General features: G+C 52.0%; 57 protein-coding genes, 1 pseudogene and 1 riboswitch (2 of these 59 running past the window's edge). Of the genes and pseudogenes, 29 read left to right on the top strand and 29 right to left on the bottom strand.

Translation table 11 applies throughout. From position 1 onward, the window contains the following. The 4 genes from JUF22_RS01995 to JUF22_RS01980 form a co-directional block, all read left to right on the top strand. Positions 1-78, top strand: the 3' end of a protein-coding gene (locus JUF22_RS01995; RefSeq protein WP_203642771.1) for an NAD(P)H-binding protein. It extends 576 nt beyond the left edge of the window; only the last 78 of its 654 coding nucleotides appear in the window; the start codon falls outside the window, past its left edge; its stop codon occupies positions 76-78. A gap of 20 nt (positions 79-98) precedes the next feature. After that, complete coding sequence (locus JUF22_RS01990; RefSeq protein WP_203642770.1) at positions 99-548, top strand: MerR family transcriptional regulator; 450 nt, start codon at positions 99-101, stop codon at positions 546-548. Positions 549-620: 72 nt separating this feature from the next. Beyond that, a complete protein-coding gene (locus tag JUF22_RS01985) occupies positions 621-1097 on the top strand; it encodes a flavodoxin family protein (RefSeq protein ID WP_203642768.1) in 477 nt (158 codons plus the stop codon). Positions 1098-1148: 51 nt separating this feature from the next. Then, positions 1149-2192, top strand: a complete 1044-nt coding sequence (locus JUF22_RS01980) for a zinc-dependent alcohol dehydrogenase family protein (RefSeq protein WP_203642767.1) — start codon at positions 1149-1151, stop codon at positions 2190-2192. 82 nt (positions 2193-2274) lie between these two features. On the opposite strand, the gene JUF22_RS01975 is transcribed toward JUF22_RS01980, so the two are convergent. Further along, the gene (locus JUF22_RS01975; RefSeq protein ID WP_203642766.1) at positions 2275-4083 is read right to left on the bottom strand and encodes a UvrD-helicase domain-containing protein; all 1809 of its coding nucleotides are present in this window, start codon (positions 4081-4083) and stop codon (positions 2275-2277) included. 200 nt (positions 4084-4283) lie between these two features. Continuing rightward, positions 4284-4874: an NAD(P)H-dependent oxidoreductase gene (locus JUF22_RS01970; protein ID WP_203642765.1), complete on the bottom strand. Its 591-nt coding sequence runs from the start codon at positions 4872-4874 to the stop codon at positions 4284-4286. 99 nt (positions 4875-4973) lie between these two features. Between JUF22_RS01970 and JUF22_RS01965 the strand changes: the two genes are divergently transcribed. Further along, complete coding sequence (locus tag JUF22_RS01965) at positions 4974-5546, top strand: Crp/Fnr family transcriptional regulator (RefSeq protein ID WP_203642757.1); 573 nt, start codon at positions 4974-4976, stop codon at positions 5544-5546. Positions 5547-5616: 70 nt separating this feature from the next. On the opposite strand, the gene JUF22_RS13885 is transcribed toward JUF22_RS01965, so the two are convergent. After that, positions 5617-5751, bottom strand: a complete 135-nt coding sequence (locus JUF22_RS13885; RefSeq protein WP_373306100.1) for a hypothetical protein — start codon at positions 5749-5751, stop codon at positions 5617-5619. A 315-nt stretch (positions 5752-6066) separates the two neighbouring features. On the opposite strand from JUF22_RS13885, the gene JUF22_RS01955 reads away from it, so the two are divergent. The 3 genes and pseudogenes from JUF22_RS01955 (at position 6067) to JUF22_RS01945 (ending at position 8534) form a co-directional block, all read left to right on the top strand. Beyond that, the gene (locus JUF22_RS01955; protein ID WP_203642755.1) at positions 6067-7407 is read left to right on the top strand and encodes an MFS transporter; all 1341 of its coding nucleotides are present in this window, start codon (positions 6067-6069) and stop codon (positions 7405-7407) included. A gap of 28 nt (positions 7408-7435) precedes the next feature. Further along, positions 7436-8092: pseudogene (locus tag JUF22_RS01950) on the top strand (NAD(P)H-binding protein). Positions 8093-8171: 79 nt separating this feature from the next. Further along, complete coding sequence (locus JUF22_RS01945; protein WP_203642754.1) at positions 8172-8534, top strand: nuclear transport factor 2 family protein; 363 nt, start codon at positions 8172-8174, stop codon at positions 8532-8534. A 774-nt stretch (positions 8535-9308) separates the two neighbouring features. Here JUF22_RS01945 and JUF22_RS01940 read toward each other — a convergent pair. Further along, positions 9309-9512 (bottom strand): hypothetical protein, encoded by a 204-nt coding sequence (locus tag JUF22_RS01940; RefSeq protein WP_203642753.1) that lies wholly within the window; start codon positions 9510-9512, stop codon positions 9309-9311. Positions 9513-9586: 74 nt separating this feature from the next. After that, positions 9587-11224: a malolactic enzyme gene (locus tag JUF22_RS01935; protein WP_203642752.1), complete on the bottom strand. Its 1638-nt coding sequence runs from the start codon at positions 11222-11224 to the stop codon at positions 9587-9589. A 540-nt stretch (positions 11225-11764) separates the two neighbouring features. On the opposite strand from JUF22_RS01935, the gene JUF22_RS01930 reads away from it, so the two are divergent. Together JUF22_RS01930 and JUF22_RS01925 are read left to right on the top strand one after the other, a co-directional pair. After that, a complete protein-coding gene (locus JUF22_RS01930; protein ID WP_203642751.1) occupies positions 11765-12649 on the top strand; it encodes a LysR family transcriptional regulator in 885 nt (294 codons plus the stop codon). 96 nt (positions 12650-12745) lie between these two features. Continuing rightward, positions 12746-14002: an ATP-binding protein gene (locus JUF22_RS01925; protein ID WP_236000681.1), complete on the top strand. Its 1257-nt coding sequence runs from the start codon at positions 12746-12748 to the stop codon at positions 14000-14002. Positions 14003-14093: 91 nt separating this feature from the next. Here the strand turns inward: JUF22_RS01925 and abc-f are convergent, their stop codons facing one another. After that, a complete protein-coding gene (gene abc-f / locus JUF22_RS01920; protein ID WP_203642750.1) occupies positions 14094-15593 on the bottom strand; it encodes a ribosomal protection-like ABC-F family protein in 1500 nt (499 codons plus the stop codon). A gap of 425 nt (positions 15594-16018) precedes the next feature. Between abc-f and JUF22_RS01915 the strand changes: the two genes are divergently transcribed. Both JUF22_RS01915 and JUF22_RS01910 read left to right on the top strand, forming a co-directional pair. Further along, entirely contained in the window at positions 16019-16636 is a 618-nt protein-coding gene (locus JUF22_RS01915) for a LysE/ArgO family amino acid transporter (protein ID WP_203642748.1), read from the top strand. A 97-nt stretch (positions 16637-16733) separates the two neighbouring features. After that, complete coding sequence (locus JUF22_RS01910) at positions 16734-17681, top strand: ADP-ribosylglycohydrolase family protein (RefSeq protein ID WP_203642746.1); 948 nt, start codon at positions 16734-16736, stop codon at positions 17679-17681. A 60-nt stretch (positions 17682-17741) separates the two neighbouring features. On the opposite strand, the gene JUF22_RS01905 is transcribed toward JUF22_RS01910, so the two are convergent. The 7 genes from JUF22_RS01905 to JUF22_RS01875 all read right to left on the bottom strand — a co-directional run bounded on the left by JUF22_RS01905 (position 17742) and on the right by JUF22_RS01875 (position 24040). Further along, complete coding sequence (locus JUF22_RS01905; protein WP_203642742.1) at positions 17742-18446, bottom strand: hypothetical protein; 705 nt, start codon at positions 18444-18446, stop codon at positions 17742-17744. Positions 18447-18541: 95 nt separating this feature from the next. Then, the gene (locus JUF22_RS01900) at positions 18542-19111 is read right to left on the bottom strand and encodes a cadmium resistance transporter (protein ID WP_203642741.1); all 570 of its coding nucleotides are present in this window, start codon (positions 19109-19111) and stop codon (positions 18542-18544) included. 176 nt (positions 19112-19287) lie between these two features. Further along, positions 19288-19797, bottom strand: a complete 510-nt coding sequence (locus tag JUF22_RS01895; protein ID WP_203638453.1) for a GtrA family protein — start codon at positions 19795-19797, stop codon at positions 19288-19290. Between the two features lie 163 nt (positions 19798-19960). After that, positions 19961-21601: a peptide ABC transporter substrate-binding protein gene (locus tag JUF22_RS01890; RefSeq protein WP_203642740.1), complete on the bottom strand. Its 1641-nt coding sequence runs from the start codon at positions 21599-21601 to the stop codon at positions 19961-19963. Between the two features lie 746 nt (positions 21602-22347). After that, positions 22348-22707 (bottom strand): MmcQ/YjbR family DNA-binding protein, encoded by a 360-nt coding sequence (locus JUF22_RS01885; RefSeq protein ID WP_203642738.1) that lies wholly within the window; start codon positions 22705-22707, stop codon positions 22348-22350. A gap of 148 nt (positions 22708-22855) precedes the next feature. Beyond that, on the bottom strand, positions 22856-23698 hold the full coding sequence (locus tag JUF22_RS01880) for an SPFH domain-containing protein (protein WP_203642736.1): 843 nt from the start codon (positions 23696-23698) through the stop codon (positions 22856-22858). A 12-nt stretch (positions 23699-23710) separates the two neighbouring features. Next, on the bottom strand, positions 23711-24040 hold the full coding sequence (locus JUF22_RS01875; protein WP_203642734.1) for a toxin-antitoxin system HicB family antitoxin: 330 nt from the start codon (positions 24038-24040) through the stop codon (positions 23711-23713). Positions 24041-24157: 117 nt separating this feature from the next. On the opposite strand from JUF22_RS01875, the gene JUF22_RS01870 reads away from it, so the two are divergent. Further along, complete coding sequence (locus JUF22_RS01870; protein ID WP_203642732.1) at positions 24158-24565, top strand: AAA family ATPase; 408 nt, start codon at positions 24158-24160, stop codon at positions 24563-24565. 207 nt (positions 24566-24772) lie between these two features. On the opposite strand, the gene JUF22_RS01865 is transcribed toward JUF22_RS01870, so the two are convergent. From JUF22_RS01865 to JUF22_RS01845, 5 genes are all read right to left on the bottom strand, one after another. Further along, positions 24773-25492 (bottom strand): MucBP domain-containing protein, encoded by a 720-nt coding sequence (locus tag JUF22_RS01865; RefSeq protein ID WP_203642730.1) that lies wholly within the window; start codon positions 25490-25492, stop codon positions 24773-24775. A gap of 148 nt (positions 25493-25640) precedes the next feature. After that, entirely contained in the window at positions 25641-26765 is a 1125-nt protein-coding gene (locus tag JUF22_RS01860; RefSeq protein ID WP_203638443.1) for an NAD(P)-dependent alcohol dehydrogenase, read from the bottom strand. A 235-nt stretch (positions 26766-27000) separates the two neighbouring features. Continuing rightward, positions 27001-28476: an aldehyde dehydrogenase gene (gene aldA / locus JUF22_RS01855; RefSeq protein WP_203642727.1), complete on the bottom strand. Its 1476-nt coding sequence runs from the start codon at positions 28474-28476 to the stop codon at positions 27001-27003. 344 nt (positions 28477-28820) lie between these two features. Continuing rightward, positions 28821-29603: an SDR family NAD(P)-dependent oxidoreductase gene (locus tag JUF22_RS01850; protein ID WP_203642726.1), complete on the bottom strand. Its 783-nt coding sequence runs from the start codon at positions 29601-29603 to the stop codon at positions 28821-28823. A gap of 208 nt (positions 29604-29811) precedes the next feature. Then, positions 29812-30135, bottom strand: coding sequence for a DMT family transporter (locus tag JUF22_RS01845; RefSeq protein WP_203642724.1), 324 nt, complete (start codon positions 30133-30135; stop codon positions 29812-29814). Positions 30136-30394: 259 nt separating this feature from the next. On the opposite strand from JUF22_RS01845, the gene JUF22_RS01840 reads away from it, so the two are divergent. From JUF22_RS01840 to budA, 3 genes are all read left to right on the top strand, one after another. Further along, a complete protein-coding gene (locus JUF22_RS01840) occupies positions 30395-30667 on the top strand; it encodes a Mor transcription activator family protein (protein WP_203638431.1) in 273 nt (90 codons plus the stop codon). 80 nt (positions 30668-30747) lie between these two features. Further along, the gene (locus tag JUF22_RS01835) at positions 30748-31308 is read left to right on the top strand and encodes a nucleotidyltransferase family protein (protein WP_203642722.1); all 561 of its coding nucleotides are present in this window, start codon (positions 30748-30750) and stop codon (positions 31306-31308) included. Between the two features lie 145 nt (positions 31309-31453). Further along, positions 31454-32167: an acetolactate decarboxylase gene (gene budA / locus JUF22_RS01830; RefSeq protein ID WP_203642720.1), complete on the top strand. Its 714-nt coding sequence runs from the start codon at positions 31454-31456 to the stop codon at positions 32165-32167. A gap of 143 nt (positions 32168-32310) precedes the next feature. On the opposite strand, the gene JUF22_RS01825 is transcribed toward budA, so the two are convergent. Then, complete coding sequence (locus tag JUF22_RS01825; protein WP_203642719.1) at positions 32311-32814, bottom strand: DUF2798 domain-containing protein; 504 nt, start codon at positions 32812-32814, stop codon at positions 32311-32313. Between the two features lie 68 nt (positions 32815-32882). Next, positions 32883-33305, bottom strand: a complete 423-nt coding sequence (locus JUF22_RS01820) for a hypothetical protein (protein WP_203642718.1) — start codon at positions 33303-33305, stop codon at positions 32883-32885. Positions 33306-33582: 277 nt separating this feature from the next. Between JUF22_RS01820 and JUF22_RS01815 the strand changes: the two genes are divergently transcribed. Further along, a complete protein-coding gene (locus JUF22_RS01815; protein ID WP_203642717.1) occupies positions 33583-34596 on the top strand; it encodes a C40 family peptidase in 1014 nt (337 codons plus the stop codon). 270 nt (positions 34597-34866) lie between these two features. Here the strand turns inward: JUF22_RS01815 and JUF22_RS01810 are convergent, their stop codons facing one another. The 3 genes from JUF22_RS01810 to JUF22_RS01800 form a co-directional block, all read right to left on the bottom strand. Further along, complete coding sequence (locus JUF22_RS01810; protein WP_203642716.1) at positions 34867-35439, bottom strand: DUF1097 domain-containing protein; 573 nt, start codon at positions 35437-35439, stop codon at positions 34867-34869. A 222-nt stretch (positions 35440-35661) separates the two neighbouring features. Continuing rightward, a complete protein-coding gene (preA, locus tag JUF22_RS01805; RefSeq protein WP_125764043.1) occupies positions 35662-36933 on the bottom strand; it encodes an NAD-dependent dihydropyrimidine dehydrogenase subunit PreA in 1272 nt (423 codons plus the stop codon). Next, entirely contained in the window at positions 36933-38195 is a 1263-nt protein-coding gene (locus tag JUF22_RS01800; RefSeq protein ID WP_203642715.1) for an FAD-dependent oxidoreductase, read from the bottom strand. Before JUF22_RS01800 ends, preA begins: the two co-directional genes overlap by 1 nt. Before the next feature lie 812 nt (positions 38196-39007). On the opposite strand from JUF22_RS01800, the gene JUF22_RS01795 reads away from it, so the two are divergent. Further along, complete coding sequence (locus JUF22_RS01795; protein ID WP_203642714.1) at positions 39008-39862, top strand: glycosyltransferase family 8 protein; 855 nt, start codon at positions 39008-39010, stop codon at positions 39860-39862. Between the two features lie 835 nt (positions 39863-40697). Here JUF22_RS01795 and JUF22_RS01790 read toward each other — a convergent pair. From JUF22_RS01790 to JUF22_RS01780, 3 genes are read right to left on the bottom strand one after another with little or no spacing between them, the layout of a single operon-like run. After that, positions 40698-40847, bottom strand: coding sequence for a FeoB-associated Cys-rich membrane protein (locus JUF22_RS01790; protein WP_203642712.1), 150 nt, complete (start codon positions 40845-40847; stop codon positions 40698-40700). 16 nt (positions 40848-40863) lie between these two features. After that, on the bottom strand, positions 40864-42852 hold the full coding sequence (feoB, locus tag JUF22_RS01785) for a ferrous iron transport protein B (protein ID WP_203642711.1): 1989 nt from the start codon (positions 42850-42852) through the stop codon (positions 40864-40866). Position 42853: 1 nt separating this feature from the next. Further along, the gene (locus tag JUF22_RS01780) at positions 42854-43081 is read right to left on the bottom strand and encodes a FeoA family protein (protein WP_203638411.1); all 228 of its coding nucleotides are present in this window, start codon (positions 43079-43081) and stop codon (positions 42854-42856) included. Positions 43082-44380: 1299 nt separating this feature from the next. On the opposite strand from JUF22_RS01780, the gene sufC reads away from it, so the two are divergent. The 9 genes from sufC (at position 44381) to JUF22_RS01735 (ending at position 52739) form a co-directional block, all read left to right on the top strand. Next, complete coding sequence (gene sufC / locus JUF22_RS01775) at positions 44381-45175, top strand: Fe-S cluster assembly ATPase SufC (protein WP_125764057.1); 795 nt, start codon at positions 44381-44383, stop codon at positions 45173-45175. Positions 45176-45196: 21 nt separating this feature from the next. After that, positions 45197-46468 carry a Fe-S cluster assembly protein SufD gene (gene sufD / locus JUF22_RS01770; protein ID WP_203642831.1) on the top strand — a complete coding sequence of 424 codons (1272 nt, stop codon included), beginning with the start codon at positions 45197-45199 and terminating at the stop codon, positions 46466-46468. Next, the gene (locus tag JUF22_RS01765) at positions 46458-47702 is read left to right on the top strand and encodes a cysteine desulfurase (protein WP_203642710.1); all 1245 of its coding nucleotides are present in this window, start codon (positions 46458-46460) and stop codon (positions 47700-47702) included. The genes sufD and JUF22_RS01765 overlap by 11 nt, the downstream gene beginning before the upstream one ends. Further along, positions 47683-48150, top strand: a complete 468-nt coding sequence (gene sufU / locus JUF22_RS01760; protein ID WP_203642709.1) for a Fe-S cluster assembly sulfur transfer protein SufU — start codon at positions 47683-47685, stop codon at positions 48148-48150. Before JUF22_RS01765 ends, sufU begins: the two co-directional genes overlap by 20 nt. Next, complete coding sequence (gene sufB, locus JUF22_RS01755) at positions 48150-49556, top strand: Fe-S cluster assembly protein SufB (protein WP_203638409.1); 1407 nt, start codon at positions 48150-48152, stop codon at positions 49554-49556. The genes sufU and sufB overlap by 1 nt, the downstream gene beginning before the upstream one ends. Positions 49557-49588: 32 nt before the next feature. Further along, positions 49589-49912, top strand: coding sequence for a metal-sulfur cluster assembly factor (locus JUF22_RS01750; RefSeq protein ID WP_125764065.1), 324 nt, complete (start codon positions 49589-49591; stop codon positions 49910-49912). 11 nt (positions 49913-49923) lie between these two features. After that, positions 49924-50817: a helix-turn-helix domain-containing protein gene (locus tag JUF22_RS01745; protein WP_203642708.1), complete on the top strand. Its 894-nt coding sequence runs from the start codon at positions 49924-49926 to the stop codon at positions 50815-50817. 226 nt (positions 50818-51043) lie between these two features. Next, positions 51044-52093 carry a sensor histidine kinase gene (locus JUF22_RS01740; RefSeq protein WP_203642706.1) on the top strand — a complete coding sequence of 350 codons (1050 nt, stop codon included), beginning with the start codon at positions 51044-51046 and terminating at the stop codon, positions 52091-52093. Continuing rightward, positions 52086-52739 carry a response regulator gene (locus JUF22_RS01735; RefSeq protein WP_125764071.1) on the top strand — a complete coding sequence of 218 codons (654 nt, stop codon included), beginning with the start codon at positions 52086-52088 and terminating at the stop codon, positions 52737-52739. Before JUF22_RS01740 ends, JUF22_RS01735 begins: the two co-directional genes overlap by 8 nt. A gap of 681 nt (positions 52740-53420) precedes the next feature. Here JUF22_RS01735 and JUF22_RS01730 read toward each other — a convergent pair. Beyond that, positions 53421-54224 (bottom strand): hypothetical protein, encoded by an 804-nt coding sequence (locus JUF22_RS01730; protein WP_203642704.1) that lies wholly within the window; start codon positions 54222-54224, stop codon positions 53421-53423. Positions 54225-54355: 131 nt separating this feature from the next. Then, a riboswitch (TPP riboswitch) is annotated at positions 54356-54454 on the top strand. A gap of 71 nt (positions 54455-54525) precedes the next feature. Between JUF22_RS01730 and thiW the strand changes: the two genes are divergently transcribed. Further along, positions 54526-55035: an energy coupling factor transporter S component ThiW gene (thiW, locus tag JUF22_RS01725; RefSeq protein ID WP_203642702.1), complete on the top strand. Its 510-nt coding sequence runs from the start codon at positions 54526-54528 to the stop codon at positions 55033-55035. A 71-nt stretch (positions 55036-55106) separates the two neighbouring features. Here thiW and JUF22_RS01720 read toward each other — a convergent pair whose 3' ends face one another. Continuing rightward, positions 55107-55769 (bottom strand): Fic family protein, encoded by a 663-nt coding sequence (locus JUF22_RS01720; RefSeq protein WP_203642694.1) that lies wholly within the window; start codon positions 55767-55769, stop codon positions 55107-55109. Positions 55770-56057: 288 nt separating this feature from the next. Then, complete coding sequence (locus tag JUF22_RS01715; protein ID WP_203642692.1) at positions 56058-56537, bottom strand: hypothetical protein; 480 nt, start codon at positions 56535-56537, stop codon at positions 56058-56060. Between the two features lie 159 nt (positions 56538-56696). On the opposite strand from JUF22_RS01715, the gene JUF22_RS01710 reads away from it, so the two are divergent. Beyond that, positions 56697-57127 carry the beginning of an MFS transporter gene (locus JUF22_RS01710; RefSeq protein WP_203642829.1) on the top strand. The gene runs 712 nt beyond the window's last position, so 431 of the gene's 1143 nt are visible here — the first part of the coding sequence; it begins with the start codon at positions 56697-56699; its stop codon lies off the right edge, out of view.

Below are 57127 nucleotides of genomic sequence, written 5' to 3'. Positions count from 1 at the left end.
GACCCGACCCGCTACAGTCGTGATAGTATTGGGATGGCGGACCCCACAACCGAGGGGCAAGACCGGCCCGTCTACTAAGCTGAAGGAGCTGAATTGAGATGAATATTAAAGAAGCCAGTGAAAAAACGGGGGTCTCCTCCGCAGCCATTCGTTACTACGAAAAGGAATCCCTGATTCCCGCCATCGACCGGACGCCGGTGGGCAACCGGGATATTGACGACCGAATCATTCGACGGATTCGCTTCGTGACGCAGATGCGGGCCGCGGGGATGAGCATTGAAAATCTCCGTCGTTACATTCAATTATTTGATGCACAAGAAGATAACGCCAAGGAACAAAAGGCCCTCTTACAGGAACAGCTGGGGGTCATGGAAGAAAAGCGTGACGACCTCCAAGCGGCCATTGACCATCTGAACTACAAACTCAATCATTTCTACGACCACATGGAATCTACCGAGGAAGAATTGCGGGCACTGGAGCGTGAGCACACCGATAAGGTTGCCAAGCAAGATGATGCACCGGATGATGACATTGCCCATAACTTCTAATTTTTCCTTGCCTTCAAGTAACTGTAAGGTCGTATGCTAGAGGTAACAAATTAGAAAAAAGGGGATTTTAGTATGGCCACAAAAGTGTTGATCGTTGATTATTCATGGTCCGGAAATACCGCTAAGCTAGCAACGGCACTTCAACGAGTGACGGGCGCGACGCAGGTTGAGCTGACCGTTCCAGCGGGGACCTTTCCCCAGGATATGTACGCGACTTCGGACGTGGCGAATCAACAACTGGCCAGCGGTGACTTGCCGGAGTTAACCAGCCAACTGCCTGACCTCACGCAGTTTGACACGATTCTGGTTGGCGGTCCCGTTTGGTCGGGCAAGGTCGCCACACCGGTCCGTAGCCTGTTAGGGCAACTCGCCACCTATACTGGCACGCTGGCGCCGTTTTACACGGACGCTGGGACACCGGGTGATTACGAAGCGGACTTCGCCGGACTAGCCCCACAAGCAAACGTGGTCCCAGGCCTCGGCCTGACCGCGGGTGACTTGGCCACGGCGGACCAGCCGCTGACGACCTGGTGGGAAAGTTTTAAGTAACCCCTTGTCAGATAGATTAATGACAGTTAGAAAAATATTGGAGGATGACCTATGAAAACAGCAGTCTTCGTTGAACCGGGCAAAGTGGAAGCCCAAGAATTACCCAAGCCAACCGTGAAGAACTCCACCGACGCCGTTTTAAAAATCGTGCGCGCCTGTGTCTGTGGCTCCGACCTCTGGTGGTACCGCGGCATTAACGACCGCCAAAAGAAGACGCCAGTCGGCCATGAAGCCATTGGTATCGTGGAAACGGTTGGGAGCGACGTCACCAACGTCCAGCCTGGTGACTTTGTCATTGCGCCCTTCACCCACGGCTGTGGTCATTGTGCGGCCTGTTTAGCCGGTTTCGATGGTGACTGTGAAAATGCCCGGACCGACGATGAAATCGTGGGTTACCAGGGTGAATACTTACGGTTCAAGAACGCCGACTGGGCCCTGGTTAAGGTTCCGGGTCAGCCAAGCGACTACTCCGACGCCCAACTGAACGACCTGTTAACGTTGGCCGATGTCATGGCGACCGGCTACCATGCCGCTGCGACTGCCGAAGTCAAAGACGGCGACACGGTTGTCGTGATGGGCGACGGTGCCGTGGGTTTGTGTGGTGTGATTGCGGCTAAATTGCGGGGTGCCAAGCGCATCATCGCCATGAGCCGTCACGCCGACCGTCAAGCCTTAGCCACGGAATTTGGTGCGACCGATATCGTGGCCGAACGGGGCGATGACGCGGTTAAACGCGTGATGGACCTGACCGATGGCGCCGGGGCTGACGCCGTGCTTGAATGTGTCGGGACGGCACAATCCGTTGAAACGGCTGTGAAGGTGGCCCGTGCCGGGGCCGTAGTGGGTCGTGTCGGGGTTCCTCAGAAAGCTGAAATGAACACCAACGACTTATTCTGGAAGAACATCGGCCTGCGCGGCGGGATTGCTTCCGTCACCACTTACGACCGTGCCGTCTTGCTGGATGCTGTTTTGAAGGGTGAAATTCACCCGGGGAAGGTCTTCACAAAGCGCTTTGACCTCGATCATGTGGCTGACGCTTATGACGCTATGGATAAGCGGGAAGCCATTAAATCGTTGTTAGTGATTAGCGAGTAATTCTAACTAATTTAATTATTAATAATACAATTATTAAAAAAGACACGCATCAATTAAGATGTGTGTCTTTTTTGCAAGCTCGTTATTTAATCAAAATCAAACCCTTAGTTCCCCGCGAAGCCGCCACATACCGGCGATTGTCGCCGAGGGGGTCGTCCGTATAGAAGCCAGCCGTCCAGTCGGTAACCACGGTGAAGTCAAACTCCAAGCCCTTGGCTACGGTCAGCGGCATGATATTGATGCCCGGGCGAACGGTTCGCGTACCTTCACCGGTAAGCAGTTGGGCGGCTGGCAATTGCGCGGCGAGCTCGGTTGCCCGTTGCGGCGAGGGTGTCAGGACGCCAATGCTTTGGCCGGTGGTCACTGGTAGGTCCGCAAGCACGTCTTTTAAATCAGCATTTTCCAAGACTTGGGGCGCCGTGCCCGCGGTCTGAACCGCCTGAATCGTGGTTCGCCAATCACCCGCAAACTGGGCGAAGAACCGTGTGATCTCGCCGGTTGCGCGGTAGCTGGTGGTGAGGTGGCGCACCGCCGTTTGGGCCGGGTCAAAGTAGTCGGCAATCGTGATGGCCTGGCCCGTCAGCCGTTGGCGATGGTCGCCCACGATGGTGAGGTCGGCGTTGTGGTAGAGGGCCGTCAGAAATAGCCAGGTGTCGGCGGCGTAGTCCTGGGCCTCATCCACAAAGAGTGCCGCGGTGGTGGTTTGCTGGAAGTTCGTGAAGCGAAGCAGAAGGTAGAGTTGGTCATAGGGGGTCAGTTCAGCCAGTCCCAGTTCCTGCGCAAACGCTGGCCAGTCGAGCCATTGGTTGATGTCTTCCGGCACGCGGTCAACAGCCTGTAGCCAGCGCCAGGCCCGTTGCATGCGGGACAGGAGCGCCGTGCGGTCGTTGGATTGCGCGTACGCTGCTGGGGCCAGACCGGCCGGTGTTTGGACCAAGGGGTCTTGGATGATTTTGGCCAGTTCGGCGAGGTGGTTGCCGTCCGTCGTTGGGATGGTCACCCCAAATCGCCGGCCCCAGGATTGGACCAAATGTAGGTAGGTGGTGCTCAGCGGTTCGGCCTCACCTAATGCCGGCAGCACGCCGCGAATGTAGCGGCTGAAGGCGACGTTAGGCGTCAGAATCAGAATGTCCTCCGGCGTCCAGCTATCGCGGTGGCGGTACAGCTGGTAGGCCACGCGCTGCAGGAGCACGGAGGTCTTGCCACTGCCGGCCACCCCGTCGACCAGGACGATGGGCTGACGACTTTCACGGATAATGGCGTTCTGTTCCTGTTGAATGGTGGCCGTGATTTCCTGGAGCCCACCGCTGCGATTACTGGCGAGCACATCTAGTAACAGCGGGTCGCCGATGGCCGCGTTGGTGTCGATGACCTGTTGAAGCTGGTCGTGGTCAATGATAAATTGTTGGCGCTGGGTCACGGTCACGGGAATGGTGCGCCCGTTAGCCTGATAGCTGGTCGCGCCGGTCCGGTTGGCGTAGTACGCGTCGGCCACGGGGGCCCGCCAATCGTAAATCAGGTCGTTGGTATTTTCATCGGTATAGCCGACCTTGCCGAGATAGAGGGCCTCCGCATCGCCGTCGCCAAAGTCGAGTTGCAGCTTGGCAAAGTAGGCTTGGGGCAAGAGCAATTGCGCATGGGTCAGGCGGGTAACGGCCGTATCGTGGCGGGCGTTCAGAGCATCAATTTGCCGGTTGCCGGCTTCGATACTGGCAAAGGTCTCCAGCTGATCACTGAAGGTCCCCAGGTCGAGATGGCCCTCACCGTTGAGCTGTTGCTTCATGGCGCGGGCCGTGGCGGTCAGCTCGGCCAATTGCTGAGTGAGTCGCTGACTGTCGGTCGTTAATCGTTGGTAAATCTCCTGTAGATGGTGAGCCTCTGATTGTGCCATCCAATCACCTCCGAGGCCTCTAGTTTACGCGCTTTAGCGGCAATGACCAGTCTGTTTTTCGCGGGACGGCCATGGTATAATAGATATGGGGAAAGGGACGGGTGTCCGAAATGTGGTGCCCAGCCTTTAACCGTAAAAATTAATGATTAATAACAAAAAACACGTTGTAACTTTAATTAGTTAGAACGTGTTTTTAAAAATTAAATGGTGAATCTCTGCAGAATCTGTTGCCGCTGAGCCAACGTTTTCTTCTCGACCTGGGCGAAGTTGTGCCATTTGAAATGCCAAAGACGGGTCTTCAGGAAGGTCCCCCGAAAGAGAAGCTTGGCCAGAGGCGCGCCAAACACCAGGCGATAAAGCAGGTTAGGCGTACTCATGGTCGTGATGATGTCGATCCGCGGTTGCTTGGTCAGCTTGGTCTTCATGGTGTCGGCCTGATACAGCTGCCCCTTGGCGTAGACCTTGTCGAGAAAGCCCTTGGTCATGGCCGGCATGACTTCCCACCAAACTGGGAACATGAAGATGATGCGGTCGGCCGTGAGCAGGCGTTGCTGGTAGTCGGCGGCCTGCGGGTCAGTGGCCTGTCCACGGCGCCAATTGCTAAGGTCGGCGGCGGACATGACCGGGTTGAAGCCATCCGCATGGAGATCCATTAAATCAATTTCATTATTTTCCTGACGCAACTGGGTCATGACGCGTTGTAGCAGCGCTGCTAAGAATGAGCGGTGGTGGGGTACGTTGTTGCCAGCGGTTGCGGTGTAGGGATGATCAAAGACGATAACAGTTTTCATAAGTAAGACCTCGTTTTTAATTAATACAGTGAGTATAGACGGGGTGCCCGTCATCGGCATTAACATATGTTAACGGGGTCAGTGAAAGGGGACGGCAACATGGTCGCACCAGCCTACTTAGTTCAAAAATTTCCGGAAATTGGCGCGCACTGGGCAGAATTACAGGATTTGTTCGTCACTAAAAAGGTTCCTGCTGGCACGACGCTACTCGCGGAGGGGGACGTGGCCACCGAAATTTTTATCATCACCCAAGGGGCACTGCGGCTCTGGCATAATAGTGCGGGTAAGGACGTAACTCTCCAATTTTTCTTCGAGAATCAGCTGGTTTCTTCCTTTGAAAGCTTCTACCTGGGACAGCCCAGTGGTTTTTCGATTGAGAGTTTCGAGGACACCCAGGTCCTGATGCTCAGCCGGGCGGGCGCCAATCGCATTCAACAAAAATATCCAGCGATTGAACCCGCCGTTACGCGGTTCGTTTGCGAACGGTTCATCGCCTACCGCAACATTTTCTTCGACCAGCTCCAGTATTCGCCGGTTGAGCGTTACCAGAAGTTGGCAACAGATGCCCCGGAAATTTTGGACCGTGTGCCGCTACACTTGGTGGCGTCTTACTTGGGGATGACACCGGTGTCGCTGAGTCGGATTCGGACGCGATTGAAGGCACAAGATTAGGAATGATAGCTTCAAAAAGGCGTGGCTTAGACTTATCCTGAAGGTTCAGGTAAATCTAAGCCACGTCTTTTTAGTGGTTAGTGTTAGGCTCGTTGGAGTTGGCTGCGAGAAATTGCTGTTCACTACGTCTGATCTTTGCCATTAGAGACGTGTTTGAAGTGATCTTTAGCGTCTCAATCAAGGAATCGTATTCTGGGACTGACAGGACAACGACATTATTTTTACCGCCAGGGGTTGTGACGATGAGCGGTTCAGGATTCTCGTAAAACGGCTTTTAGATATGTTTTCAGATTTTTACTGAAACGTGTATAAGTTACGGTTGGCATATCCGAATCACGTCCTTTGTATAGCAAACGGTACAGGACTTGATGGCTAGTTACAACAATAATGACTTGCCTAATGTGGTGTGCGGTACTTGGGTATATTGGTTCTAAAAACTTTTTTCAAATTTCACCTTGCCTTGAAGTCCAGGTGAAGGTCTAAACTCCTAATCATTCACTTAAAGGCGAGGAGCAAAATTATGGCAAAACAAAAACGATTCGACTGGATTTTATTGGTCATTTTAATGAGTTACTTCATGATTCTCTTAGACAACTCGATCATCTTCACGGGGACGGTCAAGATTGCCCAGGACTTAAATTTAAATCAGGCAACCCTGTCCTGGGTCAGCAGTGCCTATTCACTGACGTTCGGTGGCTTCCTGTTGCTGGGCGGTCGGGCCGGAGATTTATTTGGCCGGCGGCGAGTCTTCGAGCTGGGGCTGATTTTGTTTGGTCTCGGGTCACTGTTAGTCGGGTTAGCCGTTAACGCCCCGATGATCATTGCCTCACGGGCATTTCAAGGCGTGGGTTCGGCCATTTTGGAACCAACCACGCTGGCAATTCTAATGGACACCTACGAGGGTACCGAACGGACCAAAGCGATTGCGTACTACGGGGCCATGGCCGGTATCGGTGCCAGCGTCAGCCTGGTCATCGGCGGGGTTTTCGCTAGCCTGTTGACCTGGCGGGTGGGCTTCTTTATGAACGTGCCAATTAGTATCTGGATGTTCTATTTGGCCGTTAAGCATTTAAACAAGGATAATAGTCAGTCCGGAAAATTAGATTGGCTGGGGACCTTTAGTTCCTTAATTGGGATGAGCGCCTTGGTCTACAGCATCATTGGTGACTGGGCCAAGCTGCCGGCCTTTCTGTTAGCCGTGCTCTTCCTAGCCCTTTTCATTTATCAAGAGCACCGGACGGGTCAACCCATTATGCCGCTGCGATTGTTTACCGACCGTGAGCGGATTGGCGCCTACGTGGGCCGGTTCCTCTACTTGGGCGCGATGATGGGCTTCTGGTTCATCACGCCACAGCTGATGCAAAACCAATTGGGCTTCAGCGCGCTGATGGCCGGCGTGGCCTTCTTCCCACTGACCATCGTTAACTTTATCATTGCGCTACAGGTCGCCCGGTTGACGGCTAAATGGGGCAATGGGGGTCTTCTGGTCACCGGGATTGCGTTGACGGCAGCGGGGATGCTCTGGTTGAGTTTCTTCGCACCCGAAACGGGTTACTGGTGGGGAATCGCTGCACCTATGGTGGTTATCGGCGTGGGCCAAGGATTTTCCCTGAGCCCCTTCACGGCAGCTGGGGTTGCCCATACCCGGGGGACTGACGCCGGTGCCGCTTCGGGGGTCGTCAACGTCATGCATCAGATTGGGGGCTCAGTTGGGCTGTCGGTTCTGGTGACGACGCAGAGCTTGTTTAGTGGGCAAGTCATTGGGTTCCAGCACGCAATTTTTATGGGTGCCGGCTTGTTGGGACTGGCATTGCTTGCGGCTATCTTTTTGATTGTTCCGGGAGAACGGCAAAAAAATTAATTTCAAAATAGTGCTTGCCTTGAAGTAACTGCAAGGCACTACACTAAGGTTATTCAAAAACGAGTTGGAGGAAATCAGCATGACAAACATCTTAATCATTGGCGCAACGGGTTCTGTGGGCAGTGTCACCCGGCAATACTTTTTAGACAATACGGACGATCAACTGACCCTGATGGCACGGAGCACGAACCGGTTGGGTAGCCTGAATGCCGACCGCGAGCGGGATCTGGCTGGCAGTGTGACCGATGCGGCGACGTTGAAGACGGCCTTGCAGGGCCAAGATGTGGTGTTCGCGGCCTTGAGCGGTAACCTGGCGGGGATGGCCCAAAGCTTGGTGACCGCGATGGATGCGGCTGGTGTCAAACGGCTGTTGTTCATTGCCTCCATGGGCATTTACAACGAAATTCCCTCTAGCCTGGGTGCCAGTGGTAACCTGTAAAGCAATCCCATGCTACGCGGTTACCGAGCGGCGGCGGATGTGATTGAAGCCTCTGACTTGAATTACACGGTCATTCGTCCCGGTTGGTTTGATGGCGGCAATGATACCGACTACGAGGTCACTAAGAAGGGTGAACCATTTGGGGGCCAAGACGTGTCGCGCAAGAGCATTGCCGACTTGGTGATGCGGTTGGCTCATGATGAAACGCTGGGTTCCCGTGGCAGCCTAGGTATTAACCGGAAATAGTGGCTGGATATCTGGTAGCGGATTTCAAATGGTGAGGAATCTTGTCCTGAATGCAATCAATCAGAAGAAGGTCATTTAGATGAATGAAGAAATTTTAAATTTGTACCGCGCGTACAATATCGCCATGGCCGCCGATGACACAACGGCGTTGGACCGTTTGCTGGCGCCGGACTTTACACTAACCCACATGACTGGCTACGTTCAGCCACGGGCGGAATGGTTACAGGAACTGGACCAGGGCACGATGCGTTACTTTTCCTCTGTGGAAGAACACGTGACGATGCAACCGACCGCTACGGGCTGGCAATTAGTGGGGCAGAACCGCGTCACCGCCAGCATCCACGGCAGTGGTAAACATGCGTGGCCGTTGCACACGGAGATGGTGATTCAACAGGTTGCCGGCAACTGGCAGATCATGTCAGCCGTCGTGACCACGTATTAGGGTTAATCAGTAAGAATGTTTCACATGAAACAACGCCAGCTTGGTCACTAGTGACTAGGGCTGGCGTTGTTTGGGTTAAGGGTGAATTAATGTGATATGCGACTTAAATCATCAAGATCACCGGGGTTGTTGAAGACACGGAGGGAATCGTTAGAAATGTGGAGGTTTGGTGGTTTGTTATCGAGATGAGCAATACTTGATTTTAAATATTGGGAATCAGCTGCTTCTCATGGTATACTGAACACAACAAAGGCGAAGGTGATGGAACACCCCCGCCAATGGCAGAGTCGTTATTCACGACCAACAGTTTTATAGCAAACAAAAATCGTCCTAAACCTGCTGAAAGTTTAGAGGACGATTTTTATTTGTCCGGATGTTTAAACTCATGCCACGTCTTTTGTAACTTAACGATAGCCTTAACGAGGCTCGTCAATCGATGCACCAACAGAGTACAGAGCGATATCAAAACAACGCTAAAAGCGACTAGGTCAAGTAACGTGACCGCTATCCAAGACAAGGCAACCTCCTTTCGTTTGGTATGGTGAAACGCTCTTACAACTCACGTCATAAGCCCCAGTCCCTTACAATTAGATTTGCCGGTCGTCATTAACTTCTCTACGAAATTCAGTGTACCAGAGTTGGGACGAATAACCGCCTGAAATCCCTCCATATCAGTATTTAAATGGCTTGATATAACGTTATTTGTTTTTTTCGCCAAACAAAGTAGTATGCACCAAAAAAGATTGACCTCAGTTCGCTGAGATCAATCTTTTTTTACAGCAACGGCCCTCTGAACAGAGCCGAGTTACGGTTGTGTTGAAAGTCTTGGTAGTTAGTGATGTAGGCCTTTAGCGACTCCCCGTCAATCGCATCGCTAGTGCCATGGACCCGGCCGTCCGCCAATAGGCGAGCCAGTGACGCGGGTGTATGGGCCAAGCCGTTTGCTGCTAGTAGTTTTAGTGCTGCTTCCTGAGTCATGTGAACGCCTCCCCTTGGTGTCAATCATAGGACTTTGGCGCGGGGATACAAGGAAGGCACGTGGATTTCTAAGGTTAGTTATTTTCAGGGTAAACGGGGGTCCACTTCATTTCAGCTATGGCCTGCTTGGCATCGCTAATGGGTTCCTTGTTCAGGCCCTGGTCCAGAACACTTTGGGCCACGATTTCGGCCAACTTCTGGGAGAAGGTCGTCAGTTGGCCAACGGGGGGTAAGACCGCGGCACCGGGCTCGCTGGCGTCGACCAGGCCACCCAAAGCATGACAGGCGGCGGAAAGCGTCTCGCCGTTCAAGACCTTGGCCGTGGCGGCAATCAGGCCGAAGCCCAGGCCAGGGTACATCAGCGCGTTATTGCCTTGGCCAATGTGGTACGTCGTGCCCTGGTAGTCCACGTCGCCGGCGGGAATCCCGGTCGCAATTAGGGCCTGGCCGTCCGTCCATTTGATCAGGTCGGCTGCGGTCGCCTCGGCGAGTTTCGTGGGGTTAGACAGTGGGAAAATAATTGGCCGTGGCGTGTGGGCAGCCATGTCCTTGACGATGGCCTCGGTAAACGTGCCCGGTTGCGTCGACGTCCCAATCAGAACGGTCGGATGAATCGTTTGGACCACGGCGGCTAAGCTCGTGAGCTCGTCAGCGTTGGCAAATTCGGAACGGTCACGCGTGAACGGCCGTTGGGCGGCGGTCAGATCGGGGGTGTCGGTGAACAACAGGCCCTGACGGTCGACGGCGTAGAAATGACTGCGTGCTTCGGTCTCGGACAGGCCGGCCCGCATGAGTTCGTCGAGAATCTGGTTGGCAATCCCCATGCCGGCGGTCCCGGCACCGAACGTCACGAATTTTTGATCAGTGATGGCCTCGTGAGAAATGTTGAGGGCGCCCAGAATACCGGCGAGCACGACCATTCCAGTCCCCTGGATATCGTCGTTGAAGGTGAGAAATTGGTCTTGGTATTTGTCGAGAATGACCTGCGCGTTGCCACGACCAAAGTCTTCCCAGTGTAGCAGGGATTCGGGGAACAGCTTGCGTTCGGCGGTCACAAATTTATCAATAATAGCGAGGTAGTCGTCACCGGCCATGCGACGATGATGGTTCCCCAAGTACAACGGGTCGTCCAGCAATTTCTGATTATTGGTTCCGGCATCAATGCTGACGGGCAGGACCTGGGCGGGGTCGATACCAGCCGCAGCGGTGTACACCATCAGTTTGCCCACGGCGATGTCGACCCCGTTGACGCCCCAGTCGCCCATGCCCAGAATTCCTTCGGCATCGGTGACCACGACCAAACGAATGTCCCGGCCGTCAGCGGCGTTCTGCAACGTTGCTTCGATGCTGTCGGGGTCGTCCACGGAAATGAAGGCCGCATTTTGCGGGTCCGTGAACAGGTGGCTGTATTCTTCAATGGCGTCGGCTACCGTGGGGTCGTACACGATGGGCATGAATTCCACCACGTGGTCGGCCATCAGCTTGAAGAACAGCGTCCGGTTTTCGTTGAAGATGGTCATCAAAAAGAGTCGCTTTTCAAGGTTGTTGGCCTTACTTTGATACTGGGCATAGGCCTGAGTCGCCTGCTCATCCAGCGTTTGGACGTGACTGGGCAGGGTGCCGACGAGGCCGAGGGCTTGGCGTTCGGCTGTGGTAAAGGCGGTGCCCTTGTTTAAGAAGGGGTTATTTAAAATGCTAGCTGCTGAATTCATAAATTATTTTTCCTCCAAATTTCAATTTAATGGATTAAAGATCTCGTCGTTTCGCCTCCGGACCGGTGAAAACTGAGCCGGAACGCTGTGGTGTTCGTTCCCGACGGCGAATTCAAAGTGCCCTGCTGTGGGGCCGGTTCCAGCCTGAGGAGCGGTCTGGAACCTCGACTTTGAGCCAAAGGGCGGTCTCAAAGGTCGTCCCGTGCTCTAGGCAGGCAGAAACTCCTGCCAAGACCACCGACACAGCCGGTCACTTTGATTCGCCTCTGGTCGCTAAGACGGTTCTGGCTCGTTGTCCCTAGTCCTGTGACTGGCAGGGGTTAACTCGTTAGTGTGTATTAGATGTTTGATGATTAGATAGCTAATTCATGATTGCTATCGTGGATTGATTAACTAACGTTGCCGATTTTAAACGTCAATCACTGTTTCAACCTTACAAGTCTTACTATAGTTGGCCAGGCTAGTTATAGTCAAACATAGCAGTTGATATAAAAATAATTTATAATAGGCTTATAAACGCCGACGTTAGGGGGATTTAAAATGAACACAAAGGACTTAGCCTATTTTTCTGACTTGACCCAAACCAAAAACTTTTCCAAAGTGGCGCAAGATTTTGGGGTGACCCAGCCGACCATTACCATGGCCATCAAGCGGTTGGAGGCGGAATTCCAGACCAAATTGGTGCTACGCGACCGGACGCGTAACGATTTGGTCGTGACGGCTAGCGGTGAGCAACTGGCGGTCCATGCGCGGGCAATTCTGGCCGAACTCGACCTGACCCACCAGGAGATTACGCATCTGACGCAGGATCAGACCGTGTTGGGGTTGCCCCCAATCATTGAAAATCACTACTTTCCCCGGGTGGCGGCCCATTTGCAAGCGCAGGGGATGCTGGCCAATCTACAGACGCTGGAAGGTGGGTCGGTATGGTTGCGGCAGGCGTTGCGGGACGGTCAGGCGGACCTAGCATTGCTGGGATCCACGGCACCGCTGAGCTATAAGTCATTAGTGGCCGAGGCGTTTGACCGCCAACCGTTTCGGATTTTTGTGGCGGCGACTCACCCTCTGGCCAAACGGCAGCGCATTTACTTTAGTGAGTTAAAACACGAAAAGTTTGTTCTATTCAATAGTAGTTTTGTCCACAACTCAGCCTTTAACCAGTTCACGCGGCGCAACCATTTTCGGCCGGAGGTAGTCTTCCGGGCCAACGACACCCACGTCATCATGAACTTAGTTGCCCAAAATGTCGGCGTGACCTTCCTCACAGCGATTGGCGCTCAGCACCGTGACGACGTGGTTCAGCTGGAATTGTTGGATGATGCTCAGCCGGAGTTTATTGCCAGCATTGTTTACCGAGACTCTCACGTGTTGACGCCAGCCCAGCAACAAGTGTTGGCGGTATTGCGCACGACGTTGGGAGAATAGGGTGGCAACCCATAGAGTTGTTCACGTCAGATTTCCTGAGACTTCTTTAAGCATACTTGAAGAACTATGGTGAATTCCTATTTTCTTCAAGTATACTTGAAGAAATACGTTGATTTGTTATTTTCTTCAAGTATACTTGAAGAAAATGGATTAGGGGTGACCCACATGGTCGTTCGGCAACTTTACCTGGATCGATTGAAAAAATATCAAGATACGGAATTTGTTAAGGTTATTACCGGTGTTCGTCGATCGGGTAAGACCTTTGTGCTACGGATGTTTCGCGATTACCTGCAAGAAAGCGGGATTGCGTCCAATCAGATTATCTTTATCAATTTTGAATCCATGAAGTATCAGCACATACTCACAAAAGAAGCGTTGTATCAGTATGTCACGGAACACGTGGTTGCTCACCGAAAGATGTATTTGTTTTTCGATGAGGTTCAGCGAGTGGTTGGCTGGGAGGATGCCATCAATAGTTTTCGGGTTGATTTTGATGCAGATATCTATGTTTCTGGGTCAAACGCATCCTTACTCTCAGGTGAACTGGCGACCTTACTGACTGGCCGGATGATTGAGATTCCGATTTACCCCCTATCTTTTAAGGAGTTTTTACAATTCACGCAAAATACCAAGCCACTTGAATTGGCTTTCAATGATTATGTGACAGAGGGCGGATTCCCAGCAGTGGCCTTGGTTGACGATGCTGAGGTCAAACACAGTGTCCTCGATGGCATTTACAGTTCAATCCTGTTACGGGATGTGAACGAGCGAGCCGCGATTAGAAACGATGGCATGCTAACACAGGTGGCAACGTACTTACTCAGTGAAATCGGTAATCCAATCTCTGGTAATAAAATTTCAGGTGTTTTGCAAAATGAGGGATGGAAGGGCAATCCGACTTCAACGTTACGCTATATGGGGTTACTCTGCGATGCCTTCATTTTTTACCCTGCCAAGCGCTATGATCTTCGGGGCAAGAATTATCTGCGTTCGACGGCCAAGTATTATGCGGTTGACACCGGGTTACGGAATGTCACGTTGAATCGTAATTATCGCGATAACTTCGGCCACCAGATTGAAAATATTGTTTACCTGGAGCTGCTACGTCGGGGCTACCGGGTTGATGTCGGTAAATATGATAATCAAGAAATTGATTTCGTCGCGAAACGGGGTAGCGAGGTCGCCTACTATCAGGTGACGATGCAGTTGCCAACAAAGGATAATCGTGAGATTGGCAATCTACAGGCTTTGGATGACAACTATCCCAAGACACTGATTACAGCCAATCGGATGGATGTGGGTGAAGTGGCAGGCATTCCGATTGTCCATATCGTGGATTGGCTATTGAATTAGGTCATGCTGGTTGCTAGCGAAGTCGGCAGCGGTAAAAATAAGAGCAAGCGAAAAAACGTCCGGGAGAAGTACAACTCCGGGGCGTTTTCTGCTAGTTAAATTTAGGTTTTAATTCAATCACCTGCGTCGCCACGTCCGTCACAAACTGTTGGTCGTGCTCCACGAATAATAGCGTGGGACTGGCCGTGGTTACCAGAGTGGTCAGCTGCTCCTGATTGAAGACATCAAGATAGTTGAGCGGCTCATCCCAAATGAACAGGTTGGCCGGCGTGATCAGCGATTGGGCGAGCTCAACCTTTTTCTGTTGGCCCATGCTCATTTGCTCGATGGGGGTGTGGAAAACATCGCGTGGCAAGCCCAGCTTCTTGAGGGTGTTCAACAAGGCGTTGCGGTCCAGGTGGTGGGCCGTGGCAAATGCCGTCAGTGAGCCGTGATTGTCCGCTGAAAGTTGCCGGGTCAGGCTCAAGGACAGCTGCGGTTTCAGCTCGGCAACGCCGGTATGGGTCCCGGTAAAGGTCCCCCGCAGATAGTGCAGGAAGGAAGATTTGCCGCTACCGTTGGGGCCGATGATGGCAAGCCGGTCACCCTGTTCGAGGTCAAACGAGATGGGCTGAAATAGCTGGCGGTCGCCGTACCACAACGAGAAGTCGGCGACGTGGAGGAGTGGCTGGTAATGGGTCGGGACGGGCGTCAGGGTGAGGGGCGCCACGTGCTCAATGTTTTGGCGGAGCCCTTCGGTGGCCTTAAGTTCCCGGTCACGGCGGCGTTCAAGGTTGCGGGCCCGTTTCATCATTTTCGCGGGGAGGGTACTACTGCCGACGGCGCCCCAGCCGCTATTTTTCTCGTGAGGATTGCCATGGGCGCGGCTTTCGGTGATTTTGGCCCAGTTGGTGCGGTCAATCGCGACGTGTTGTAAGCGGTCGGCTTCTTTTTTCAAACGCGCATCGCGTTCCTCTTCGAAGGCGTCGCGGCGCTGTTTCTGCTCCTCGTAAACGGCGAAGTTGCCGTGGTAGAGAATGACCTGCTGGCGTTCGATGGCTAGTGTGTGGTCGGTCACCTGATTGAGAAAGTGTCGGTCATGGCTGACGACGATGAACCCCTGGCGCTTGCTCCGCAGGTAGGCGGCGACCCGTTGGCGACTGGGCAGGTCGAGGTGATTGGTGGGCTCATCGATCAGTGGGTAGGCCTGGTCGTCGGCAAATAAAATGGCGAGGAGCGCCTTGGTTTGTTCCCCACCCGAGAGTGAGGCAAAGGGTTGTGTGAGCCGTTCGGGGTCCAGGTCGAGCTGGCGGAGCTCACGTTCAAGCTGCCAATCAGCGACCGGCGAAATGGCCTGGAGGACGGCAGTGGCCGACTGGCGAGGGTCAGCGACGGTTGCGGGGAAATACACATAGTGCTGGTTGCCAGTAATGTTACCCTGGTAGGGCAGGCGTCCCCGCAACAGGTTAAACAACGTGGTCTTTCCCCGGCCGTTGCGGCCGACTAAGCCCAGTTTCCATTGGGATTCTAACGTTAACTCAACTTGATCAAAGAGTAAGCTGGCATTCGTATCAAAGCCGAAGGTCAGGTGGTGTAAGGCAATTTTTGGCATATAACGGGACTTCCCATCTAGGTTGACTAAGGGTCTTCAGTAATGGGGTGTTAGATGCTGCATTCTTCACATTAATCGCATTCTTTCTCGGTTTAGATGGTTCCGCTGGCGGCTAGAAAGAAGCGGCTAACGGAACGCTTAAATGAATTTTAGATTAGAAAACGATTAAAATCAAGCAAAAACGGTTAAATTGGCTGCTGTCAGTTGAATTCACTGGGAAACTAGAAGTCGTGATAATTGGGAAGAAAATTGTGAAAGATAACATAATTGCCGGGATTGGTCCGAAGGCATGGTCAACAACTATTTAACCCTCAGATAATTCTAGTTTTTCTTTAATTTTCACAGAAGGTTTGTTATGCTTGTCGAATACTGGAAAAATCTCGGGGCAACTAGCGGCATAGGGCCTAGAGGGAAAGTGGGTTCATATGTCAGCAATCTATTTACGCGGCCTCCTGTTGAGTCTGGCCTTGGTATCCTCCATCGGGATGCAAAATTTATTCGTCTTTAACAATGCCATCAACCAGCCACTAAAGCGGGCCTGGCCCGTCACGTTAATGGTCTGGTTTGCCGATACGGCACTGACTCTGGCCGGTTTCTTCGGCATGGGTGCGATCATCAGTGCCCACGAAATGTTTAAGCTGATTATCATGTTTCTGGGTGGATTACTGGTCATCTGGATTGGGTTTGGCATCTTGCGGTCGGCAGCGAGCTTTAAGTTAGAGAGCTCCAATACACCGTTGCCGATGAAAAAGTCCTTGATCAACGCGTGGGTCGTGACCTGGGCCAATCCGCAAGCCATTATCGATACCAGTCTGATGTTCGGGGCGATGCGTGGGTCGTTGAGCAACACGCAAGTCACGCCATTCATCTCGGGCGTGGTTTCAGCCACGGCCATCTGGTTCTTCGGTATCACACTGATTTTGGGACTCCTGAAGGAACGCCTACCACAACGTTTCCTGATGTGGGTCAACATTATTTCCGGGGTCGTCGTGATGCTTTACGGGGCCTACTTGTTGTATCAAGTTGTTCTGATGGTGATTTAGAATTTAGTGAACGGTCCTGAGACTAGGGGCCGTTTTTGTTTACCCTTTGTAAGGTGTAGATTAGAGGAAGAACAGTTCGCCTAAAAGGGAGGAGCCCATGAAAAAAACAGAAATTTTAAATAGTCTGCGGGTTGCGGCCGTTGCCGATGCTTTAGGGGTCCCGGCAGAAATGAAAAAGCGTGGTCAGTATCATTTACTGGGCATGACCGGTGAAGGGACCTGGTCGCAACCGATGGGGAGTTGGTCCGATGATACGTCGATGACCCTGTGCTTAATTCAAAATATTTTGGAACAGGGGACTGCTGATGACCTGCTAAACAAGTTTGAACGTTACATGATGTTTGGTGAATGGACCCCGCGGGGGATGACTTTTGATGTGGGCCGTACCTGTGCCCATGCCGTTCGCCAACATGCCATTAATCACGTGCCTGCAGTTCAGTGTGGGGATGCATCAGAAAACGCCAATGGTAATGGGGCGTTGATGCGGATCGCCCCGTTGGCATTTACGCTTGTGAGACAACCAATCGATGCGCGTATTCGTCAGTCAATTGCCATGACCACCGTCACGCACGGCCATCCGCGAGCAGTCGTTGGCAGCGTCATCTATTTGGAAATCCTTCACGAACTATTGCAAGGACACACGTTACCAACCGCACTAAAGACAGTGCAGGCACGAGTGCTGACGGTGTTTGCTGCCGAACCGGTAATGGCACAGGAACTGGCGGCCTACCAGCGATTGTTTGCGAGCGGCTTTGGCCAGCTACCGGTTTCCGCGATCAAAACATCGGGTTACGTGGTGGATACCCTAGAGGCAGCGGTCTGGGTGGCCTTGAATTACCAGGATTTGCGGACCGGGCTGTTGGCTGCGGTCAATCTGGGTGGGGACGTGGATACGATTGCGACGGTGGCGGGCTCGCTCATGTCAGTCGCGCACCCGGACCAACCGGTACCAGCGGACTGGTGGCAAGTTACGTTGAATCATGAGCTGTTGGACAAACTGATGGTGCCCTTTGCGGCTGAATTTGGCGACTGGTGGGCAAATTAAAATCCCTACTTAACGACGATTGATTGCCGTTAAGTAGGGATTCTTTTAGTTATTTTAAAATTAATCTTTCGGTCGAAACGGGACCACATTATCCCCCGCACCGCCGTCGTCCGGGTCGTCGGCCGACATGTCATCGAAGACTGATTGCATGAAATTATCGAATTCAGCTGGTGTATCCGGCACGTCTTCTGCCGCGTACTCATCGGTAGCGAGCTTGGTAAATAACTGATGGTGCCGGGCGTAGGCAAAGATACTGTGGAGCGCCTTGATGTCGGCGGGATAAGCATAGAGGGCAAAGGTCAGGTTGGCCTCATCGAGAAAATACTTGAAGTCGCGCTTGCCCATGGCCAGCTTGGTGGCCTGATAGGCGTCGTTCATGATAATGCCCATCATGGTGTTCTTAAGCGTCAGGTAAACAACGTCCTCGTTGCCAGCTACGTCGACCAAATCGGCGAACGCAATATCATGCGTTTCACGCTGGCCCGTCCGCAGGTTTTTACCGGAGAGGGTCACGTGGGTGGTCGCTGGTTTTTTTCGAGGAGCTGGGCTCTCCGGTGTCTGTTTAAGGGCCAGTGCCATGAATGCATGGAAGGCCTTGTCATCGGTCAGGTTGAGCTTGTCGCGCATCTCGTTGATCAGGAGTCCGAGCGCCGTGCTGTAGGCAGCGGGGTCTTTGATAGTCTGCGTTGCCACAGCGGCCTTGACCCAGGGCTCGCCGTCCGGACCGATACCTAATGTGAAGAGTGGTGCACCTTCGTCGTCCATGTTTTCCTCCCATAAAAACGCATTTAGTCCCTCAATTATAACGTAATTCGCCGAGATGGTGGGACGTAACCGCAAAAATGTTCCATGTGAAACAGCTAAAGCAAAATGGCGAGGCCCACGCAAATGAACAGGAGTGGTGACAGCCAGGCGCCGAATCGCGCGAAGAAGTGACTAGCAGCGGGCGACTGGGCGACCCGGTGACTCACAATCAGCCAGAGACCAATCAGCGTTAGGAAAATGACTAGGACGCCACCGAATTCAGGATGGTTGAGCCGCGTAAAGTAGGGGATGTAGATGCTAAGGTTGTCGCCACCGTTGCCGATAGTCAGCGACCAGACCAGTGGTAGGCTGACCACCCGGGTTAGGGCTGGTGGTAAGCCAGTTGTGTGACGGGCGTGCCACCAGCGCCACAGACCGGTAATCCCTAAAGTCAGGGGAACGACCCCCAACCAGTGCGTCCATTCGGCTAGGTTGTAGTGTAAGACGCCCCGGCTAGCTAGCCAGGCGACCAGAATCAGGGTGAGAATCCCCAAATATTGGCCAAGAATAATGTGGTGTCGTTGACGCGGTGTCTCCGCTGCCAACCACAGTAGGAGCAGGACGACCAGGTCGTCGGTGTCGGTAACCAAGAAGATACCAATGGCAGTTAAGGTGAAGACTAGCATGATGGTGGGCTCCTCAGTGTTGTAGAATTAAGTCCATTGTACGCTTAGTCTGGCGTGAATGGGTTCTTTAACGGGAGAATATGTAAACCTAGTTAATTTAGAACAGGTAGACCATGAAAAAAGGTGGTTCATTCCAGATAAACCGGAATGAACCACCTTTGCGTATAAGCATAAATTTAATCAGCCGGAGCGGGTTGGTTCTTGAACACAAGCTTCTTAGATAGGAAGAAGTTCAAAACCAAAGCAATCGCGTGGCCGATGACCTTGGTCATAGTCCCGTTGGCGTTCAACCAAGAGATCCCCATGAACAGGATGACGGTTTCCAACAGGAACGTGGCGATTCGGGTCATGTAGAACGTGCCCATTTCCCGCATTGGCTTATCGGACTTGTGTTTGAAGACAAATGTCCGGTCTAACCAGAAGGAACATTGGACACTGATCAGCCAGTCGATGAAGTTGGCTAATTGATAGCCAATGCCCATCGTGTGGTAGAACAGGTAGAACAACGTGATGTTGATGACAACAGAGATAGCCCCAAATAACAGGTAACGAGCGGCTTGGCCTTGGACCTTGTCCTCGACTTGTTTGAGTTGCGCAGCGTATTCGTTTTCCGTTTCGGTTAACTCAGCTTCGTACTCTTCTTGCGAGGCCGGGTAGTGATCGTGACGTAAGGGTTGACTTTCCATAGATTCCGGAACCTTTCTGTGACGTTTCACTTAGCTGGGTGAAACCGTCGTGAAAATCCCCTGGCCCCACCTGAGTTATGAAAACGTGTAATTGTAGTTACTAGCTCAATTATACCGTATTTGGCCGGCACTGCAATGGTAATACCCTAGCAATTTCAAATGGTTAATCAGTGACGTAGGCGTGTTGGTAATCGGGACTTCCGTTGAACTTGTTATAAACGACCCCCTTGATTTTGGGGTTGACCAGCGTGTTGGTCCGCGCTTCGTAAAGTGGGGTCACGGCTTGGTCGCGCAGGGCGGTCCGGGCCGCCGTTAACAGGTCCTGGTACCGAGCAGTCGGCTTTAGCGCATCGACACCTTCGGACTTGGTCAGCGCCTGATCATAGGTCTTGTTGCTGTAGTGGCCCATGTTGGAGTTGTTCGTCGAGGATAGAATCTGCAGGGATTGAATCGGGTCGGCGTTGTCCATGCTCCAGCCGGTCAGGTTGAGCTCGAAGTTCCCCTTGGAAACGTTGCTTAGCATGGATGGAAATGGCATTGCGGACACGTTGACCTTGAGACCCAGCGTGCTGCTGACGGTGCTCTGGATAAATTCGGCGACGTTCTTGGTGGTATCATCATCGCCGCAGGTAATCGTGACGGTCAACTGCTTCTTGCCCAACTGTTTCAGCGCTTTTTGGTAAAGCTGTTTGGCCAGGGTTGGGTTGTCATCGGCGGTGTTCTTCACGTAGGCGTCGGTGGTAAAGTCCTTCCCCGTCTTGGCGTTGGTCATCATGTGGTGAATGGCAAACGTTTTGGCTGGTTGTGAGCCGTTCTTCAAGACCTTGTCCGCGAGTTGTTGGCGGTTGATGGCCAGGGAGATGGCGCGCCGCAGGTCCTGGTTGGCGGCAATCTTGTTCTGTTCATTGTATTGGATGAAGCCGATACGGCCAGCGGCCAATGACTTCAGGTCCGGATTGTGTTTGTTTTGCGTGGTTTGTTCACCGTCGAGGGTGACCGCGTCCAGTCGCTTGGACTGGTACAGGTTGTAGGCCGTCGAGCTGGTCTTAATGACCTGGTATTTAATACTGCTGAGCTTGACGGTCTTGGCAGCGACGTAGGTTGGATTCTTCTTTAAGTTCCAGCTGTCACTGGTCCCGTTCCAGTTCTTCAGGACGAAGGGCCCGTTGTAAACGGTCGTGGCCGCGGATGAACCGTATTTCTTCCCGTATTTCTGGACGGCCTTTTGGTTCAGGGGATAGTAGGTGGTGCTAGCCAGCATCTGCTTGAAGTAGGATGCCGGCCGGCTGAGGGTGATCTTCAGTTGGTAGGGACCCACGGCCTTAACGCCCAACGTTGCGGGGGATTTCTTCCCAGCCGCAATGGCACTGGCGTTTTTGATATTCGCAAATTGATAGGTGAACTCTGACTTAGACTTGGGATCTAGCGTCCGCTTCCAGGAGTAAACGAAGTCCTGGGCCGTGACCGGGTCGCCGTTGCTCCACTTGGCGTTGTGCCGTAAGTTAATGGTGTAATGGTGGCCGCTATCACTGACGGTCGTCTTGGTTGCCAGGGCATTTTGCGCCTCGCTGTCGGCGTTCAGACGGTACAGGCCTTCGCCAACTTGGCTGAGTGTATTGCTGGAGACACTGTCGGTGATCTTGGCAACGTCGAGGCTGGAAATGGTGGCCGTTTCGTACAGGTTCAGGTGTTGGGCGACCTTCTTAGTGGATTGCGAGTGACCGGTCACGGCGAAGACGCCGGCGCCGATTAGAATAATGCCGCCGCAAAGGGCGAGTGCTTTCTTGTGTTGTGCTAAACTCATAATTTTTTCCTCCAGAATAATTGAATTTGTCGGTTAGAAAGAATAATGAGCGTTGCCATCGTTTGAACATAGGTGAATCCCCCTCGGAAAAAGTGTAGACAAAAAACCGTCCTCAACAGCCAATGCGTTAAGGACGGTTTTAACCGCGGTGCCACCTTAATTAGACGGGTCCCGAAAAAGAGACCGCGCCCCTCTTCACAGGAAACTAACATTTCCCTGACAACTGACGTATGTCGCACGTCTTCCCGTACTGCAAAATGGTTCGGGGAAGCCCTCGGTGGTCCATTTAACTACCTGCGTTCGGCCGTACTCTCAGCAACGACGGCTCTCTTTACGTGCACGATAATCTTGATCTCCACCTCAATGGTTTGTTTCGGACGATTTATTGAATTGAGGCTAGTGTACCCCTGGAAAAAAGTGGTGTCAACCGGTAATTTTAAATTGGCGAGCTGCAGCGCCTTACCGGGCGAGAAAAACGGACTGGAACGCGAGGGGAGGGCGGCCCAAGCCTGAGGAGCGGTCTTGGACCTCGTTTTGAGCCGAAAATCACGTCTCAAAATCGCCATTTATTCGTGCGTTCGTTTCCGAAAGCACTAATAAATCCCACGGCTGAGTCCGTTTTTCTCGCCCTCACGCCTCATATTGGTTGGGGTCCCGGTTGTCCCCACTTATTTCGGGTGACGTTTTGTGTGGACACTTGATTTGCAATAATTAATAATCAAAATATGGTTAATTGTTATTAATAACTAATTTTTAATAACAGCTTGATAACTACCATCCAGCAACTGAAATAGAGTAGCCGCATCCGTTTCCTGATTCAGTACGATGGATAACCAGTGTTCCTTGTTCATGTGGTAGGCGGGGAGGTAGCCCGGCTTGCTGCGGAGAATACTGCCAAGCTCGGGGTCGACCTTGACGTCTAGCACATCGACCTCTTCCTTGCCTGTTAGGCCGAGTTTCTTCTTGGGCACATTCATCACTAACCCGAACCATTTACCCTGACGATTCTTGAGGATGGCATATTTCGGGTAGGAGCTGAAGGTGTATTCAGGCGTGACGCCGTAATTATCTTCTGTATAGGTGAAAATGTCTTTGCGGGTGACCATGATTACATAACCTTTCTATGTAGAAGTTCTGTCTTTATTCTACGCGTAATCTAAAAGATTGTTTGTGGATTGTTTTGGATGCTAGAATCGTAAAATCAGCCTCTCACCAACGCAGTATTGCGTTTCGTGAAAAGCTGATTTTTAGGTTCTATTTCTTAACCGGTGCAGCTGACGGTGTTGCCAGTCCGGTCTTCAAAGCCGCGCCAATGGCGGGAATCTGCCCCAGGTCGGCAACGTGATCACTTGGAACGACGACCACGTTAGCCGGTGAGTTAGCCAGGTCACTGAAAGCCGAAATCGATTGGTTTTCGAAGAATTCCTTCGTCGCTGAGCCCAGACTGGAGTTCACCGTGTCAATCCGATACTTTTCAGCGTCGGCACGGGTCCGGGTGGCGGTGGCTTGGGCCGTCGCGGTGGCCATTAAGGCATCGTTCTTGGCCTTGGTGGTCAATTCGATGGACTTGGCTTCCCCTTCAGCCTTAGCGATAGCGGCGATTCGTTCCCGGTCGGCCGTCAATTGCTTGTCCATGGCGGATTGAATCGCCTTGGATGGCGTTAATTCGTCAATGTTGGTCCGATCAACGTTGATGCCATAGGTGTCGGTCAAATCCCCGATGGCCGTAGCTAGTTCCTGGTTGATCTTAGCCGTGGAACCTAGCGCTTGGTTCAGGTCCATCCGCCCAATGATATCCCGCAAGTGGCCCCGCACCAGTTGTGCCATGGATTCCACGGAGTCCGTGTTTTCGTACTGGTATTTCACGGCGTTGGTGACGTGATAGTTCAGCGTCAGGCTGGCCGAGACGTCGGCGTTATCCTTGGTGATAACTGAATAGTTAGGCAAAGCCAGTGGTGACATTGCCAGACTGACGGTGCGAATCTTCTGGATACCCGGCAGGTAAAAATGAATTCCGGGCAAGACGGTGTGCTTGTATTTTCCCAGCGTCTCGACTAATCCTTCATTATTTTGACGAACAATTCTAATCCCAAACATGTCCAATTCCCCCTAGATTTTTTTCAACGTTAAAATATTCCCGTGACTCTCGATGACCGTGTAGTTGGCGTCCTTGTCCGGCTTCTCCGGGGCCTCCAGCAGATACCGATAGTAAATGCCGGCGACCAGAACAAGTCCGGATTTGACGTCCAGTTCTTTCCCGGCAATGGCGCGGCCAATCAACTGCCGCTGTTCCCAGTTCCCCGCTGGGGCCGCGCGCGAAAGGACCTGCGCGATGTAGGCGTTGATGCTCCGACCATCAGCGTCCGCCGCGTCTGCCACCCGTTTGAATAGGCTTTCATCTAGCCGTAATAGAAAACGCTTCTGAGCTTCTTTTGCCATGATAACGCCCTCCTGATGATAGCTTAATGATATCACGATGATATCATTTTTACCAGTCCCCTGAACGGTTAAAGTGGTGAATGTTCAAATTAAAGCGTTGAGGTTGCCGGTGGTATAATGACTAAAACTGAGCTGAAGGGGGTGGAACGCGTGACCAAACTGGTGGTGTTGCGTGGAAATTCTGGGTCCGGCAAAACGACGACGGCGCGGCAGTTACAGCGCGTTCTGGGGCCGACAGCCCTGTTGATCAGTCAAGATGTGGTCCGGCGTAAAATTTTGCACGCCCCGGATACGGTAGGGACGCCAGCCATCGCGGTCATGGCCGAGTTGGTTGCCTGGGGCCGGGCACGGGGATTTGCCGTGATTATTTTAGAAGGCATCCTGAAGCGTTCGGTGTATGGCGAATTTCTGCGGGATCTCAAGCAGGCGTGGGGGCCTGCCATAATCGGTTATTTTGACGTGACCTTTGCGACAACGGTGAAACGCAACCAGACCAAGGCCCGATCGTTTATCGGGCACAGCTAACGCAGTGGTGGCTGGGGCGGGACTTACTGGGCAGTGAAGCTGTTTGTTTTGATGAGAGTAGTACGGTGGCGGAGCAGTGCCAGCGGCTTTTTCAGGAAATTGCCGGGCCGGAGAATCGATAATTATGATCCATACGAAAGGCGCCTGAGACAAAATCTCAGGCGCCTTTGATGTCCGAATTTATTTAGCACGGCCAACTGTAATCGGCTACTTAATCTTAGCAGTCACCAATTTTCCCCGGTCGTTAACAACCACCAATTCATTCATCGTAGAATGTTTGGTCGCCACAGCCTTGAAGGTAATGCCACCCTTGGGGGTCAGGGTGGTGGTGTAGATGTTGCCATTTCGCGGATCCTTGAAGCGAGTGGTGGTCCCGAAACGGTAGCGGTAGGACTTCAGACCAGAGCCGTGATTCGTATCGTTGCGCGTGGAAAAGGTGACGTCATAGTACGGTTTGGCAAAGTTAGGCCGTTCCATCACGACCTCCACGCAATCCTGCAGGTTCCGGTCAAACAATCCGATGCGGTGGTCGGCCGTGACGTCTAGCATGAGGTCGGCGCCGTGCTTGAATTCGTGTTGGATTTCAGAATAGTCCCAATAGGTGTAGGTGACGTGGGTCACGTGGCGCTTGAACGTTCCGGCGGTGTTCTTCGAGTGGCCGGCGAGAACCATATAGCCTTCCTGATTCAAGAGGTCCTTGGCCTTGGTCTGGTAGTGCGTACCAATTCGTCCCGTTAAGGTCTGGCTACTCCACAAATCATTCGGGGGATGGCCCTTTTTCCCGTACACATATTGCACGACCACTTTTCCATAATTCTTGGGTAGTTTCCCCTGGTGGTTTTCAGTGGCCGTTTGACTAAATGCACCGCCGCCAACAATCCCAATCACGATAAAAATTCCTAACAGACTCAACCATTTTTTCAACATCATGTGCGCTCCCCGTGGATGGACTTTAAACTAAGCTTACCACTAATTAAGGGGACAAACTTTTAAATGTGAGTAAACAATTGCGAGCACATAAAAACCGGACTACCTCACAGGATAGCCCGGTTTTATTAACGAGAATTAAGTCTGATTATTTACCAGGAACGTAGCTGTCATCAATGACCAGAACTGGCTTGATGGTCTTCCCGGAAACGGAATCAGCGTTGGCTTCGTTGATTTGACTGAACTTGTAGAACTTTTCAGTCTTGTCGAAGTCGAACATGCCCAGCTTGTAGAATTCAATCAAACGAGGGATGTCGATCTGTGGAACGGAGTCGCCCATGTTAACACCGATGACGCTCTTGTCGTTGACACAGAGGTCGTTCCAAGTGTCGAGGTCGATGTGTTGGTCGGTAACGGCGATGGCAGCGGAGACCCCACCTTGTGCTAAGGCTTGGATGGAGTTGGAGATGACGCTGGAAACACCGGTCGTGTCGACCGCGTAGTTGACACCGAAGCCGCCAGTCAAGTCTTGAACAGCCTTGACCACGTCGTCAACCTTCTTGCTGTTGATGACGTCGGTGGCGCCGAGTTCCTTGGCTAAGTCCAAACGAGAGTCGACGATGTCAATGGCAATAACTTTGGTGCAACCAGAGATGCGGCCGGCCATCATGGCAGCCAACCCAACGGCCCCAGTCCCAAAGACAGCGATGGTGTCGCCAGGCTTTGGCTTCAAGGTGTTGAGGACAGTCCCGGAACCAGTGACGTAGCCACAACCCAGCGGTCCGAGCTTCCGTAAGTCAAGGTCCTTGTCGACCTTAACGGCGTTCCGTTCCCGAACGACCGTGGTCGAGGTGAAGGAACTTTGGTCGAACATGTCAGCGACATCGTGGCCGTTTTCGGTGAAGTGCGCGGTCCCGTCAGGACGAACCCCAGACAGGTTGTTCGCGGCGTAGTTTTCACACTGCGTTGGCATCCCCGCCAGACAGCTCTTGCAGTTCCCACAACCGTAGAAACTTAAGACAACGTGGTCGCCAGGCTTGAATTGGGTAACTTCTGGCCCAACCTTTTCAACGATCCCGGAACCTTCGTGGCCCAAGACGATGGGGTAGTCAATGGTGGCGACCCCGGTACGTAAAGCTTCGTCGGAGTGGCAGATTCCACTGGCAACCATGTGGACTTGGATATCGTCCGCACCCATGTCAGCTAGTTCAACGTCATCACGAATTTCAAAATCAGCATTTTGCTTATCAACAACTGCAGCTTGAATCTTCATAATTGGCACCTCGTTTTAAAAGTAATTTACACTTGATAATTATGTCACAATGAGTCCAAAAAGCAAGCGCTTTCATGAAAACGCTACTTTTAGGCTAAGCCTAACAACTGCTTGCTAGGACTGCGGTCACGGTCCTGAAGGGGGACTGACCCCAGATTTGAAAAATGGTAACGCTTTATTCACAATCACAGAAAAAAGATAATTCGAAAGGGAATTATCTTCTTTCATGGTTAATCTAAGCTTGCGTCTTTTCTGGGTGACCCTGCAGGTAGATGACGTGGGTGTTCAGGAATTCTTCAATCCCGTGCTTCCCGTCGTCGCCGCCGATACCGGATTCCTTCCAGCCGGAGTGGGAGCCGTTCATGGCTTCGAAGTTGAAACGGTTGATATAGGTTTCGCCGTCTTCGAGCTCGTTAGCTGCCCGCATGGCGTTCTCAATGTTTTCGGTGAAGATGGAAGAGGTCAGGCCAAAGTCGCTGTCGTTGGCCATGTCGATGGCGTCGTCCAAGGTCTTAAAGGTCAAGACTGGCAGAACGGGACCAAAGATTTCGTCTTGCACGATTTCAGAGTCCTGCTTGACGTTGGTAATGACGGTTGGTTCGTAGTAGAAGCCATTGGCGATTTTAACCTTGTGGCCACCAGTTTCCAGCTTGCCGCCGGCTTCAACGGCCCGGTCGACCATGCCGGCAACCTTGTCGAGGGCGCCTTGGTTGATCAGGGGACCCATGCCGATGTCTTCGTTCTTCATGGGATCGCCCACGGTAACGGCGGCCATCTTGTCAGCCAATTTCTTGGTAAATTCAGCCGCAACGTCCTCTTGCACGTAGACCCGTTCACAGTTGTTGCAGAGCTGACCGTTGTTGTCGACCCGAGAGTCGATGATGGATTGCACGGCGAGGTCGATGTCGGCGTCCTTGCAGACGATAGCGGGCGCCTTGCCACCTAATTCCAAGGAAACCTTAGCCATATGGGTGGCAGCAGCCTCCATGACACGCTTCCCGGAGTTCACGGACCCGGTCAAACTGATGATCCCAACCTTCTTGTTCCGGGACATTTCGTCGCCAATGACCGAGCCGGGACCGGTGATGATGTTGACAACACCCTTAGGAATCCCAACCTTTTCAACGATCTTGGCAAATTCCAAGCCTAAGTTAGGCGTATCGGTACTTGGCTTCATGACGATGGTGTTCCCGGTAACCAAGGCTGGCCCCATCTTCCGCGCAATCAGGAAGAATGGGAAGTTCCAAGGCAAGATGCCGGCAGCCACCCCGATAGGCTGCTTGGCAATCATGATATTTTCATTCGCGTTGTCGGACTGCAGAATCTCGCCTTCGTAGGTCCGTGATGCGCTGGCCATGTAGTCGAAGTAGTCGGCGGAGAACATAATTTCCGTGGTGGCTAACGCCTTGACCTTGCCTTGTTCCTCTTGGAGCATGGCAATCAGGTGGGCAGAGTCCTTACGAACCTCAGTAGCGACGTCGTGCAGGTACTGGCCCCGGGTTGCGGCGGGCACTTTCTTCCAGGACTTTTGGGCTTCATAGGCGGCGTCGATGGCTTCCCGGCATTCGTCTAAAGTTGCACTCGGAACCGTGGAAATGGGCTCCCCAGTGGCTGGGTTTAACACGGTGATCAGATTGCCGGATGACGAATCCTTAAACTCACCGTTGATATACATTTGATAGTGTTTCAAAGCAACTGAACTCTTGGACATAACAATAAGACTCCCTTCAACATCGTCAAGATAAACTGACTTGACCCCAAATTGATGCCGAGGTGATGACTCGCACCTGACCCAGTAGGTAATTAACTGGCTAGGTAATTTTCTGTGGTGTAGAGGTTATCCCTCAACTCTGTTATACCGCGTTTTGATTGTTAATGTGATTATTTTCACAAATAATCCATTTCGGTAGCGGTGGCGATGCTGGCAACCCAGTCGGCGCGTAGGGGCGGGCGGTTCGGTCGGTGACCTTATCAAGTCCTAGAACATTCGGGACTTGATAAGAAAAACGAGCAACTGCGGCAGGGTAGCCACAGTTGCTCGAACGATTACGTGAATTAGTCTGCCAGAAATTCCGGATGCTGCTGCAGAAAGGCGTTAACGCCGGGATGTTCCTGGAGAAAGGTTTGGAGGCGGTCGGGATCGTTCATGACCGCTTTAAGTGCGGAAAACTCAGACTCATTTTGTTCTCCCGCGGGATAGCGCAGTTCAATCTGGTTCCGGTCGGCCACGGCCTGAAGGTAGGCCTGGGCCACGTTGGCCGGTTGCATGGCGTCACTGGTCCCGGAGATACCCTGGATGGTGATGAGGCCCACGTAAACGGCGGTGTCGGCCAGTTCGTCGGCCAAGGAATACGCGTAGCTACGCAGGGCGGCCTTGGTCAGGGACAGCGTGGTGGTTGCCTTAACCGGGTTCAGGGCTGCGCCACCCCCGGTAATCAAAATGTTGCGGGGAATATCGGTATCGGCCAAATCCAAAAACTGTCGCGTCGTGCGAATCGCGCCAAGCACGTTAACGTCAAAGGCCTGGGCGATGTGGGTGGCGGGTGTGTCCCGCGGTCGGTCCAACTGGGTGTCGGCCACGTTGTAAACGAAGGTCTCGGGGACGCCAAAGTGTTGGACGACCTGCCGAAAGAGGTCGGCGGTCGATTGTGAATTGGTGGCGTCGGCCACAAGCCAGTCGGCACTGATGTCGGCGGCACGTAGCTGAGCGGTCATGTGCTGGAGGGCGTCCTCGTGGCGCGCGGCCAAGACCACATGCTTACCTTGTTGCCCAAACGCCTGCGCGATGGCGAAACCGAACCCTGAACCTGCACCTAAGATGACGACCGTTTTTGTCATAGTGAAGCCTCCAATTCCGTAAATGGCCACGGGACAGTACCCGTGACATGAGCCGCTGTCAGAAACACAACGTAGAATCAGTATACGCTTGACCACAGCGGAATAGCCATTAATTCACCTTATAAATATACTTATGACAAAACCAATTTTGTGCAGGTGGTTGCCGCCCATAGTCGAGCAGTTTGCGCGCGTTACCGCCTAGCCAAGTTCAGTGACTGGGGCCATAAAGGTTGAGCACGACGACGCCAACCACAACCAGGGTAATGCCAAGAATGCTGGCGAAGTTGATGGGCTCACGCCAGAGGATGACGGCAAGCACGGTGGTGATGACGATCCCGATGCCGGCCCAGATGGCGTAGGCGACGTTCAGGTCGATACTTTTCATGGCTAACGATAGGAAGAAAAAGCAGATGCCATATGCCATCAGTGCGCCCACCGACGGCCAAAAACGGGTGAAGCCGGCCGCCGCCTTGAGTAAATTGGTCCCAATGAGTTCCCCGATAATTGCGGTGCCTAGGTAAACATATGACATCCGCTCACCCCCATATTTTCAATGACTTCTTGGCCATTAGCTTAGCAGGTTCGCGGGGGAAGGGGCGAAGAAAGTTTGCTATTTGTAATTTGAGTGGGCAAACGGGGCTGGTGGGCGATAGGGGGAGTTGTTTGCGGACTGAATATGGAATAAAATATGGAATAATACCTTAGTAGTATAAAGCTAAACACAGTTTTTTCGGCCGTACACTTTTGGTACGCTATAAAGGCAAAAAACATTATAATGAGGAGAATGCTCAATGGGAATGCGGGTTGATTTACTACAGGAATCATACGCCCAACTCTATGAGTTAGTGGGTGAAGAGTTAACCGAGAAGATCTATGAAATGTACCGGGGCCGGCAAATTTCATTTCCGATGCGCCTTTACAACCGCGACAAGGTCGCCGAACAAATCGTTGAGGAATACGACGGTCACAACTTGGCTGAGTTAACCAAAAAATATGAATACTCGCAGCGCTGGATTCGCCAGATCATTCAAAAGCATCGCGAAGAACATGGCGAGGAGAAATAGAAAAAGACGTTTGGACTTGGGCCCAAGCGTCTTTTTTGGCGGTATACTGGGTTAAACAACACTCACAGGAGGTCCCACCAATGACACCCGAATCCCAAGTCCAAGCCATCATCACCGCCAACCTAGAACTCATGCAGATTCTACGGCTTATCCGCGACTGTCACCTCAAGCAAGGGGCGTTGGCAGCGGGGAGTATTCGCAATACGGTCTGGCAATCGTTGAGTGGACAACCGTTTCAGCTGCTTAGCGACATTGACGTCGTTTTCTTTGATCCTGAGCGGCCGGCCAGCGATGATTTGAAAATTTACGAACACCTGACCCAGCTGGCGCCGCAGTATCAGTGGCAGGTGAAAAATGAAGTCTACATGGCCCATTATAATTTCAGTGATACGCCCGAGTTCACGTCCGTGGCCGATGCCATTGGTCATTTCGTTGAGGTGCCCACCTGTGTTGGCGCCTACCTGGACGGGGATGCGGTCAACCTGATTGCACCCCATGGCGTGGACGACCTGGTCAATCTGCGGTGTCGCCCGATTCCCTTTTACCAGCAGGATGCCGAGCACCTCGCAATTTATCAGCAGCGAATGGCGGCCAAACAGTGGCAACGAACCTGGCCGCGGTTACAGGTTGCGAAACGCTAGTAACATCGCCAGAATAAATCTGACATGACCTGATTTTAAGCCTATTCGTTTAACCGCGAATGGGCTTTTTTGCTAGGCATGCCCCTTGCAATCCCCACCACGCGCGGTATCGTAGAGGCAAAGCACTGTGAAAGGAAGCACACTCATGAAAGATACAACGACACTTTACCAACACGGCACGTTGGCTTTGCTGGTGCCCGGACTGTTAGCCGGCACTCTGACCATGGCCGAGCTCTTGCGGCATGGCGACACGGGTATTGGGACTGGGGAAGGTCTCGATGGCGAGCTGATTATTCTGGATGGTCATCCATACCAGGTTAACGCGCAAGGCGAAGTCCATGAGGTGGCGGGCGACTTCACGCTGCCCTTTGCCAACAGTCACTACGCCGACTACCAACCATTGATGACGGTACTGGGCGCCAGTCAGGCCGACCTCAACCAGCAGATTCGCGCACTGGCGCAGCTGGACAACGCCTTCTTCTCCGTTAAAATTACGGGACTGTTCACCGCCATCCGAACGCGAGCCGTTGCTAAATCCGAGCCGCCGTATCAAACGTTGGCCCAGGCCGCGCAGCAACAACAAATTTTCTCGCGCGGTGAGGTCGAGGGGACATTGATTGGCTACTACGCGCCACAACTCTACGATGGCATTGCGGTTGCCGGGTTTCACAAGCACTTCCTGGCGGCTGACCACAGCTTTGGCGGCCATTTACTGGACTTTGAAAGTGTCACGGGTGAGGTGGCCGTTCAGCCCTTTAGCACGCTGGCCCAGCACTTGCCGATTGCGGACGCCGCCTACCGCCAACATGACTTTAGTGGTGACGATATCGTCGGGGATGTTCGGCGGGCGGAACACTGAATTCAGAATACTTAATATGGAAACTAAAAGCAGTGCCAACCGCAAAAAATTCCGGTTGGCACTGCTTAGTTTTTCGTTGGCGTGGGACCGCGAAAAAAGAAAAACGTCGCCACTACTTGTTGGTAGCGGCGACGTTTAGTTAGTTAATCTTCGACTGATTTGGTTTCTAAGACTTCGGCTGGGGCAGTCCGCTTCTGCACGGCACCCAGGATAGCGCGGGCGATTGGCCCAACAATCAACAGCTGCAATGGCAGGGCCATGAACAGGTTGAAAATCCAAGTGTGCAGGTAAGTGAGGAAGAAGTTGCTACCGAAGTTTTGGGTAACGACCATCCCGAACAGAGACATCAGGGTGACCATGCCGGCAACCATCATCACTGAGATGGTGAGGGCGATACGAATCTGTTTCTTTTTCATGTAATCGTTAACGATAAAGTGGAAAAAGATATATTTGACGCCGGGGCCGATAATCCCCAGGTCGCAAATGGCGGCGACGATAAGGGCCAGCGGGTAGCCGGTCAGGACTTCACGGATGAAGTGGTGTGAAAATCCGTCGGCTAAGGCGATGTTGTAGCCAGCCATGACCAAGACCATGAGTCCCGCCATAACGGCTGTGAAAAGTAATTCTTCTTTGAAATTTTTAGGCATTGTGTTGCTCCTCGTTTAAATTTCCCACGAGACGCTAGCTTACCATATATTTTTTGTTTGTGTAAGGATTATTTATGGAATGAGACATATTTATGAACCGTACCTATTTCGTCGATACCCTTAACCGAAACGTGTTTTCCGTTCTTTTTTACGTGAATGGTAGTACTAAAATTACCACCGTTTTTGCCAGAATTCGTAGAGATGCCCTTGATTAAATAAGTATTTTTACTAGATTTAATCAGATGCGCTTTAGCGATTCCCAAGTCAAGACCTTGCCATTGGTTACTAATTTTATAGGAAAACGTTTCGTAAATAAAATGGCTTTTAACATGTAATTGCCGGCGATACGTGGCAGTGCCCTTAGTCTTCCAGGTTCCACGAAGTGATTTAGGTATCGGTTTATAAGCCGCCTGAGCTGAAATACCAGGCATGCCTGCCTCAACAGTCGCAATGATTAAACCGGCTGCCATTAATTTCGTGATTTTCCGCATAAGATCATCCTCCTAGAGTCGCTGGCGAACCCGTCGGCGGCTTTTTAAATTGATATAAGTTGGTCGCCCATAATCGTTCATCACCTTGGAGGCGATACAACCTGAGCTAACTCGAGTTTACCGGAACTAAATGGACGTTACCAATCAGTCTGCCCGTGCATTCCCACCTGATTTCTGCAAGGTAAACCGCATTACCCCGAAACCCGAATATTTAGTAGGATTACCCTGTATTCATCGTTTCATAACTAAATAGTTAACCATTCAGGAGGGATTCACAGTGCATAAAGTGAAGTACATATTGAGCGGCTTCTTCGCGCTCGGCTTGATGGTCACGGGATTTGCGGCCCAACCAGTTACAGCCCAAGCCAGCAACACGGCGGACAAAGTCGTTTACAACAAGGTTTATAACAAGACCAAGACGTTGTATCACACCAAATACGGCTTCTACAAGAAGATGTACAAGACGGGGATGAAGAAATCCGCTTCGGCTAAATACGAGTACAAGCACCATTTCAAGGTTAGCCGGATTGCTAAGAACGGTCACGGGGTCTTCTACAAGACTAACCGGGGGTGGATTCGCCAAGATGCCTTTTACAAATGGGTTCGTTATTCCAACAAAATGGATTACACCATGAAGGTCAACAAGAAACACATTTTGCTCTACAATAAGCCTAAGGGACTGAAGGGCGCCAAAGTGACTGGGAGTACCAGCACCAAGAACCTCGTCGGCCACTGGTACCACGTGGATAAGCGGGTCGAATTGAACACCACGCCATCCAAGTCCGGCTACTACCGGATCAACGTTGGCGACAAGAATTACTGGATTCGCGCCAAGTACATGACCATGGACCAAAAGGCCCTCAAGGGGAACATCAAGAAGGTTGAAAAGGCCATCAAGACGGGTTCCGCACTGGTGGGTCAGTCCAAGTACCTGTGGGGCGGCGGCCGGACCAGCTCCAGCATCGCAGCTCGTCGGTTTGACTGCTCATCCTTTATTCACTGGATCTACGCCAAGTCAGGCGTGCGCTTAGGACCAACGTCCAGTTGCACGACCTACACGCTGATTCACATGGGCCGGAAGATTAAGCCAAAGGACATGAAGCGTGGGGACATCTTCTTCTTCAACGACAAGGCTGAAGGGCCTAACTGTCACGTTGCCATTTACTTGGGCAACAAGGTCTTTCTTCACGACTCACCAAGCTCAGATACTGGTGGTGTCGGGATTTCTAGCTTAAACGATAGCCACTGGAAGAGCCGGTTCAACGGTAGCGTTCGCCGGTTGGTGGGTTAAACTGAATATGTGTTAGTGAAAGTCGTCGCCGGTTGGTGGCGGCTTTTTTCGTACTGAGAGGCAATCTAAGGCGCTCAGTACGGCAACTATCTAACGAACCGCCTAACGAAATAGACGCCCAGAGACACGCAATTAGCGGGGTTGTCCATCGGCTGGACGTCTCCTAGAGTGTTGAGCACAAACAAAAGAAGGTCCGAGAACGTTACACACGTTCTCAGGCCTTCTTTGCTTAAGCTAATTCACTTACGTTGCGGAAACAGGTATCAAAGGCTAACCCATCTGGTCCTCAGGTTCACTCTTATCCGCGGTATCATCGTGATGCTTACCGTTCTTATCCTCTTCCTTTTCCGGGAAGAACTTGAACATAATCTTGTTAAAGTAGTCTGACGCGTACCCAATCACGAAGATTCCCATGAACATGGATGCCAACAGTTCAAAGCAGAACATTGGCCAGCTCTTGATGGTGATGTTGGAGATGATCAGCATGGTCGTCCCCCAAGTGATCAGCCAGGCGGGGACTTCCGTGAACGGCAGGATGGTCCCCTGCAGGAAGAGTGCCAGGAAGGTCAGAATCCCAAACATCACTGAGGAAGCGACCAGTCCCGAGATCCAAGAAACGTGCAGCAGTGAGAACGCCATCAGACCCCAAATGAGGCCCAGGCAGAAGCTCAACATAATATTCCAAATTTTATCCTTAGGGAAACCGGCACCGAAGAAATAGGAAACGGCGATGAAGGCTGCCGCGCCCATCCACAGTGAAAAGCCCGTCATGATTAGACTGTAAACGATGGTAAAGCCACCGACCCCAATGGAGTCGAACCAAACTTTTTTACTAATTTTCATGAGTGTAATCCCCTTTGCTAGTTAGCGCTTCCATTCTACGTATTGCTCTAGTGTACAGAATTACGCAGAACCGCGCAAGGACTTTAGGTAAAACGTTTAAACCCAAAATGGGGCCGAACCCAAACATAACGTTTTGGCCCAGCCTCATTCGGGGTTCGTCACGCCCCGCGTTCAATCATTTTCTTAAATCCCCCGGCAAGCAGGCGTGACGCGCTTAATTTTTTAGAAATGAGTCAAGCGTGGTGACTCAATCTTAATGTCTTCTGGATTACCTTCCCGACCTGGCTTCATCACAACTTCACCAGTTGAGATAGCGCCAACCGGGCAGACCAGGTTGCACAGGTGACAGCCGACACACTTATCGATATCGACTGTTGGGCGGCGAGCTTCTTCATTCCATTGGATAGCTTGGTGCGCACCATCGAAGCAGGAAATGTAGCAACGGCCACAACCGATACACTTGTCCCAGTCAATCTTAGGGTAAACTTTGTAGTCCCGGTTCAGAGAGTCAACGGGCACGATGCTCTTGTTGGCAGCGCCGATGATTTCTGACAGGTGGTCGATCCCTTGTTCTTCCATGTAGTGCATTAACCCGTTCTTCATGTCTTCAACGATCCGGTAACCATATTGCATAACGGACGTGGTAACTTGAAGGGTGGTTGCCCCTAACAGGAGGAATTCAGCAGCGTCTTGCCAAGTTTCGATCCCACCAATCCCAGAGATTGGCAGTTGTTCCATGCCGGCAGCTTCACGTAATTGTTGAATGAAGCGTAAGGCGATTGGCTTAACGGCTTTCCCAGAGAACCCGGAGACGGAACCCTTGCCGTCAACCGTTGGTAAGGCCGTCTTGCGGTCGATGTCCAAGTTGGCGATGGACTTGACCGTGTTGATTGTGGCGATCCCGTCAGCGCCACCGTCCATGCTGGCTTTAGCAGCAGGAACCATGTCGGTGATGTTTGGCGTCATCTTAGCTAAGATTGGTAAATCAGATCCGCGACGAACGGCGGCACAGTACTTCTTAACTAATTCAGGGTTGGTCCCAACGTCAGAACCCATGTCGTGAGAGGTCATCTGTGGGCAAGAGAGGTTCATTTCAATCATGTCGGCTTTGGCTTCGGTGACTAATTGGGCTAATTCTTCCCAGTCTTGTTCGTTGGTCCCCATGATGGAGGCGATGATGATCTTGGTTGGGTAGTTTTCCTTTAACTTCTTTAAGTCATGCAGGTTTTGTTCCAAGGGATGTTCGGCAATTTGTTCCATGTTCTTGAACCCAACGAATGGGGTGCCTTCCTTGGTTAATTCATCAAACCGTGGCGAAACTTCGTCAACTTTAAAGTGCTTTGGTCCAATCGTCTTGAAGGCAACGCCGGCCCAGCCTTCATCAAAGGCTTTGGCACACATTTCGTAACAGTTGCCTACGGGAGAAGAGGATAGGAGGAAAGGATTCTCAAAATGTACGCCTAAGAAATCTACGGATAAGTCTTTTTTAATCATTATTCGTTACCTCCTACCAAGTCTGCTTCTTTAGTGGAACCCATAATCATTTTGTCAATTTGTTCTGCGACTTCTTTACCTTTACGAACGGCCCAGACAACGGTCTTGTCGCCTTGAGCGATATCACCAGTAACGAAGACCTTTGGATCGGCAGTGCCGTAACCAGCGTAAGGAACTTCTTCGTGCTTGTCGATGGTGATGTTCAGGTTAGCAGCGTTAACCCGTTGCCCAACGGCGAGGATGATCTTGTTGGACTTGATGGTCATTTCGCTGTCGATGTGACGGTGCTTGAAGGTGACTTCATTGCCGTTTACAGCAGTTGGGACGTAGCCATCAACGATAGTAACGCCGGCTTCGCGGGTGCCTTTGAGTTCCTTCTTGGAAGCTTTGAATTCGTCAAATTCTTCGTAAGCCATGTCGGTCACGTTCTTCACGTCTAAGCGGCGTAAGGTTGTGGCAACATCCATCGCAACGTCCCCACCACCGATAACAACGGCGTTTTCAGGTAAGTCGGTGATGTTCCCCTTGGCTTCTTTAACGCGAGCCAGGAAGCCAACGGCCGTTTCAACGTTTTCGTTGTCAGCGAACATAGGAAGAACTTTACTTTCGCTAGCACCAACGGCAACGACAACGGCGTCATTGTTGGCCTTTAAGTCGTCCATCATGATGTCATCGCCAACCGTGGTGTTGTAGTGAATGTTAGCACCTAAGTTGATGATCCGCTTGATTTCGTATTCCACGATATCGTTTGGTAAACGGTATTCTGGGATGCCGTAGGTTAAGTAACCGCCGGCCTTTTCATTCTTTTCGTAAATGTCAACGGCGTAACCCTTGGTCAACATGGTCGTGGCAACTTGCAAGCCAGCAGGGCCGCTACCAACGATGGCAATGTGCTTGCCGTTGGACTTGCCTTGCTTCAGGATGTCCATCTTGGCAGCTTGTTCGAAGTCGGTGACGTAACGTTGAATCCCACCGATATCGATAGGGCAGTCAATGCCAGTCCGTGAGCAAGCCAGTTCACAGTACTTTTCAGTTGGGCAAACCCGGGCACAAATGGCACCCAAGGCGTTGTTTTCCCGAATGGTTTCGGCAGCACCCTTAACGTTGTTGAAGCGCACGCTGCGGATGAAACGTGCTGGATCAGTGTCAGCGGGGCAGGCCTTGGAACATGGTGCGTCATGGCAGAGCAAGCAACGAGCTGCTTCTTCCATCACCGTAGTCATAGTGTATCCTGGGGCTTCTGTTTCGTATTTTTTAGTCATGCTGATACCCTCACTATCTTTTTTTGATTTGGTTGATTGCTATAATGATGAGGCGCGTGACGGTCGGTATAAGTCTGGTTATGTACCTTGTTATTTCTTTCACGTGCCTTGAACAACTAGAGAATACCATGTCCAGGGGTGACGGTAAAAAATTCCCGGGAATTCTGGCCGATATTCGCGTTTGGGAGCGGTTTCTATATACATTTGTATATAGAAAAAACACCTGTCATTTGGCATAATTGAGGGTTTTGCCTAATAGTTGGGGTGGCGAAAACCTTGCGAAAACGTGAATTACCAGCGATTGCGGTAATTAATGGTGCTGGGGCGAAACTTTTCCATGTGATTTTGGCATAAAATACTGGCGGCGAATTATTCCCGCCAATATGCGCCCCAATCCCTCAGATGGCATAATTGTGCTTGGGACTGGGGGATGGTCGTTGTCAGCGCCTACCGGGCGACAAAAAATGGGTCGGAACGCGGTGGGCAGGACGGCCGAAGCCTGAGAAGCGGTCTTCGACCTCGCTTTGAACCTCACAGCCCGAGTTTCAAAGTCGCCATTTACTGAGCTGACCGCTCAGTAAATCCCACGGCTGAACCCATTTTTTGTCGCCCTCACGGCTGGGGTGGAGCGGGTCTCAAGCAAAATTGTGCCTCGGGTATTGATGGTGGGTGGGTTCCGAGCAAAATTATGCGTCATAAATTACGACCACAGATTGTGGTGTAACTTGTAAGTCGTCGGAATCAAAAATAGGCAGTAAACGTGATTTAATGGAGATAGAATCAACCAAATCAAACGGAAGTCGGTGGAAGCTTTGTCTGATGAAATTAATTTGCTGGTCACACTCAATTCTGGATACTTGGAGCCGTTGAAAGTTATGTTGTATTCGGCGCACGCCAATAATCCTGGGGAACGCATGCATTTGTGGCTGGTGCATGCCAGTCTGACGCCTGATGAGGTGGCGTCTGTGCGGCGACTGACCACGGCGTTTGGCTGGGAGTTGAGCGCCGAACGGGTGACGGCGGACTTCACGGCTGGCGTTCCCTTGATCAAACGGTATCCACGGGAAATGTATTTCCGCCTCTTGAGCGGACAGATTTTGCCGAAATCAGTGAAGCGGGTCATTTATTTGGACCCGGACTTGTTGGTGATTAACAATTTACGGCCATTATGGACGCTAGATTTAGCGGGTCACATGTTAGCGGCCGCCGTTCACCGCGGCGTGACCAATCTTATGGACAGCGTCAATCAGTTGCGGCTGGGCACGACGACCAGCTATTTCAACTCGGGTGTGCTGGTCATTGATTTGGACCAAGCGCGGACCAAGATTAAGCTGAGCGACATCACGCAGACAATTGAGAAATATGAAAGCGAGTTAATTTTACCGGATCAGGATATCTTGAACTTCCTGTACGGGCCGGATATTTTGGAAATTTCCGAGGAAATCTGGAACTACGACACGCGTAAATACCTGATGTACCAGACGCGCAGCCTGAATCAGCACGAGATTCACTGGGTGATGGCCAATACGGTGATTCTGCATTACTGCGGGACGCCCAAGCCGTGGGACCCGGCCAGCGACGGCAAGTTTACCGGTCTATTCCTGAACTACCAGCAACAGCTCCAACGGCTAAATGGTCGCCTCCGAGATGGTGAAAATGAGTCGTGACGCTGTGGGCGCACGCCTGGAGTCAAGGAGCGGTCTCCAGGCTTACTTTGAGCCGAAAATCACGTCTCAAAGATATCAGTGGTCTAAGCGGTGAAACCGCTAAGGCCACTCCCACGGCTGAACTCATTTTCACCATCTCTGCGGCTGACGTAGATTTAGCCCGGTCGCAAAGTGTTTGCTAGTTCGGCAGTTTTCTAGACTGACTGCGTGAACAGACACTTTACGTGAATGTTGATTACTAACAGAAAAGGTCGTGATTCCCTAAAACTAAGGGTCACGATCTTTTGCTATCTGGGAGAATGTCACCTAATAGGGTATCAGCTTAATCGTAGCATTAATGGAAAAACGGTTGATTTTGATTTACGCGGGTGTTAACCGTTGATGTTTATTGAAAAAAGGCTGATTTTTTGATTTGTACGGGTCCAACCGTCGCTGTTTATTAAAAAATTGCCGATTTTTGATTTGAAACGCTTACACGCAGAGGATAATCAAAAAAATAGGTCGTAATTCCATTTGATTAGGAATCACGACCTATAACTATTTGGAGGAAGACGAATTAAGTAATGATAACAGTAGCACAAATGCGCTGACCGCCAACAATGAAAAGGCGCAACCGAAAAACTAGGGTTAGCGTAGCTGGCGGGCGACCGGTGCGGAATCCTGTGTTCGTGGCGTTTGTCGACGTTCTGGGTCGGCTTACGCCACTGGACGTGCTGGAGACTCTGTACTTTGAGGCTCTAGCGCGAAGACCGCTTCTCAGGCTTCGGGCGGTCCCCATAGGCTGGGAGCACCGGTCGCCCGCCGGCGTAGCGCATTACGACACGTGTTTTTCAGCTTAGTGCTTTTTCAGTTGTTGTTTGGCGGGGCAATCGTATTCGCACGCCGGACAGCTGCCCTGGCTGGACTTTTTCAAATGCCGGTACAACACGAACCCAGCGCCACCAATGATGGCAATAACAATAACGCTATTAATCAGGATTGACATGGACAAGCGCTCCTTTTTAAATGAATAGCGACCCGACCTGGAAGATAATCATCGCGACCAGGTAGGCGATCACCGTGTTGGAGACCACGGAATAAACGGCCCACTTGGTCGAATTGGTTTCGGCCTTGATGGTCGCCAAGGTGGCAAAGCACGGTGCGTAAATCAGGATGAAGACCAGGACGGCGTAGGCAGACAACGGGGTGAACAGGGAACTGAAGGTGGCAATCAAACCGGTTTGCCCGCTCAAATGGAAGAGCACGATCATGCTGGAACTGATGACTTCCTTGGCCAGAATCCCGGTCATCAGCGCGCTGATCGTTTGCCACGAGGTGATGCCGATAGGGGCGAAGACGGGCAGGACGAAGCGGCCAATCATGGCGGAGAAACTCTGGTCGATGTTGGTCACCATGCCGGCTGGTCCCAGGTTGGACAGCAGCCAGATGAGCACGGTGCCGCCAAAAATGACGGTGCCGGCCTTGCGGATGAAGCCCTTGCCCTTTTCCCAGGTGCCCATGGCGATGATGTCCGGCCGGGGCATGTGGTACTTGGGCAATTCAATAATGAAGACGGAATTTTCTTTAACTTTAAACACCCACTGATAAATCTTGGCCATAAACAGCGCCAGCGCAATCCCCAGGAAATAGAGGGAGAGCACGATCAGCGCCTGGTTCCGGTCGAAGAAGGCGGCAACGAACAGCCCATAGATGGGGAGCCGGGCCGAACAACTCATAAATGGCGAGATCAGCGTGGTGACCAGCCGTTCCTTGGGTTGCTCAATCGTGCGCGCGGCCATGATCCCCGTGACGTTACAGCCGAAGCCGATAATCAGCGGAATGAAGGCTTTACCGTTGAGCCCAATCAGCTGCATCAGCCGGTCGGTCACTAGCGCGGCGCGGGCCATGTAGCCGGAATCTTCCAGAATGGAAATGCACGCGAACAACACGAAAATCTGAGGAATGAAGCTGAGCACGCCCCCAACGCCGGCGATAATGCCGTCAACGATTAGGGATTTCAGAAACGGCATGGCCCCAACGCTGGTCAGAAAGTGACTGGCGGTCGCGGACAGTGGCCCGGAGATAAAGGCGTCCATCACGTCCGACAGCGGCGTTCCAATCCAATCGAAGGATAGCTTGAACATTAACAGGAATATACCCACGAAAATGGGGAGCCCCAACAGGGGATGGGTGACGATGCGGTCAATCTTCGCCGTCAAATTGGCATTGGAGACCTCGTGCAGATACTTGGTCGTGGCCGTCAGCGTTTCATCAATGAAGGCCAGTCGCGTTTGGAAGATTTGTTCCTCAAAGTCTTGTTTGTCGTAAGCGTCCTGCTGGGTCAGGAGAGGGTTCAATTGGTGCTTGCTGGCGTAGCGGCGGACGATTTGGTTACGGTTCATGAACTGAATCGCTAGCCAGTTGGCAAAGGTCGGCGTCAATTGATCGTCGGCGACCAGCTGTTGCGTGGCCGTGGCGATGGCGTCCTGAACCGCAGCGGGATAGGCCAAGTGCAGGGGCGCGGTCGTTTCCGGCGGCGTGGCCAACAGTTCTTGGCGGAGTTGATCCAGTCCCGATTTCTTCCGAGCGTTGGTGGCGCGGACCTGACAGCCCAAGCGTTTAGCCAGTTCGTCGAAGTCGTAGGTGACCCCGTTTGTTTTCAAATCATCAATCATGTTTAAGGCGAGCACCACCGGGCGGCCGAATTCCAACAGCTCAATAGAGAGCAGCAGGTTGCGTTTCAGCTGACTGGCGTTGGTGACGTTTAAAATCATGTCGGGCGAGTCGTTTAGCAAATAGTTGCAGGCGACGGCCTCGTCCTTGGTGATTGGCGTGAGGGAATAGATGCCGGGGAGGTCGACCACCACCATTTCAGAGTGGCGAATCTTCCCCATCTTCTTGTCAACGGTGACCCCTTCCCAATTACCAACGTAGGCATATTTATCGGTCAGTTCGTTAAATAGCGTGGTCTTGCCAGTATTTGGATTTCCTAAGAGGGCAACGGTTGTCATGCTAGTGCCCCCCTAAGAGTGCTTCGAAAACGACGTAGCGAATCCCAACTTTCTGCTGATCGAATTCAACGATGACGGGGCCGTGAAACGGATATTGCCGGAGCACGGTCAGCTGGCTGCCAGGGTGAATGCCGAGGTTATGTAGTCGGTGAGCGGTCTGGCCATCAAGGGTCGCCATCTGTTCGACAGTTACGATTGGATAGGCTGATTCTGAATAACGGAGTTGCATTATCATCAGGCCTTTCAAATTAAGTCTTTAAACAGGTTTTGCTGGTTAAATATTGTCGTTGGTTTCGCCTCCGGCAGGGTGAAAACTGAGTCGTGACGCTGTGGGCGCCGCCTGAAGCCTGGGAAGCGGTCTTCAGACTTACTTTGAGCCTCAAGGAGCGAGTCTCAAAGATATCAGTTCCCTAAGCGGTAAACCGCTAAGGGAACTCCCACGGCTGAGCTCATTTTCACCCTGCCTGCGGCTGACGTTGGTTTAACCAGCACCGGTTTGATACTGGTGTGCCAGTGATTTCGCCTTCAGCAAGCTGAAAATGGCTCGGAACGTGCCAGAGCCAAAGGGCGGTCTCCGGGATGCTTTGAACCTCTGAGGAGCGAGTTTCAAAGACACCAATGTTCTAACCCGCAAAGAGCGCGGCTAAGAACATTCCCACGGCTGAAGCCATTTTCACCCTGCCTGCGGCTGACGTTGGTTTAACCAGCACCAGTTTGCGTGTCATTTGGTTGCCACTGGTTCTCCCGCAATCATATAGGTGAGACAGGTTTAATCAGCAAGCTTATGTTTGCATTATTCAAGTAAGCAGCTGCGCACGAGATTAAGCAGTGGCTAAGTTGCCATCAAATTATGTGATAGAGGCGCACAGCCAGAATAATGATTAAGTGATAGAAGAAGTAGCACAACCAACCAATGGCATGGTCAGCTACTCATCAACTGCATGAACCGCCTTGGTGACGGGCCAAACAAGTCTTAGCCGCAGGGCTGGTGAAAATGCGCGCCGTGTGAGTGACCAGAGGTGGGCCAAGATGACCAGCTGTGTCGGTGGTCTTAGCTGAGTGATTTTCTCAGCTTAGAGCACGGGACGACCTTGGAAACTCGCGGTTTTTAGCGAGGTTTCAAGGCGAGGCCCCAGACCGCTTCTCAGGCTGGAGCCGGTCCCCACAGCAGGGCGTCTTGAGGCCACCGGCGGGAACGTTCAGCACGGACCGGCCCATTTTCACCAGTCCGGAGGCGCTGTTAAAAGACGTTTGACCCAGACACCAAGAGCAGGTTAATGCATTTGATGGGTCTAGCTTACCATGTAAGCACTTTCACATATATTAGGGAAATGCCTAATATTATTCCAGGAATATTCTGCCTATAATAATGTCAAGCGCTTACAAAGGGCGGTCTAAAGCGGAATAGCCCCAGGCATAAAATTGCACACTTTCCGGAATATGCGGGCATAATTTGTGAAAACTGCACAAGACCGCAATGAAAAACGCCACAACAGTGAATTTCATAACTAACGGAGGTTGATGGATAATGGCAACACTAGAAATTAAAGACTTACACGTTGAAGTGACCGATGAAGAAAATCAAACGGCTAAGGAAATCTTAAAAGGGGTTAACTTAACCATGAAGACTGGTGAAATCCACGCCATCATGGGGCCTAACGGTACCGGGAAATCAACGTTGTCCCAAACGATCATGGGCCAGCCATCTTACCACGTTACCCAAGGTGATATTCTCTTGAACGGCGAGAGCATCGTGGACATGCCAGTTGATGAACGGGCGCGTAAAGGCTTGTTCTTAGGCATGCAATACCCCGCTGAAATCCAAGGGGTCACGAACGCTGAATTCCTGCGCGCCGCTGTTAACGCTCGGCGGGCTAAGGACGACCAGATTTCCGTCATGGATTTCTTAAAGATGTTAGATAAGAACTTAGCCATTCTGGACATGAGTGAAGCCATGACAGAACGTTACTTGAACGAAGGCTTCTCAGGCGGGGAAAAGAAACGGAACGAAATTCTCCAACTCTTAATGATTCAACCATCCTTTGCCCTGCTGGATGAAATTGATTCCGGGCTGGACATCGATGCGCTGAAGGTCGTTTCCAAAGGGGTCAACGCCATGCGTGGCGACAACTTCGGTTCCATGATCATCACCCACTACCAACGCCTGTTGAACTACATCGTGCCTGACGTGGTCCACATCATGATGGGTGGCCGCATCGTTAAGACCGGGGATGCGTCATTGGCTAAGCGGTTGGAAAAGGAAGGCTACGCCGGTTTGCGGGACGACTTGGACATTGACGTGGCACTCGTGGATGAAAACTAGGGGGTGGCAAGATTGGATACCATGCAAACGCAAACTCAAGCGGCAACGGCTGTTCAAGCTGCTGCCCAGCAACACAATGAACCTAGCTGGCTGATCAACAAGCGGTTGGCAGCGCTAGACCAAATGGCCGACTTACCGATGCCACTGGTCCAACGGTTCAACTACCGTGACTGGGAATTAATGCCCGGTAACCTGCAGTGGGCCGATTCCAAACGGGACCTCGCACAAGTCGCTGACGGGCCCGTTCAAATCGTGCAGGTTGGCCAGACCACGGTGCGGGTCAATTTACCAGAGAAGCTCCAGGAACAAGGCGTGGTGCTGACCGACTTCTTCACGGCGGTCAAGGACTACCCGGACTTGGTTCAGGAAGCCTTTATGACCAAGGCGATGAAGTCCAATGAGAACCGCTTGGCCAGCTACCACACGGCTTACTTGAACGCCGGGGTCTTCCTCTACGTGCCAAACAATGTTGTTATCAGTGAACCCATCGACATCCAATTGATTCAAGACAACACGTTGGATCAACCGTTGAACTCGCACGTGCTGGTCGTTGCCGGCCGCAACACGGAAGTCTCCGTCAGCCAACACCTGACCACGGTCGGGGAAAACGCGAACTTGGCCAACTGCTTGATGGAAGTTATTGCCGATGAGAACAGTCACGTCACGGTCGCCACGTTGGATGAACTGGGACGCAAGACGATGGCCTACGTGGAACGTCGGGCCTACGCCGCCGACAATGCGTCCGTTAACTGGGCGGTCGGCTTCATGAACGAAGGCAATACGATTGGGAACTTCGATACCGAATTGAACGGTGTCGGTTCCCGCGCAGATGCCAAGGTCATTGCTATTACCGACCACGACCAACGGATGGGTGTGAACACCAAGATTACTAACCGCGGGAAGCACACCAACGGGAATATCCTGCAACGCGGGGTCATCCTGGAAGATTCCGAACTGGTTTACAACGGAATCGGCGATATCATTCACGGCGCTGCCGGCTCCGAAGCCGAACAGGAAAACCGGTTACTGATGATGTCTAGCAACGCTCACGGGAACGCCAACCCGATTCTCTTGATCGATGAAAATGATGTCATGGCCGGCCACGCCGCTAGTGTGGGGCAGGTTGACGAACAACAACTCTACTACTTGATGAGTCGTGGCATCCGGCGGGAGACCGCGGAGCGCTTGGTTATCCGGGGCTTCCTGGGGGCCGTCTTGAGCGCGATTCCGGCCAAGGCCGTTCGGAGCCAGTTGGTTGATATCATTGAAAGGAAACTTGAAAATGGTCGCTAAAAATTTAGATGTACGCCAAGATTTTCCAATCCTGGATCAAAAAGTAAACGATGAACAACTGGTTTATTTGGACAATGCCGCGACGGCCCAACGCCCCACGGCAGTTACCGATAGCCTGGTTCACTTCTACCAAACGGACAACGCCAACGTTCATCGGGGCGTCCACACGTTAGCCGAACGCGCCACGGAAGACTATGAAAATGCGCGGCGGAAGGTCCAAAAATTTATCAACGCCGCCGAACCCGAAGAAGTGATCTTCACCAAAGGCACGACCGATGGCCTGAACCTGGTCGCCAGCACCTATGGCGAGGCTAACATTCAGGCGGGCGATGAAATCGTGATTTCCATCATGGAGCATCACAGCAACCTGATTCCTTGGCAACAGCTGGCCATCAAGAAGCACGCCACGCTGAAGTACATTGGTTTGACGGCCGATGGCGAGCTCGACATGGCCGATGCCGCCGCCAAGATTACCGACAAGACCAAGATTGTGGCCATTGCCCACGCTAGCAACGTGATGGGCGTGATTAACCCGTTGGCCGAGCTGGCAAAGTTGGCCCACCAACACGGCGCCATCATCGTGGGTGACGGGGCCCAAGCCGCCCCACATGTGCCGGTCGATGTTCAAGCCTTGGACGTGGATTTCTACGCGTTCTCCGGTCACAAGATGATGGGCCCAACCGGGATTGGGGCCCTGTATGGCAAACGGGCGTTGCTCGAAGCCATGCCACCTTACCAATACGGTGGAGAAATGATTGACTTCGTGCACCAGCAGGACAGTACCTGGGCGCAGTTGCCCTACAAATTTGAAGCCGGCACGCAAAACATCGCCGGCGCCGTGGGCTTAGGCACCGCGGTGGATTACTTGACGAGTGTGGGCATGACCAACGTCGAAGCCCACGAACAAGCCATTGTCGATTACTTATTACCGAAATTAGTGGCGGACCCCGACCTCGAGGTTTACGGTCCCCACGATCCCGCTAAACATACCGGTGTGATTGCCTTTAACGTAAAGGGCATTCACCCCCACGACATCGCCACGGCGCTGGACATGGAGGGTGTGGCCGTTCGGGCCGGACACCACTGTGCACAGCCGTTGATGACGTACCTCGGGTTGGTTGCGACCGCCCGGGCTAGCTTCTATCTCTACAATACCCAGCAGGACGCTGACCGGTTGTTAGTCGCCCTGGCCGAAACAAAGGAGTTCTTCAACCATGGGGCTGTCAAAGCTTAACAGTTTATACCGGGAAGTTATCCTGGATCACGCGGATCATCCGCGTCACAAACACGATTTACAGACGAGTACGAATACGATTACCTTAAAAAATCCCACTTGTGGTGACGTGATCAATCTTTCCATTAAATTGGATGATCAAGATCAAATCGCGGACATCGGCTTCAGCGGCGACGGCTGTACCATTAGCCAGTCGTCCGCCAGCATGATGACCGACGCCGTCATGGGCAAGGACAAAGAAACCGCGCTGCGCATGGCCAAGACCTTTTCCGACATGGTCATGGGCACGGAGCATCCGCAAGCAGACCTTGATGAATTAGGGGATGCCGCCATTTTATCCAGTATCATGAGTTTTCCGGCTCGTATCAAGTGCGCAACGCTAGCTTGGTGGGCCTTACAACGGGCATTACTTGAAGAAGACGCGCCCACAGATGAGGAGGAAGCATAATGTCAGACATGCCAGAAGAAGTGGTCGATGATAAGGACTATGAATTCGGATTCCACGATGATATCAAGCCCGCCTATTCTACGGGCCGGGGCCTGACGGAACAGACCGTGCGGGACATTTCCGCTGCCAAGAAGGAACCCAAGTGGATGCTGGATTACCGGCTGAAGGCTTACGAGATCTACAAGAAATTGCCGATGCCTAAATACGGGCCAGACCTGTCCGGCTTGGATTTGAAAGATATGCTGTACTACCAAAAGATGACCGACAAGAAGTACCGGGACTGGGACGATGTGCCCGCTGACTTGAAGAAGACCTTCGATCGGTTAGGGGTTCCCGAGGCCGAACGCCAATACCTGGCCGGCTCCTCAGCCCAGTACGAATCAGAAGTGGTCTACCACAACATGCGTGACGACTTCGCCAAGCTCGGCATCATCTTTACCGATACCGACACGGCCTTGCGGGAATACCCCGAGCTGTTCAAGAAGTGGTTTGGCAAATTGGTCAAGCCAACCGACAACAAGTTTGCCGCTTTGAATGCGGCCGTTTGGTCCGGTGGCTCCTTCATTTACGTGCCCAAGGGTGTGCAAACGAAGACGCCAATCCAGTCCTACTTCCGGTTGAACTCCGAAAATTCCGGGCAATTTGAACGGACCTTGATCATCGTTGAACCCGGCGCTCGCGTGGATTACGTGGAAGGCTGTACCGCCCCGAACTACTCGTCGGATAGCCTGCACGCCGCGGTCGTTGAAGTGAACGTGGAAAAGGATGCTTACTGCCGCTACACCACCATTCAAAACTGGTCGAACAACGTCTACAGCCTGGAAACTAAGCGGGCTGCCGCTGCTGAGAACGCCACGATGGAATGGGTCGACGGTAACTTAGGCTCCAAGGTCACCATGAAATACCCATCCGTTTACCTGAACGGTGAGGGTGCTCGCGGGACCATGTTATCCATCGCCGTTGCCAGCAACAACATTCACCAGGACTCCGGTGCGCGGATGATTCACAACGCCAAGAATACGTCCAGTACCATCGTGTCCAAGTCCATTTCGAAGACCGGTGGCTCGACCGATTACCGCGGGACGGTGCGCTTCGGCCGCCACTCCGATGGGTCCAAGGCGCACGTGGAATGTGACACGATCATCATGGATGACCAGTCCTCGTCCGATACGATTCCGTACAATGAAATTTCTAATGCCAACGTTTCCATGGAACACGAAGCCAAGGTCTCGAAGATTTCTGAGGAGCAACTGTACTACCTGATGAGTCGGGGGATTTCAGAAGCCAAGGCGACGGAAATGATCGTCATGGGCTTCGTGGAACCCTTCACCAAGCAATTGCCAATGGAATACGCGGTCGAATTGAACCGCTTGATCAGTTTTGAAATGGAAGGAGCTATCGGCTAGGCCGGAGCTCAAGCAAAGGAGGTTCAACACAGATGGATGAAGCAAAACAACTGTCACCGGCTGAGGTCAGCGTCATGCAGGCCTTGGAAATGGTGATCGACCCAGAATTGGGCATTGATTTGGTCAACCTAGGCTTGATCTACGGCGTGCACGTCGATGGCGATTCCTGTGAGGTCGACATGACATTGACCACGATGGGCTGTCCGCTGAGTAACGCGCTGGATGCAGCGATTATTCAGGTGGTCACGGCCGTCGAAGGCATCGAACACTGTGACATTAAGTTGATTTGGGAACCGGCGTGGAACATGGGCATGATGACCCGCTACGCCAAGGTAGCTTTAGGCATTCATGAATAGGGTGAGTTGATATGAATATTGGCATCTTTGTGGCTCGCCGCAAGGCCCTCAAGATTTCGCAGGTCAAGCTGTGTACGGGAATTTGCACGCAGGCGACGCTCAGTAAATTTGAAAATAATAACCGCGTTCCGTCGCTGTCGATTCTCAGCAAGCTTTGCGTGCGCTTGGGGCTCACGGTGGATGACCTCTACCAGGAAAGTGCGGAGACTGCGGTGCAGTTGCGGCACGACCTGGACAATATTGAAAAGGAACTGATGATGGAGAATTATCAGTGCGTTTTGAAACGGTTGGCGAAATTCAAGCCCAACCAAATTGATGAGATCAACGTAAAGATGCAGTTCTGTTACCTGCGTGGGTGTGTGAATGCGCTGGTCAATCAACAACCGGACAAGATTCTCTTCGACTTCGCCCAGATTTTAAATGACCTGGACGAACGTCACCAAACGATTTTTACCCAGCTCGCCTTTCTGGGGTCGGGCATCATGTACGCGCGGCACCAGGAGACCCAGCAGGCGGACTTCTACTTTGACAAGGTCTATCAGCACATCAAGGCGTACCACCCGGACGACCATCTGGATGAACCCAACCGGTATTACCTGCGGATGCTGACGCTGATCTTCTTCACGGCGGAATTCTATGCGGGCCAGGAAAAGTATCGGCTGAGCAATCAACTGATTGACACCGGCGTGCAGCTGTGTTCCGACGAGCGGGTCACGTATTACCTGCCCCGCCTGAAGTTCCTGGCCACGCAAAACGCGGTCAACCAGGGCAAACAACCGGCGACGATTCAACGCCTCATGGATGAGACGCTGGCCTTCACCCGCATCAATCAAAATGAAGTCATCGAAGTTAAACTGGCGGCGTTGAAGTGTCAATTCAACCGTCAGTTGGCGGAGAATAAATAAGGTTAGTTAGGTGTTAGAACCAACGAACAAAGGTCGACTTTTTGCGAGAAGTCGGCCTTTTTGGTGCCTGAAGATTAAGTTTGTCCGGAAACTGAAAACGCTTCACTGACAGTATGTTATACTACAACTGTAGTAGGTATCCTGCTAAATGATTGTGACCATGACCAATTAACGGCAGTGAACATAATTTAAAGATTAAACCAAAATAGGACAAGGAGGATGGGCTTTGAATGAGAACGAAAAGTGGATTGATCGTTACTTTGAAAACGCCCCCGTTGCCATTATTTTATTCCAAGAAGATGAGATGCTAGCGTGTAATCAGGCAGCGCGGTGTTTGAAAGAAAAATTGAATTTTGATCCACATTACTTATATGAAATTGGCCACGCAGCGGTCAATCAACAGGGACGACCTGTAACGGATTGCCCAACCTGTGAAATCGCCAAACAGGCACGAGAAGTCGTGGTGCCGGTCCTGGCCGCTGAGGATGACTCGGCGGACGCGGGCTACTTGATGTTTTACAAGGCCCTGGACCTGCGACAACATATCTCCTCCTTAACGTTAAAGAGCTGTAGTTCAGTCAATCGGGGACTCCGACTGGCCCAGAATGAAGAAATCAGTCGCTACGTGGTCAAGGCCAACGAGGAAGACCGTCATCAAATTTCGGCGGACCTCCACGACAACGTTGCCCAGGGCCTGTACTTTGCGACGACCGGGGTTAAACGGTTGGCCAACTGTGACCTTAGTCCGGCCGAACGGCAACAACAGGCCGACGCGATTACCAAGCAGCTTCAGGCCACCTTGGCCGAGGTCAAGAACATGGCGCTGGCGGTGCGGCCGTCAGTCATGGACGACTTTGGCTTGTTTGCAGCGTTGCGGTCATTAGCTACCCGCCTGCAGAGCACGACCGGCATCGCAATTTCGGTTGGCGGCAACGCTAAGCCGGAACAGCTATCGTCGGCGATTCAAAGCGCCATGTACCGGGTCGCTCAGGAAGCCATCAACAATGCTGTGAAACATGCCAATCCGCAGGAGATTATGCTCTTATTGGTTGAGCATAACCACTTTATTACCCTCCAAATTATTGATGATGGGGATGGATTTGACGTCTCTAAACATTCTCAATTTAACGGCCACTCGCTAGGCTTGAGCGATATGCACGAACGCATCAAGTCATTGAGTGGGATTTTCCAGTTGGAATCTACGCCGGACGTGGGGACCACGGTGTCGGTTAAGTTTCCAGTCTGCACGAGTAAGGGGAGCCTTCAACATGTATAAAGTCTTAGTCGCGGACGACCACGCAATCGTGCGGTCGGGCCTGAAAGCTATCGTGGATGATCAGCCGGATTACCAAGTCGTCGCGGAGGCGGCCAATGGTAATGATACTTTTGTGCGCGCTGGTCAGGGCGATATTGATATGATTATCATGGATTTGAGCATGCCGCCGGGTGAAAGTGGCCTGGTGACGACCAAACGCATTCACAGCCAGTACCCGAAAATCTGGATTTTAATTTTATCGATGCATGGCGAAGAGGATTACGTGGATCAGGCCATTAAGAACGGTGCGTCCGGTTACGTCCTGAAGAGTTCGCCGGATAGCGAGATCATCAATGCCATCACGACCATCGTGAACGGCCGGCACTACGTGGATGAGAACGTCATCCTGCTGAAGTCCGATATCAAGAATATCCTCACGGACGTGGATAAGACCAATCTGTGGGGCCACAGTCCGTTGTCCAAACGGGAGCGGGAAGTCATGCCGCTGGTGGCGTTGGGGTACTCCAACAAGGAAGTGGCGGCTAAGCTGAATATCACGACCAAGACGGTGGAGGCACATAAGGCTAGTATTATGCGGAAATTGGATTTGACGTCGCACGTCGAGCTAGTCCGCTACGCCATCCACCACAAGTTAATCGAGTTCTAAACGGGCGTTCTGGCGCCTCCGGGCTGGTGAAATCTGTGCCTGGTCGCGTCCGTTCCCGGCGGTGCGCTCAAGGCGCCCTGCTGTGGGGTCGGTTCCAGCCGAAGGGCGGGCTTCCACCTCAACTTTGAGCCTGGGGTGCGGTCTCAAAGGTTGTCCCATGCTCTAAGCTGAGAAAAATCGCTCAGCTAAGACCATCGACACAGCCGGGCACCTTGGCGCGCCTCTGGTCACTTCCACGACCGGCCCAGTTTTCCCAGCCCTGCGGCTGACACGGGTTTAGAACTGAAACTTGTGGTTATGGTTAAGGGTGTCGGTTTTGGTTTGGTAGGATTAGACAGAATAATATTTTAAAATAACTACCTATGTAAAAGCGCGTTCAGGTTTGAGCCTGAGTGCGCTTTAATTTTTAGGACGATTCCGAATCAAGTGTCTGATGATCCTGTAAATGCTATCGCCGATAAAGAGTGCGTTTAGCAGCTTAAACCATTTAGAGTAGGTGTCAAAAATGTTAACTGGTTTCATGTAAACATCCCCCGCTGCAGTTATCTAGGTTAGGAAGAGTATAGACCTAAACTAGCGGTGACGGATGCTGATTTGCTGAAGGTTACGCAGATAAGTTTAGTTTTTTTCACACACAAAGGCCCTGGGAATTTTCCCAAGGCCTTTGTGTGTGTTTAGTCATCATTCGTAAAGATACAGCGTGAAGGCAATCTGGCCATTTGTCGGGTTACCGCTAGCCGTTGGGTATAAAACGTAGGTCGTATCGTGGTTGGCAACTAGGGCCTTCTCGACGCTGGCAACGATTTTGAGGCCCAGTTGGCCCTTGCCCATCGTTTCCAATTTGGCGTTGTGGTGCTGCGGGTCAATCGCGGCTGCTAGATTTGTGATAGCTGGGAGATTGACCGTCGTAATTTTATCGGCGTCTAGGTTCTTGATCCGGACAAGCTGAATGACGGCGGCCATGGACATCTGGTCGGGCGTCAGGTGATTAGACATGTAGTAATCGTACATCATTGCGAGGTGGTTATTGTTTTCGTAACCATCCTTTTGTAACTGCTTAATGACAAAAAGATTGAGCTGATTCTGGTCAGTGGTGTTCAGGGCCGTTGATAGGCTGAGTCCATCGGTAGCGAGCACTTGCTTGCGGTAAGTCCCGGACTTTAGAAAGCCGTGCCAGATCCAACCCGCGGTGCGTTTGTTCTTACTGACCACGTAGTAGTAGCGGGCCACGTGAGTCCCATGCTGGAGCAGCGCCGTCTTTTGGGCGACCCAGGTCGTGTGCGGAAAGTATTTCGTATTATGTAGTTTGGCCGTGTGCTGTTGATTCCACAAATAATGCGTCTGAGTATCCCGGTTATGGTAGTAGGACGGCCGCGACAGGCTGTAGCTGTCGGTCGTCACGTACTGGCTCGCGTGCGCCGCGGTCGGCAATAGTAGGATAGCAGATAGTGTTAAAAAGGTTAAGATAACGATCTTTTTGAACATATAATCCCCTCCACTGCTTAGTATACCAGTCTGTCGTTTGATGTGAGAGATAATCCAATTAACGTTCAATCAGTCCAGCATATTATGAGTTGCTTTTAAATTTCACACCCGGTATAGTCGGGATTAACTGAAAAAGACACTAGGGGTGCCAGTCGGCTGAGATGGACACGTGCCAATCCCTTTGAACCTGTTGAGCTAAGACTCGCGTAGGAAAGTGGTCGGTCTGCTGGAAATGCCAGGGGAGCCGTCGTCGTGGGGAACGGGGCTTTTTTGGTGAATTTGCAGTAGGAGTGTGACGAGAATGTCCAAGAAAGTGTATCCGATGACGCTGACCGCCATGTTGGTGGCGTTGGCCGTGATCGGTGGGAGTGTGTTTTCCTTTACGATTGGGGTCGCCAAGGTTGCCCCGGTTCAGCATTTGATTGACGTGGTCTCTGGCGTTTTGTTGGGACCGTGGTGGGCGTTGGCGCAGGCGTTTTTAACTTCGGTGATTCGCAATATCATGGGGACAGGCACGGTGTTGGCGTTTCCTGGCAGTATGATTGGCGCGTTTCTTAGCGGCTGGCTCTTCCAGAAAACGGGAAAGCTCCTAGCCGGCGTCTGTGGCGAACTGCTGGGGTCGGGCGTGATTGGCGCCTTCGTGGCCTATCCCGTTGCCGCTTGGTTGATGGGCACGACCGGGGCCGTCTGGCTGTTTCTACCCAGCTTCTTCATGAGCGCCTTGGTTGGGGTTATCTTGGCTTACGCGCTCTTGAAGAGCATGTGGTCGACCGTGATTGCGCCACGATTGAATAAGCTTCAGGGCAAGTAAATGGGTGCAAGAGTCTGGGACAGACAAAACCCCAGGCTCGATTTTTGTGTACCCACTCTCTTGGCTGTATTCTAAGCTAAATCGAGTCCGTGAATGCAATTAGCGTATAGCCACTCTTTCAGTTGTCGGCCGTCATTGGTTTCGTAAAATGGGGCTAACAACTCGTTGAAGGTTTCCAATTGCTGTTCGTTGACGGTGATGATACCGATACCCATGGGGATGGCCAGATAGTTGATAGTCAAGAATGCCGTACGCTTATTGCCGTCCCAGTAAAACTGACTGCGCATCATCAACAGCAATAGATCCAGCAAGCTTTCAGTCTGCGTTTTGTCTTGCACCAAAGCTGCGTTGATCAGCTCCGGAACTTGGTCTGCAACTGGAATGTCTGGGACGTATTCCGTATCGTCTAACGTAACATTGACTGTACGGATATGACCGGGGTCAAGCGAATCAGCTTGGGCGACCAAGCGATTGATCTCATTGCTGATAGCCAGTGAATAGGGGGCCTGATTGTCGATAGCGAATTGCCAACCGCGTTTTAAATTAACGATAGTGGTGATGTCGTCCGTTGAGATGCCAGACACTGACATTCCCTCAACGATGGTCCGTGTCTGAGGTAACGTGGCATGTGTGCCCTCAAACTTGGAAGTTGCGTAGACCAAGTTGACCAGGTTCTTTTTAGCAAAAAACTGCGCTTGTTGCTTAGTCATTTTAAATTTGTTTGTAAATTGCATGGTGGCACCTCCTGTAAAGCTTATTCGTCTAGTAATTTTAGCATAGTTAGGACCGGGTTTTAACTGCTAGGCCTGGTTGAAACTAGGCCTAGGCCTTGAGTCTACGTATTGACCTGCATAGAGATTAATAATCCCTTTTCTTTTTGGGTTCAGCGCCTTAAGAATAGCAGGGATTATCTTCTCTGTGTATACATAAGATTCAAAAAAGGACTGTTCCGAGAAATCATCGATTTCTCGGACAGTCCCTTTCAATACGTGAGTTATGAGTTTTGTCCCAGACGCTTTCGCTTACTTGCGGGTTAAGACGCTGACACTTAATTTTTGTTTGTATTGCAGCTGATAGGTGTGGCCGGCATGAGACTTAAAGGCTTTTCCGGTCTTACGTGTTCCGTACTTTTGCAGCTTCAACGTCTTCCCCTGACGCTGGAGTTTGGTGTAGGCCCACGTTTTTTCGACGCTGTCGTAGGACCGTAAGCGGTAGGCCTGACCAACTTTCTTGTAGGCCAGGCGATTGCCGCCATAGTCGTGGGTGCCGTAGTCGTACATCACGTACAACCACTTGGGAATCAAGATCATCGCGTTGTTCGTGATTTCCGTGGTGTCGTGGCCCAGGTGTTGCACGCGTGGCTTGGCGTACCAGACACCGCGCAACTGTTTCGGTGTGCCAGGCATCCATTTGGCTTTGGCCTGAGCTTGCGCCGTGGTGGCTTCCCCGCAACCGAGCGCTAACCCCAAGACAACGATGGTCCCTGTTATAAATTTGTTCATAAATAATCCCCTCCGATACCGCCTATTATACCAGAATGGCTGATTAACCGGGAATCTGGGGGATGGTGGCCTTTTCCGCGTAAAAGTCTTAAACTTTTACGTAGGAGGTTTTGCGGAGTGAAAGAGCAAGCAGCGTTGTCAAAAAAGACCATCTTATTGATGGCAGTCGTGACGGGGGTCATTGTGGCCAACCTGAACTTTATCCAGCCGATTGAAAATTTAATTGCGGCGGACTTCAACCTGTCCAAGGCGGTCGTCGGCATGCTGGCGATGGTCACGCAATTGGGATACGCTTTTGGCCTGTTACTAATCGTGCCACTAGGAGACATTTTCGACCGGTATCGATTGATTCAATTCATGATGGTATTATCCATTCTTTCCTTATTACTAGCGCATTGGGCGCCAAACGCTGGCGTCTTTGCGGTCGCCACGGGGTTAGTCGGCATCACCTCGGTGGCCCCCCAGATTATCATCCCGTATGCCGGGTACTTGGCGCCGGGACTCCAACGGGGGAAGGTCTTGGGCATCGTTTTGAGCGGCCTATTGACGGGGATTCTCCTGTCGCGGTCCTTTAGCGGATTGCTAGGGAG

It is taken from the genome of Levilactobacillus lanxiensis (assembly GCF_016861655.1).
Classification (GTDB): domain Bacteria; phylum Bacillota; class Bacilli; order Lactobacillales; family Lactobacillaceae; genus Levilactobacillus; species Levilactobacillus lanxiensis.
The sequence above is the reverse complement of the archived record's forward strand: the minus strand, read 5'-3'. Positions and strand labels throughout refer to the sequence as shown.

Coding starts and splice junctions, on each gene's coding strand:
- JUF22_RS01865 (WP_203642730.1), bottom strand. CDS start 25,492: ATGTTGAAAAAATGGTTGAGTCTGTTAGGAATTTTTATCGTGATTGGG.
- JUF22_RS01840 (WP_203638431.1), top strand. CDS start 30,395: ATGGGAATGCGGGTTGATTTACTACAGGAATCATACGCCCAACTCTAT.
- JUF22_RS01860 (WP_203638443.1), bottom strand. CDS start 26,765: ATGAAGATTCAAGCTGCAGTTGTTGATAAGCAAAATGCTGATTTTGAA.
- JUF22_RS01735 (WP_125764071.1), top strand. CDS start 52,086: ATGTATAAAGTCTTAGTCGCGGACGACCACGCAATCGTGCGGTCGGGC.
- JUF22_RS01790 (WP_203642712.1), bottom strand. CDS start 40,847: ATGTCAATCCTGATTAATAGCGTTATTGTTATTGCCATCATTGGTGGC.
- JUF22_RS01900 (WP_203642741.1), bottom strand. CDS start 19,111: ATGCTAGTCTTCACCTTAACTGCCATTGGTATCTTCTTGGTTACCGAC.
- JUF22_RS01875 (WP_203642734.1), bottom strand. CDS start 24,040: ATGGCAAAAGAAGCTCAGAAGCGTTTTCTATTACGGCTAGATGAAAGC.
- JUF22_RS01945 (WP_203642754.1), top strand. CDS start 8,172: ATGAATGAAGAAATTTTAAATTTGTACCGCGCGTACAATATCGCCATG.
- JUF22_RS01870 (WP_203642732.1), top strand. CDS start 24,158: ATGACTAAAACTGAGCTGAAGGGGGTGGAACGCGTGACCAAACTGGTG.
- JUF22_RS01890 (WP_203642740.1), bottom strand. CDS start 21,601: ATGAGTTTAGCACAACACAAGAAAGCACTCGCCCTTTGCGGCGGCATT.
- JUF22_RS01810 (WP_203642716.1), bottom strand. CDS start 35,439: ATGAAAATTAGTAAAAAAGTTTGGTTCGACTCCATTGGGGTCGGTGGC.
- thiW (WP_203642702.1), top strand. CDS start 54,526: ATGTCCAAGAAAGTGTATCCGATGACGCTGACCGCCATGTTGGTGGCG.
- JUF22_RS01845 (WP_203642724.1), bottom strand. CDS start 30,135: ATGTCATATGTTTACCTAGGCACCGCAATTATCGGGGAACTCATTGGG.
- JUF22_RS01910 (WP_203642746.1), top strand. CDS start 16,734: ATGAAAAAAACAGAAATTTTAAATAGTCTGCGGGTTGCGGCCGTTGCC.
- JUF22_RS01975 (WP_203642766.1), bottom strand. CDS start 4,083: ATGGCACAATCAGAGGCTCACCATCTACAGGAGATTTACCAACGATTA.
- JUF22_RS01905 (WP_203642742.1), bottom strand. CDS start 18,446: ATGGACGACGAAGGTGCACCACTCTTCACATTAGGTATCGGTCCGGAC.
- JUF22_RS01720 (WP_203642694.1), bottom strand. CDS start 55,769: ATGCAATTTACAAACAAATTTAAAATGACTAAGCAACAAGCGCAGTTT.
- JUF22_RS01800 (WP_203642715.1), bottom strand. CDS start 38,195: ATGACTAAAAAATACGAAACAGAAGCCCCAGGATACACTATGACTACG.
- sufU (WP_203642709.1), top strand. CDS start 47,683: ATGGGGCTGTCAAAGCTTAACAGTTTATACCGGGAAGTTATCCTGGAT.
- JUF22_RS01970 (WP_203642765.1), bottom strand. CDS start 4,874: ATGAAAACTGTTATCGTCTTTGATCATCCCTACACCGCAACCGCTGGC.
- sufB (WP_203638409.1), top strand. CDS start 48,150: ATGTCAGACATGCCAGAAGAAGTGGTCGATGATAAGGACTATGAATTC.
- JUF22_RS01895 (WP_203638453.1), bottom strand. CDS start 19,797: ATGGAAAGTCAACCCTTACGTCACGATCACTACCCGGCCTCGCAAGAA.
- JUF22_RS01935 (WP_203642752.1), bottom strand. CDS start 11,224: ATGAATTCAGCAGCTAGCATTTTAAATAACCCCTTCTTAAACAAGGGC.
- JUF22_RS01850 (WP_203642726.1), bottom strand. CDS start 29,603: ATGACAAAAACGGTCGTCATCTTAGGTGCAGGTTCAGGGTTCGGTTTC.
- abc-f (WP_203642750.1), bottom strand. CDS start 15,593: ATGCCAAAAATTGCCTTACACCACCTGACCTTCGGCTTTGATACGAAT.
- JUF22_RS01835 (WP_203642722.1), top strand. CDS start 30,748: ATGACACCCGAATCCCAAGTCCAAGCCATCATCACCGCCAACCTAGAA.
- JUF22_RS01745 (WP_203642708.1), top strand. CDS start 49,924: ATGAATATTGGCATCTTTGTGGCTCGCCGCAAGGCCCTCAAGATTTCG.
- JUF22_RS01915 (WP_203642748.1), top strand. CDS start 16,019: ATGTCAGCAATCTATTTACGCGGCCTCCTGTTGAGTCTGGCCTTGGTA.
- JUF22_RS01715 (WP_203642692.1), bottom strand. CDS start 56,537: ATGAACAAATTTATAACAGGGACCATCGTTGTCTTGGGGTTAGCGCTC.
- JUF22_RS01880 (WP_203642736.1), bottom strand. CDS start 23,698: ATGTTTGGGATTAGAATTGTTCGTCAAAATAATGAAGGATTAGTCGAG.
- JUF22_RS01990 (WP_203642770.1), top strand. CDS start 99: ATGAATATTAAAGAAGCCAGTGAAAAAACGGGGGTCTCCTCCGCAGCC.
- JUF22_RS01730 (WP_203642704.1), bottom strand. CDS start 54,224: ATGTTCAAAAAGATCGTTATCTTAACCTTTTTAACACTATCTGCTATC.
- budA (WP_203642720.1), top strand. CDS start 31,454: ATGAAAGATACAACGACACTTTACCAACACGGCACGTTGGCTTTGCTG.
- JUF22_RS01985 (WP_203642768.1), top strand. CDS start 621: ATGGCCACAAAAGTGTTGATCGTTGATTATTCATGGTCCGGAAATACC.
- preA (WP_125764043.1), bottom strand. CDS start 36,933: ATGATTAAAAAAGACTTATCCGTAGATTTCTTAGGCGTACATTTTGAG.
- JUF22_RS01930 (WP_203642751.1), top strand. CDS start 11,765: ATGAACACAAAGGACTTAGCCTATTTTTCTGACTTGACCCAAACCAAA.
- JUF22_RS01955 (WP_203642755.1), top strand. CDS start 6,067: ATGGCAAAACAAAAACGATTCGACTGGATTTTATTGGTCATTTTAATG.
- JUF22_RS01765 (WP_203642710.1), top strand. CDS start 46,458: ATGGTCGCTAAAAATTTAGATGTACGCCAAGATTTTCCAATCCTGGAT.
- JUF22_RS01980 (WP_203642767.1), top strand. CDS start 1,149: ATGAAAACAGCAGTCTTCGTTGAACCGGGCAAAGTGGAAGCCCAAGAA.
- feoB (WP_203642711.1), bottom strand. CDS start 42,852: ATGACAACCGTTGCCCTCTTAGGAAATCCAAATACTGGCAAGACCACG.
- sufC (WP_125764057.1), top strand. CDS start 44,381: ATGGCAACACTAGAAATTAAAGACTTACACGTTGAAGTGACCGATGAA.
- JUF22_RS01820 (WP_203642718.1), bottom strand. CDS start 33,305: ATGCGGAAAATCACGAAATTAATGGCAGCCGGTTTAATCATTGCGACT.
- JUF22_RS01940 (WP_203642753.1), bottom strand. CDS start 9,512: ATGACTCAGGAAGCAGCACTAAAACTACTAGCAGCAAACGGCTTGGCC.
- JUF22_RS01750 (WP_125764065.1), top strand. CDS start 49,589: ATGGATGAAGCAAAACAACTGTCACCGGCTGAGGTCAGCGTCATGCAG.
- JUF22_RS01885 (WP_203642738.1), bottom strand. CDS start 22,707: ATGGTCACCCGCAAAGACATTTTCACCTATACAGAAGATAATTACGGC.
- JUF22_RS01965 (WP_203642757.1), top strand. CDS start 4,974: ATGGTCGCACCAGCCTACTTAGTTCAAAAATTTCCGGAAATTGGCGCG.
- aldA (WP_203642727.1), bottom strand. CDS start 28,476: ATGTCCAAGAGTTCAGTTGCTTTGAAACACTATCAAATGTATATCAAC.
- JUF22_RS01825 (WP_203642719.1), bottom strand. CDS start 32,814: ATGCCTAAAAATTTCAAAGAAGAATTACTTTTCACAGCCGTTATGGCG.
- sufD (WP_203642831.1), top strand. CDS start 45,197: ATGCAAACGCAAACTCAAGCGGCAACGGCTGTTCAAGCTGCTGCCCAG.
- JUF22_RS01780 (WP_203638411.1), bottom strand. CDS start 43,081: ATGCAACTCCGTTATTCAGAATCAGCCTATCCAATCGTAACTGTCGAA.